The organism is Saccharopolyspora sp. NPDC045941 (assembly GCF_056431445.1).
In genome coordinates this window covers 1-56,554 of record NZ_JBWKKU010000013.1, presented here as the reverse complement: position 1 = coordinate 56,554, position 56,554 = coordinate 1, and the positions used below count along the sequence as shown (strand labels likewise).

Sequence of the window (56,554 nt, the reverse complement as noted above, 5' to 3'; positions counted from 1 at the left end):
AACGCCACTCGCGAGGCATGCGCACCGCGCGCGAGAACGTGGCCGACCTGGTCGACGAGGGAACCTTCACCGAGTACGGCGGCTTCGCCATCGCGGCGCAGCGCAAGCGCCGCGAGCTCGACGACCTGCTCCGCAACACGCCCGCCGACGGCATGATCACCGGCGTGGGCCAGGTCAACGGCGCGCAGTTCGGGCCGGAGCGCAGCACCTGCGCGGTGCTCGCCTACGACTACACCGTGCTGGCGGGCACGCAGGGCTATTTCAACCACCGCAAGACCGACCGGATCCTGGAGATCGCGCGGCAGCGGCAGTACCCGGTGGTGCTGTTCGCCGAGGGCGGCGGCGGCCGGCCGGGCGACGTCGACATCCCCAAGGGCGGCGGCCTGATCACCCCGTCGTTCCTGGCGCTGGGCGAGCTCAGCGGCCGTGTTCCGACGGTCGGCATCGCGGCGGGCCGCTGCTACGCGGGCAACGCCGCGCTGCTGGGCACCTGCGACGTGGTGATCGCGACCCGCGACGCCAACATCGGCATGGGCGGCCCGGCGATGATCGAGGGCGGCGGGCTCGGCGTCTTCGCTCCTGAGGAGATCGGCCCGATCGATGTGCAGACGGCCAACGGCGTGGTCGACGTGGCGGTCGAGGACGAGGCCGAAGCGGTCGCGGTGGCCAAGCGCTACCTGTCCTACTTCCAGGGCGATGTCACGGGCTACTCCGAGCCGGACCAGCGCGGACTGCGCCACGTGGTGCCGGAGAACCGCAAGCGCGCCTACGACGTGCACGCCGCGATCGACATCCTCTGCGACGAGGGCTCGGTGCTGGAGCTGCGGCCGGAGTTCGGTCGCTGCACGATCACCGCGCTGGTGCGCATCGCGGGCCGGCCGATGGGGCTGATCGCGAACAACCCGATGGTGCTCGGCGGCGCGATCGACGCCGATGGCGCCGACAAGCTGGCGCGGATGCTGCAACTGTGCGAGGTGTTCGGGCTGCCGGTGGTTTCGCTCTGCGACACACCGGGATTCATGGTCGGCCCGGAGTCGGAGAAGACCGCGACGGTGCGGCACTTCGGCCGGATGTTCGTGCACGGTGCGCGCCTGACGGTGCCGATGGCGACGGTGGTGCTGCGCAAGAGCTACGGTCTCGGCGCGATGGCCATGGCAGGCGGCACGATGACCAAACCGGCGCTGACGGTGGCGTGGCCGAGCGGCGAGGTCGGCGGCATGGGCCTGGAAGGCGCGGTGCGCCTGGGCTTCCGCCGCGAGCTGGAGGCAATCGCCGACCCGGAGCAGCGCCAGCGGCGCTACGAAGAGCTGGTGGCCCAGATGTACGAGACGGGCAGCGCGATCAACACGGCGATGCACCTGGAGATCGACGACGTCATCGACCCGGCCGACACCCGGGACCTCCTGCTGCGAGCCCTCCCACCGGTAGCGCGAAAGGGCTGGACCAACCCGAATGCCCGACCGATCGTCGATACCTGGTGAACATCGGGTCGTGAGCGGCGATGCCGGTAGGCAGCCGAGGTCTACCCAGACCTAAAGGATCTTTCGCCGAGACATCGTGTCAAACGACGGATCGCGCTCTCGATCTCGATCGCCGCCTCCTGCCCAGCTCAAGCGGCCCCGTTTGGGCGATCCGCAATCGGGGGAGCCTAGGACGGAATCGAGGGAAGGGGGTAGACATGTCTCTCGCCCAAGCACCGGGAGGAATCATCCCGACTCTGCTCAGCGGTCTGCAGGCCTTCGTTCAGTTCATCCCGGTTCTGATCGGTGCGCTGGTGATCCTGCTGATCGGCTACATCGTCGGGAAGGTGTTGCAGAAGGTCGTTGCGAAGCTGCTGCAAAAGTCCGGGGTGGACCGGAGGATGCAGGACACGCAGGTCGGCGGCTGGCTTGAGCGGGGCGGCAGCGGGCTGACCGTCTCCCGGCTGACCGGCCGGGTGGTGTTCTGGCTGATCTTCATCTTCTCGCTGGTCACCGCGATCGGGGCGCTCGGGATCGCATCCGTGACGACGTTCATGAACCAGGTCCTCGCCTACCTGCCGAACGTGCTCGCCGCTATCGCCATCGTCGTGGTCGCCGGTCTCGTCGCCGGGGCGGTCGGCGGACTCGCGCGCCGCACCATGGGGCAGACCCCCACCGGCAAGGTGGTCGCCGCGGCGGGTCCGGCCCTGGTCATGGGCATCGCGGTGTTCATGGTGCTCACGCAACTCGGCATCGCGCCGGAGATCGTGATGATCACCTACACGGCCATGATCGGTGCCCTCTCCCTCGGGCTCGCGCTGGCCTTCGGCCTCGGCGGCCGGGAGATCGCCGCGGAGATGCTCCGCACCGGCTACCGAAAGGCGCAGCGGGACCAGCAGGTCGAAGCCGCACGGGAACCCACGGCTGCGCCGTCGGGCGACACCGGCTGGAGCACCACACCCGCCGGCAACCAAGCCGGCACAGCCAAACCGGCGGCGACTGACCATTGATCGCTCGAATACCGAACCGGTGCGACCGCGAGGGGCGGCGCGGAACCCCACGGCTGACCTGCCGGTCGTTCTCTGGGCCACGAAGGCGACATCTGGACCGAGACGCGCAACCTGCCGGAACTCTTCCAGATGCCTGCGGGGCGTCGGCCCGAGGACGCCCCGCACACCCGGGGTTCACTCCGCCGAGATGACGGCGATGAGGTCGCCTTCGTTGACCGCGTCGCCTTCGGCGACCGCCAGGCGGGTCACCACGCCGTCGGTTTCGCTGAGCACCGGGATCTCCATCTTCATCGACTCCAGGACGGCCAGCTCCTGGTCCGCCTTGACCGCCGTTCCCTCGGTCACCAGCACCTTCCAGACGTTGGCGACCATTTCGGCCTTGATCTCCATGTTGTTCCCTCCAGGTCAGCGGGCGGCGATGATCCGGTCGACCACGCCGGTGTCGTAGTTCCCGGAGACGAACTCCGGGGATTCCAGCACTTCGGCCAGGAACGGCAGGTTGCACTTCGGGCCCCGCACGACGAACTCCTCGACCGCCCGCCGCGCCCGGGCCAGGGCGTCCGCGCGGTCGGCGCCGTGCACCACGATCTTCGCCAGTAGCGGGTCGAAGTGCGGGCTCACCTCGGTGTTCGCCGCGTAGCCCGACTCGACCCGCACCCCGGCCGGCTCGGTCCACCCGGTGATCCGCCCGGGCCGGGGCAGGAAGCGGACCGGGTCCTCCGCGTAGACCCGCAGCTCAACGGCATGCCCGCGCGGCGCGGGGAAGTCCGCCGGGACGTCCGCTCCTGCGGCGATCCGCAGCTGCAGCTCCACCAGGTCCACGTCGTGCACCTCCTCGGTGATCGGGTGCTCGACCTGCAGCCTGGTGTTCACCTCCAGGAAGAAGAACTCTCCCGTGCCGGGATCGAGCAGGAACTCCACGGTGCCCGCGTTGCGGTACCCGACGCTCTCGGCCGCCCGGACCGCGGCCGCGCACAGCCGGGAGCGCAGCGCGGTATCCACGGCCGGGGAAGGGCATTCCTCCACGACCTTCTGGTGCCGTCGCTGCACGGAGCAGTCCCGCTCGCCGAACGCGCGGACCGTGCCGTCGGGCATGCCGACGACCTGCACCTCCACGTGCCGGGCGCGCGGCACGTACCGCTCCAGCAGGATCCGGGCGTCACCGAACGCGCTCCCGCCCCGCGACAGCGCGGTCCGCACCGCGCGTTCCAGGGACCCGGCATCGCGAGCGACGCCCATCCCGATGCCGCCACCACCCGAAACGGCCTTGACCATCAACGGAAAACCCAGCTCCGAAGCGGCGGCGTCGGCTTCGGCCGCCGACGCGATCCCGGAGCTGCCCGGCAGCACCGGAACCCCGGCCGACGCCATGTGCGCCCGCGCCGCCGCCTTGTCGGCGAGCAGCTCCATCGCCTCCGGCGACGGACCGACCCAGACCAGGCCCGCCGCCGCGCAGCGGCGGGCGAAATCCGGATTCTCCGACAGGAATCCGTATCCGGGATGCACCGCCGTCGCCCCGGTCTTCCGCGCCACCGCGAGGATCGCCTCCGCCGAGAGGAAGTCGCGCGGCGAGTCCAGCGGGACCGCCTCGTCGGCTTCGGCGACGTAGGGCAGCCCGGTGTCCACTTCGGAATGGATCGCGATGGTCCGCACCCCGAGCCTGCGGGCGGTCCGGATGATCCGCCGCGCGATCTCGCCCCGGTTGGCCACCAGCAGGCCGTCGATCACGAGGCCCTCCCGGTGACGTTGTCCCGGTGCAGCGCGCTGATCCGCTCCGCCGAGTACCCGAGTTGCGCCAGCACCTCGTCGGTGTGCTCGCCCAGCCCCGGCGGGCGTTCGGGGGAGCGTGCCGGGGTGTCGGCCAGCCGCAGCGCCGGGCCGGGCACTGTCGCGTGCACGCCGTCGCGCAACGGCACCTCCACCGCGATGCCCCGGGCCTGGACCTGCGGATCCGACACCAGATCGGCCACCGACCGCACCGGCCCGCACACCACCCCGTCGGCCTGCAGCGCCGCCACGACCTCGGCCTTCGTGCGGCCCCGGGTCCACTCGACGACCTGCGCGTCGATTCGCTCGCGCTCCCGCACCCGCCAGCCGCTCTCGGCCGCCTCCTGCTCCGCCCACTCCGGGTGGCCGAGCAGGGTGCTGAAGGACTCCCACATCTTCGGCGTGATCGGCGCGATGTACACCCAGCCGTCGCCTGCCGGGTACAGCCCGGAGTAGTTCGTCGGCAGCGCCGAACCCCACCGCGTCGGCTCGCCGATGCCCGCCGCCGCGACCGAGAGGTGGTGCGCCAGCAGCGGGACCATCGAATCCAGCATGCCCACGTCGATCAGCTGGCCCCGGCCGGTGCGCTCCCGCGCCAGCAGGCCGAGCATGGCCGCCATCGCCGCCTGCATGCCGGTGACGTTGTCGGCGACGAACGGCCCCGCGATGGTCGGCGCGCCGTCGGGCTCGCCGGTCATGTCGGCCAGCCCGCTCATCGCCTGGATGATGCCGTCGTAGGCCACCCACGACGAATACGGCCCGGTGCGGCCGAATCCGGTGATGTGCACCATCACGGTCCGCGGGTTGATCCGGTGCACCTCGTCGAAGCCGAAACCGAGCCGGTCCGGCACGCCGTTGGCGTAGTTGGTCACCAGCACGTCGGCCTGGCCGATCAGCTCGTGCAGGACTTCCTTGCCCTGCTCGCTGCGCAGATCGAGGGCGATGGCGCGCTTGGTGCGGTTGTTCGCGGCGAAGTAGAGGCTGTCGCCGTCGTGGACCGGCTGTGCGCGACGCCCCATCTCGCCGTCCGGCGGCTCGACCTTGATCACCTCGGCCCCGTGGTCGGCGAGGATCTGGCAGCACTGCGGTCCGGCGATGTAGTGCGCGATCTCCAGCACGCGCACCCCGCTCATGGCGCTGATCATCACGTCACCCCCTGAAGTGCCAGGTCGAAGGGCCTGCTGCGCGTAGCGGTGCGGCCAGTTCGGCGAACTCGCACAGCAGCGGTCTCGTGTCGCGGGGATCGATGATCTCCTCGATGTTGAACGCCTCCGCCGTGCGGAACGGGGATCGGATCGCGTTCATCTTCTCGGTGATCTCGTCCAGCAGCGCCTGCCGGTCCTCGGCGGCGTCCAGGTCGGCCCGGTACGCGGCCTCGACGCCGCCCTCGATGGGCAGGGAGCCCCAGTCCGCCGACGGCCACGCGTAGCGGTAGTGCACCCGCGCGGCGTTGGTGTGCGCGGCGCCCGCGACGCCGAAGACCTTGCGCAGGATCACCGAGGCCCACGGCACCTTCGCCTGGTAGACGGCGTTGAGCGCGCGCACGCCGTAGCGCATGGTGCCCGCCTTCTCCGCCTCCACGCCGATGACGAAGCCGGGCTGGTCCACCAGGTGCACCACCGGCAGGTGGAACGTCTCGGCGAGGTCCACCAGCCACTCGATCTTGCGGCTGGAGTCGGCGGTCATGCCGCCGCCGTAGACCATCGGGTCGCTGGCCAGCACCGCCACCGGCCAGCCGTTCAGCCGCGCCAGGCCGCCGACCGCCGACCGGCCGAAACCCCTGCCCAGTTCCAGGAACGAGCCCTGGTCCACCACGGCGTTGATGATCGGGCGGATGCGGTAGGGGCGGCGCCGGTCGCGGGGGATGGCCTCGATCAGCCAGTCCTCGCGGCGCTCGGTGTCGTCGCCGCACTCCGCGCGCGGCGGCAGCTGGTGCACCGACGGCGGCAGGTAGGACAGGAAGCGGCGGGTGCGGTCGAAGGCCTCCTTCTCGGAGTCGACCACGTCGAACACCACGCCGTTGCGGCCGTGGATGTCGCTGCCGCCCAGCGCCTCCTTGGTGACGGCCTGCCCCAGCCGTGCCACCAGCGGCGGCCCGGCGGCGAAGACCTGCGAGATGCCGCGCACCATCACCGAGTAGTGGCTGGCGGCCACCCGCGCGGCGCCGAGCCCGGCGACCGAACCGAGCGCCAGCGCCACCACCGGGATGGTGCCCAGGTTCGCCGCGACCCACTCCCAGCCCGGGTTGGCCGGGACGTAGGTGCGGCCGATGGTCTCCAGCGAGCGGATCGAACCGCCGCCGCCGGTGCCGTCGACCAGCCGCACCAGCGGGATCTGCAGCTCGTTGGCCAGCTGTTCGGCCATGATCTGCTTCTCCCGGATCGAGGCGTCCGACGCGCCACCGCGCACCGTGAAGTCGTCGCCGCCGACCACTACCGGCCTGGCGTCCAGCCGCCCGCGGCCGAACACGAAGTTCGCGGGCTGGAACGCGCCGTCCGGCTGGAACTTCCCGGCGATGCCGCCGATCTCGTGGAAGCTGCCGGGATCCAGCAGCTCGTCGATGCGTTCCCGGACGGTCAGCTTGCCGTGGTCGTGCTGCCGCTTGACCTTCTCCGGCCCGCCCATGCGCTGCGCGAGCTCCTCGCGCCGCCGCAGTTCGTCGATTTCCGGCTGCCAGGACAATGTCCCTCCAAAGTGGTCACGTGGATCGGTCGGTGGAGGCGTGTCAGAGCGCGGCACGCGGGCCGAGGGGGGCGACGATTTCGCGCGAAATCGCCAACTCGCGAGCGGGCATGAGGACGGGTGGACGGCGTGGTGTCGGGAGCCTTGCGCGACGCATTCGGGTCAGCTCCTAGCGGTTCCGGCGCGGGTCGAGGGCCTGTTGCGCGACGTCGCCGAGGACGTTGAACGCCAGCGCCGTCGCGGCGATCGCGATGCCGGGCACCAGCATCTGCAGCGGTGCCTGGTAGAGGAACGTGTAGGCGCGGGCCAGCATCGAGCCCCAGCTCGGGTCGGGTGGTTGCACGCCGAGGCCGAGGAAGCTCAGGCTGGCCTCGGCGATCAGCGCGTGCGCCAGCAGCAGGCTGGACTGCACGAGCACCGGCTGGATCGAGTTCGGCACCAGGTGCCGCAGCACGAGGTGCCGGCCCCGGCTGCCGAAGCTGCGCGCCGCCTCGACGTAGGTCTCCTCCTTCACTGCGAGGACCTGCGCGCGCATCAGGCGGGCCACCGAAGGCGCGAACACGATGCCGACCGAGATCATCGAGTTGACCAGGCTCGGCCGCAGGGCCGCCGTGATCGCGATCGCGAGGATGATCGCCGGGAACGACAGCAGGGTGTCCACCACGCGCATCACCGCGCTGTCGACGATGCCGCCGAGGTAGCCCGCGGCCAGCCCGAGCGGGATGCCGATCAGCAGCGCCACCCCGACTGCCAGGAAGCTGGCCAGCAGCGACGCCTGCGCTCCGTGGATCAGCCTGCTGAGCACGTCCCGGCCGAGGTCGTCGCTGCCCAGCAGGTAGCCGGGCGTGCCGGCCGGGGCGAGGATGGCGTCGAAGTTCTGCGCGTTGGGCTCGTGCGCGGTCACCACCGGCGCCAGCAGCGCCAGCGCCACCAGCACCACGAGATAGCCGGCGGACGCCAGGCCGCGCCAGTCCCGCACGACCAGCCACAGCCGGTTCTCCCGGCGCGGTGGGGAAAGCGTGGTCATGGCATCACTCCGAGATACGCGGGTCGATGAACCGGTAGGCCACGTCGACCACCAGGTTCGTGAGCAGCACCAGCAGTGCGGTGATCAGCACGACGCCCTGGATCACCGGGTAGTCGCGCTGGGTGGTCGCCTCCACGACGAGCGTGCCGAGGCCGGGAATCGCGAACAGCGTCTCCACCACGACGCTCGCGCCGATCACCCGGCTGACCAGCAGCCCGGTGATCGTCGCCAGCGGCAGCCCGGCGTTCTTCAAGGCGTGCCGCCAGACCATCGTCCGGTGCGACAGGCCTTTCGCCCGGTGGGTGCGCATGAAGTCCGACCGCAGCACCTCGATCAGCGCGCTGCGCAACTGGCGGCACACCTCGGCGGCGCCGACCATGCCGAGCGCGATCGCGGGCAGGACCACGTATTGCAGCGTCTGCGCGGGATTCTCGGTGAGGCCGACGAATCCCGTCGCGGGCAACCACTGCAGCTGGACGGCGAAGACCAGCACCAGCACCATGCCGATCCAGAAGTTCGGCACCGCGATGCCCAGCGTCGCCGCGCCGGTGATGGCGGTGTCGGCGGGCCGCCCCTGCCGCAGCGCGGCGGCCACCCCGAGCGGAACGCCCAGGCCGACGGCCACCAGCAGCGCCGCCGCGCCGAGCGTCAGCGTGGTGGGAAGCCGTTGCCAGATCAGCGATCCCACGCTCTCACCAGTGCTCAGCGAGACGCCGAGATCGCCGGTCATCGCGTGCCGCAGCCAGTCGAGGTACTGCAGCGCGAACGGCTGGTCCAGCCCGAGCTGGGCGCGGATCTCGGCCAGCCGCTCCGGGGTGGCGTGCTCCCCGGCGATGGCCTGCGCGGGGTCGCCGGGGATCAGGTGCAGCAGGCCGAACACCACGAATGTCGCGAGCACCAGGGTCGGGACGGTCATCAGGACCCGCCGGCCGATCATGCGCAGCAGCGCGGTGTCCCGGCCCGGTCGCAAAGCCAGCGCGGTCATCGGTCGATCCTCACGGTGGTGAACTTGGGTTTGCCCAGCAAGTTCGGTTCGAAGCCCTGCACGTGCTCGCGGTAGGCGGCGACCGCGTCCGGGAAGATCAGCGGCACGAAGAGCGACTGGTCGGCCACGATCCGGGCCACCGCGCCCAGCTTCTCCGACCGCTGGGCCAGATCCGCGGTGCCGTTCGCGGCGTTGAGCGCCTCGTCGATGCCGGGCGTGGCGACGTGCCCGGCGTTGTAGTAGCCGCGCTCGGTGAACATCAGCTTGTAGGTCAGGCCCGGGTCCGGCCGCCCGGTCCAGGCCGACAGCAGCGCCGGGTACTTGCGCTCGTTGAAGAACTCGCTGCTGGCCTGGGTCAGCTCGGTGGGGATCAGGTCGATCTGCACGCCCACCTTGCCGAGCTGGTACTTCAGCACCTCGGCCAGCCGCACGTTGACCGGATCCGGGTAGGTGAGCAGCGGGAACCGCAGGCCGTCGGCGTGACCGGCATCGGCGAGCAGCCGCCGGGCCCGGTCGGGGTCGTGCGGGTAGGTGGGCACGGCTGACTTCGGGAACGCCCAGTGGTCCGACGGCAGCGGAGTCCAGCCCGGTTCGCCCTGCCCGAACTGCGTGACCTTCAGGATCTGCTCGCGGTCCAGCGCCAGGTTCAGCGCCTCGCGGACCCGCTGGTCGCGGAACACCGGCGCGCTCAGGTCCAGGTAGATGATCAGCTGGTACAGCTGCGGGCCCGCGGCGACCTTGGTGCCCTTCGCCGCGCTGAGCAGCCCGACGTCCTGCGGCGGCGGGTTGAACACCATGTCCTGCTGGCCGGAGCGCAGCGCGTTCACCGCGGTCGAGCCGTCCTTCATGATCGTGAAGTCGATGCTGTCCAGGTGCGGCAGCCCGCGTTGCCAGTAACCGGAGAAGCGCTCCACCCGCACCAGCTGGCCGTAGCGCCATTCGACGAACTTCCAGGGCCCGGCGCCGACGGGATTGCGTTCGAAGGCGTCCCCCTCGCGCTCGGCGGCGGTGGGGGAGACCAGCATCCCGGCGCGGTCGGCGAGCGTGAGCAGCAGCGAGCTGTCCGGCCTGGCCAGGTTCAGCCGCACCGTCCGCGCGTCGAGCACGTCGACTCCGGTCACGGCGGCCACATCGGACTTGATGTTGGACTCGGGGCCCTTGGCGCGCTCGATGTTGTACTTGACGGCCTGCGCGTCGACCGGCGTGCCGTCGTGGAACCGCACGTCCGGGCGCAGGTGCAGCACCAGCGCGGTCGGGTCGTCCTGGTTCCAGGACTCGGCCAGTCCCGGCGCGGGCTCCAGCGTCTTCGGATCGAACGACACCAGGGTGTCGTACATGGTGTAGAGGATTGCGTGGTCCGATCCGGAGTTGCCGCGCTGCGGGTCCAAAGAGGACGGATTGGACCGCCACGCCACCCGCAGGTGCTGGCCGCTCTCGGCGGCGCCGCTGCCGCACGCGGCCAGTGCCAGCAGCAACACCCAGACCACTGCGGCGATGCGCTTCACGGCTGGCCTCCTTCGACGCCGCGCAGCGGCAGGGATTCGGGGAAGTGGCACGCGGACCAGCGGCCCGGTTCGACCTCCGCCCACTTCGGGACCTCCTCGGCGCACCGCTGCTGCGCGTAGCGGCACCGGGTGCGGAACCGGCAGCCCGACGGCGGGTCCACCGGGCTCGGGATGTCGCCTTCGAGGACGATGCGGTCCCGCTGCTGGGCACCGATCCGCGGCTGCGCCGAGATCAGCGCCTCGGTGTAGGGGTGCAGCGGCCGCTCCACCACCTCGTCCACCGGGCCGAGCTCCATCAGCCGGCCCAGGTACATCACCGCGACCCGGTCGGCGATGTTCGAGACCACCGCCAGGTCGTGGGTGATGAACAGGTAGGACAGCCCGAGGCCGGCCTGCAGCCGGCGCAGCAGGTCGAGGATCTCCGCCTGCAGCGCCACGTCCAGCGCGGACACCGGTTCGTCGCAGACCACCAGCGCCGGATCCAGGACGAGCGCGCGGGCGATGTTGACCCGCTGCTTCTGGCCGCCGGAGAGCTCGTGCGGGTAGCGCTCGCCGTGTTCGGCCGACAGGCCGACCGACTCCAGCGCCGCCAGCGCGCGGGTCCTGCGCTCGGCGCGATTCCCCATGCCCTGCACCACGAGCGGCTCTTCGACGCTGGACGCGATGCGCATCCGCGGGTCCAGCGAAGCGTTCGGGTCCTGGAACACCATCTGCAAGCGGGTCAGCGCCTCGCGCCTGGCCCGGCCGCGCAGCGCCGCCAGGTCCGCGCCCGCGAGGCGCACCTCGCCGCCGCTGGGGCGCACCAGCTGCAGGAGCGCGCGGCTCAGCGTGGACTTACCGGAGCCCGATTCGCCGATCAGGCCCAGCGTTTCGCCCTCGCGCAGCGCGAAGGAAACACCGTCGACGGCGCGCACCCGCTCGCCCTTGCGCTTGGTCGCGAACGACACCGCGAGGTCATCGACCTGAAGCAACTCGCTCACCGGGCGACCCCCGGCAGCGTCAGGTCGGCGGTGCGGCCGCAGCGCACCGTGCGCGCGCCGGCGACCGGCAGCAGCTCGGGCCGGTGGTCCCGGCAGTCGTCGGTGGTGAAGTCGCAGCGCGGGTGGAAGACGCAACCCGGCGGCGGGGCGTCCGGCGGCGGCACCCGGCCGGGGATCGCCTTGAGCTCGGCGTGGCGGGCCTCGATCCGAGGGATCGCCTGCAGCAGCCGTGAGGTGTAGGGGTGCCGGGGCGCGCCGAGCACGTCGGAAACGGGCCCGCTCTCGACCGTTTCGCCCGCGTAGAGGGTGACCATCCGGTCGCAGAGCTCGGCGACGACGCCGAGGTCGTGGGTGATGAACAGGACCGCCGTGCCGTGCTGACGCGTCAGGTCCCGCAGCAGTTCGAGGATCTGCGCCTGGATCGTCACGTCGACGGCGGTGGTGGGTTCGTCGGCGATCAGCAGCCGGGGGCGGCAGATCAGCGCGATCGCGATCATCACGCGCTGCCGCATCCCGCCGGAGAGCTGGTGCGGGTACTCGCCGAAGCGCTGCTCCGGCAACGGGATCCCGACGGCTTCGAGCATCTCGATCGCGGCCCTGCGGGCGGCCCGCTTACCCATGCCGCGATGCGCCAGCAGGCATTCGGTGAGCTGGTGGCCGACGGTGAACACCGGGTCCAGCGCGCTCATCGGTTCCTGGAAGACCATGCCGAGTTCGCTGCCGCGCAGCCGCTGCCGCTCCGGTTGCGAGAGGCGGAGCAGGTCGGTGCCCGCGAAGCGGATCCGGCCGCCGATCACCGCGGGCGGCGTGGGCAGCAGGCCCATCACGGCGAGCGCGGTCAGCGACTTGCCGCTGCCGCTTTCGCCCGCCATGCCGACGATCTCGCCGGCGCCGACGTCGAAGGACACGTCTCGCACGGCGGTGGTGCGGGATTTCCGGCCGAGGAAGGAGATGTTCAGGTGCTCGACTTCCAGCACCCGGTCCGGGGATGTGCGGGGGAGTGTCAACGCTGGCCTCCCGAGGGTGTGTGACGCCGGGCACTCTAAGCCGTGTATAAAACTGACGTCAATATCAGTTTTTCGACGTGCGCTAAGTTGGCGCATCTCTGTACCGAGTCACCAGGAGGTAGCGGTGGCCGTTGAGCGGCTGCAACCGGTAGCCAGCCCGAAGACGCCGAAGGGGCGCGGTTCGAAGGAATCGCTGCTGCGCGCGGCGCGCACGGTGTTCGGCCGGTCGGGCTTCGCGGCGTCGCGCGTCGCCGACATCGCGGCCGAGGCGGGCATGTCCAACGGCGCGTTCTACCGGTACTACACGGACAAGCGCGAAGCGCTGGTCGAGCTGATGACGGAGCTGCTGGACGGCCTCTTCGACCAATCGCGCGCCCGGTGGAACCCGGGAGACGCGATCGAGTCGGTGGTGATCAGCACGGAGCGCTACTTCCGCTACTACGAGGACAACGCCGACCTGTTCGGGGTCCTGCACGAGACGGCGCAGACGGACCCGGAGATCGAAGCGATGCAGGCCGAGGGCCGGCGCAAGTTCCACGACCGCATCACGCGGATGGCACGCAAGGGCATCGAGCGGGGCCTGATCCGCCCGAGCCTCGACCCGGAGCTCAGCGCGGCGTTCCTGGGCGGCATGACGGAGCACTACGCCTACACGCGCTTCGTCCTCCACCGCTACCCGGAACGCGAGGTCCACGAGGTGAGCCGGGAACTGGCGAACTTCTGGGCCCACGGCGCCCTCGCCTGACGCGATCCGGCGGAACCCGCCGCGCGACGCCCCGCGCCGACGCGGTGTCGATCTTGCTCTGCCCGAGGTCCGGGTGCCGGGTCATCCCGCAATTTCCATTGAAATCGAACCTTCGATTTCAATGGAAATTGCGGGCCGTCCGGGCGGGAGCATCGTGGCGTGAGTGGTTTGGGGTGCTATGACGCCCCGAAACGCTCACGGGCCGGAGCCGTCGCCGCGAGGAGTTCGTAGGCAGTGCGCTCGGTGTCGAGGACTTCTTGGGTTCGGGTGTTCCGGTGCCGGGGTTCGCCTTCGGCGACCGCGTAGGCGTTGCGGAGCGCGAAGAGGGAGTGCATCAGCCGGGAGCGGGAATCGTCCACAGTGGTCTCTTGGTCCAAAGCGGCGTTGAGGAGGGCTTCCCGCGCCCGGCGGCACTCGGCGAGGGCCGAGTCGAGGCGGCGGCTGGTCTGGCGGTTGATCAGCAGCAGGCTCACCGCCGCCGCGATCAGCGCGCCGAGCACCGTGGTGCCGATCCGCTCGGCGACCAGGGCGTTGTGCGCCGCCGGATTGCCGAGCGAGCTGAGGCCGAGGGCCAGGGGAGTCACGAACATCAGGCCCAGCGCGTAGTTGGCCTGCACCACCAGTTCGGCGCCCAGCTGGCAGACCACCACCAGGACGAGGATCGCCATCGGACCCGGGTGGAAGCCGAACATCACCAGCGCCAGCAGGGCCCCGGCGATGGTCCCGGTCGTGCGCTGGACGGTCCGGTGCCAGGTGCTCGTCGCGTTCGCCGACTGCAGCACCGCGCTAGCCGACACGATCGCCCAGTACTCGTGCCCGAGCCCGAGCGCGCCGGTGATCAGCCCGGCGAGCAGGCACGCGACGACCATCCGCCCGGCGCCGGGCAGGAACGGCCCGACCCGCCGCAGCCGCTGGGTGGTCCGCAGTTTCAATTGAAACTGCGAACCGCCGGTCCTCGTCTGTGGTTTCAATTGAAACTGCGGTTCCGGGGGCCGGTGTGGTGCGGCCGGGACTCGGCCGCGGTGGATCTTCCGGGAGAGAGCCCGGAGTTCGCCGGCGGCGTCGGCCGGGTGGTGGAGCAGGGTTTCCGCGTGGGCCAGGTGGGTGCGGATGCGGTCGAACGTCCCGCGGTAGGGCTTGCCGCGCAGCGTCGCCGACGCCCGGTGCACCGCGAGGTGCGCGCGGTGGCGGGTGGCGTGGTCCGGGGTTTCGAGGTGGTCCGCGACGGCCGCCAGGGCGCGGCCGGCGGCCACCCGGTGGGGCCCGGTCGGGTGCAGCAGGTTGCCGAGCAGGCTCAGCGCCACCGACAGCGCCGCCGATGCGGCGGTGACCCCGATGTGCAGGCCGACGGTGGACCAGCCGTGCGAGGCGTACGCGGCCGCGCCGGCCGCGAAGACGAACATCAGGCCGCCGGGCGGGCCGAAGTCGAGCACGTCCGACGCCAGCTTCCCCAGCGCCGCGATCGCCGTGAGCACGAGGACCCCGGCCAGCGGGTGGTCCGTGGTGGCGGCGATCATCGTTGCCGCCGCCACGCTCGCGACCAAGCCCAGCGCGATCAGCGACAGCAGGCGCGCCCGGCGTGCCCACGTGTCCACCCGGCAGTACAGCGACGTGAAGGCGCCGAACGCGGCGAAGGGGACGAGGTCGATGCGGTCCAGGGCCACCAGCGCGACTATCGGCGTGGCGAACGACACGCCGATGCGCGCCGCGGGCACCACCACGCCGCCGACCGTCCAGTTGAACCGCAGCGCTTCGCGGGTGCGCAGGGTCCGGCGGAGGCGGGAGAGGGCTGCGCGGGAAAAGACGTTCACTAGTAAAATATTACCAGATGGTTTACTCGTGAAGGAGTTGCGTTGGGCGACGTGGTCGGACGGATCAGCGCGCAATGGCGCGAGCAGCGCCCGGACCTGGACGTGTCCCCGATCGACGTGATCGGCAGGGTGCGGCGGCTGGGTGCGCTGACCAACCAGCTCGACGAGTCCGCGTTCGCCGACTCCGGGCTGTCGCGGGTGGAGTTCGAGGTGCTCAGCGCGCTGCGGCGGGCCGGCGGCGGGCTGCGCCCCAGTCAGCTCACCAGGGAGACGCTGTCCTCCGGCGCGGCCACCACCAAGCGGCTGGCCCGGCTGGAGGCCGAGGGGCTGATCACCCGCACCTCTTCCCGGCGCGACCGGCGGGAGATCGACGTGCGGCTCACCGAGCGCGGGCTGGAGCTGATCGACCGGCTGTTCCCGGCGCAGCTGGAACGCGAACGCGACCTGCTCGCGCCGCTGGCACCCGACGAACGGGAGAAACTGGGCGAGCTGCTCGCCAAGGTGCTGGAATCACTCGACGGAACCGCGCGATGACCCGCTGTTCTGCGGCGAGGCGAGTGCGGGCAGCTGATCTCGTTGGGTTAGAGTTCTTCGGTTCATCACGGGTGTTTCCCGCGACCTGGCGAACTCGGAGTGATCGTTCGATCACGAAGCGGTGGTCGACGTCGGTCGCCTGATCGAGAGGACCCAGTTGGCCACGGTGCAGTTCGAGTCCGGCCGTGCTGTCCTGAACCTCGGCGGCCTGCCGGACCGGCTTCGCGGAATCGTCGTGAACCACTCCCGCGCCGTCATCGCGGTCTCGGTGCCGCTGCTGATCGCGTCGTTCGCGCTGCTGGTGCTGATGCGGCGGGCCGGGCTGGACCAGGGTTCCGGCATCGACTACCAGGTGTACCGCTGGGCGGTGCACACCTGGCTGGCCGGCGGCGACATCATGAACACCGCCCCGACCGTCAGCATCGGCCGGGTGCTGCCCTGGGTCTACCCGCCGTTCGCGCTGCTGCCGCTGCTGCCGTTCGCGCTGCTGCCGTTCGTCGCCGGGCTGGTCGCGCTCTACGTCGTGGACCTACTCGCCATCGGCGCGGCGCTGTACCTGGTCACCCGCCACATGTGGCCGGTGGTCGGCAAGCGCGGCGCGCTCGCGGTGGCGATGGCGCTGCTGCCGTGGACGTTGTTCCTGGAGCCGGTGTACGCCTCGTTCGGGCTGGGCCAGATCAACATCGCGCTGATGGGACTGGTCATCGTCGACTGCCTGGCGCCCAACCCGCGCTGGCCGCGCGGCGTGCTGATCGGCATCGCCGCGGCGATCAAGCTCACGCCCGCCGCCTTCCTCCTGTTCTTCCTGTTCCGCAAGGACTGCCGGGCCGTCGGCGTCGCGGTGGTGACGGCCGTGCTCGGCACGCTGGCGGGCTTCGCGCTGAACTACCGGGCCGCCGTGGAGTACTGGTTCGGCAAGGGCCCGGCGCACGGCGTCAGCGGCTCCGCCTTCCACACCAACCAGTCGATCATGGGCGGGTTGGCCCGGCTGGAACTGACTCCGGTGGCGCAGAACGGGATGTGGCTCGTGCTGGCGCTGGCCTGCACGGCCGTCGTGGCCTACGCGATTCGCCGGACCGAGCCGGCGCTCGCCGTGGTCGCCAACGGCCTGCTCGCTCTGCTGGTGTCGCCCACGTCGTGGTCGGATCACTGGGTCTGGTGCGCGCCGGGGCTGCTGGTGCTGCTCGGCTACGCCGTTCGGCTGCGCAGCCCGGGCTGGCTGCTCGCCGCCGGGGTGACCCTGGCGACCGTTCTCGTCGCGTCGTTCCGGATGCTGCCCACGGGCCCGCCGTGGACGCCGTTGCAGCACGTGTTCGGCAATCCCTATCTGCTGCTCGGATTTGCGCTATTTGCGCTTCTCGGTCGTTTTGCCCGGAATCAACCGCGGCCGACTGCGCCGGAAGAACCACTCGCTGCGGCCGCGTTGCGGAGTTGAGCCGGGCGTCCGGCTCGACAGTGGACGGTCTGCGATGGCGAACTCGTTGCCAATCGGGTGAGTTCGCCTTGCTGCACCCAGGGTATCCGGGCGAACACGGAAAACGCTTGTTCTGAACCGAATCCGAACTCGTAGTCCGGCGATTCGGTGGTGCGCAAGAAGATCGTGAACAATGCCACTCGGGGCGTGGAACAGTCGCGTATGGACATTGTCGTGGTGCAGAATTCCCGAGCCCGCCGGGTTTGCGACAACGGTGTCCCAATGGCTGGGAGCTCCGCAATCTTCGTTTAACTTCGCGTTACTCAGCGGTAGCTTTCCGGTCGCTCGCTATGTAGAGTGCCTCAAACTGACCAAGAGTGCAACGGCGCATCCTTTTGTCAGTGCCCCCAAAGGCTCTTGCGGGATCGCAGTGGGTGAGTCATGCCCTGCTGCGACCTGCGGCCTGACGACGGGAGGTCTGATGCCCCAATCCCACCATGCAAGAAAATTGGCGCAGCGCAGCGCCGCTTCCCAGGGTCTTTACGACCCGGCCAACGAACACGACGCTTGCGGTGTCGCATTCGTCGCCGACCTGCGCGGTCGGCGCAGTCACGACCTGGTGACCAAAGCGCTGACGGCGCTGCGCAACCTGGAGCACCGCGGTGCCAAGGGTGCCGACCCGGACACCGGGGACGGCGTCGGGCTGCTGACCCAGATCCCGGACGAGTTCTTCCGCGCCGTCGTGCCGTTCGACCTGCCCGAACGCGGCGGCTACGCGGTGGGTACCGCATTCCTGCCCGCGGACCCCGGCGAAGCGGCGCGGGCCGCGGCGGACATCGAGCGGATCGTGGCCGAGGAAGGCCTGCGGCTGCTCGGCTGGCGCGAACTCCCGGTGGAGCCCAGCTGCGCCGGCAGTTCGGCGCGCGAGACCATGCCGAGCTTCCGTCAGCTCTACGTCGGCCACGGCGCCGATGCCGCGCACGGCGAGACGGCGCTGGAGTTCGAGCGGCGCGCGTTCTGCGTCCGCAAGCGGGCCGAGCACGAAGCCGACGTGTACTTCCCGAGCCTGTCGGCGCGCACCATCGTCTACAAGGGGATGCTGACCGAAGCGCAGCTCGGCGCGTTCTACCCCGACCTGCACGACGAGCGGTTCGCCAGCGCGATCGGCCTGGTGCACAGCCGCTTCTCCACCAACACGTTCCCGTCCTGGCCGCTGGCGCACCCGTACCGGTTCATCGCGCACAACGGCGAGATCAACACGGTCAAGGGCAACCGCAACTGGATGCGGACCCGCGAGAGCATGCTGGCCACCGATCTGATCCCCGGTGACCTGCAGCGGCTGTTCCCGATCGCGACGCCGGGCGCCAGCGACTCGGCGACCTTCGACGAGGTGCTGGAACTGCTGCACCTGGGCGGCCGGTCGCTGCCGCACGCGGTGCTGATGATGATCCCCGAGGCGTGGGAGAACCACGCCGAGATGGACCCGGCCCGCCGCGCGTTCTACGAGTTCCACAACTACCTGATGGAACCCTGGGACGGCCCCGCGCTGGTGGCGTTCACCGACGGCACCCAGATCGGCGCGGTCCTCGACCGCAACGGGCTGCGGCCCGGGCGCTACTGGGTCACCGAGGACGGGCTCGTGGTGCTGGCCAGCGAGGTCGGCGTGCTGGAGGTCGACGCGGACAAGGTCGTCCGCAAGGGCCGCCTGCAGCCGGGCCGGATGTTCCTCGTCGACACCGGCGAGGGCCGCATCATCGACGACGACGAGATCAAGGGCGAGCTCGCCGCCGAATTCCCGTACCAGGAGTGGCTGGACGAGGGCGTGGTGCACCTGGCGGACCTGCCGGGGCGCGAGCGCGAGCTGCCCTCGCACGACTCGCTGGTGCACCGGCAGCAGGTCTTCGGCTACACGCAGGAAGAGCTGGGCGTCCTGCTCAAGCCGATGGCCACCACCGGTGCCGAGCCGATCGGCTCGATGGGCAACGACGTGCCCTTCGCCGCGTTCTCCGAGCGGCCGCGGCAGCTGTTCGACTACTTCACCCAGCTGTTCGCGCAGGTCACCAACCCGCCGCTGGACGCGATCCGGGAAGAACTGGTCACCTCGCTGAGCACCCACGTCGGGCCCGAGCACAACCTGCTCGACCACGACCCGCGGGCCTGCCACAACCTGGCGCTGCCGTTCCCGGTGCTGGACAACGACGAGCTCGCCAAGATCGTGCACGTCGACGACGACGGCGACCACCCGGGCCTCAAGCCCGCGGTGATCGATGCGACGTTCCGCGTCGCCGGTGGCGGCGAGGCGCTGCGCACGCGCCTCGACGAGATCTGCGACGAGGTCTCGGCCGCGGTGGCGAGCGGGGCGCACGTGCTGGTGCTCTCGGACCGCTCGGCCGACGTCGAGCGCGCGCCGATCCCGTCGCTGCTGACGACCGGCGCCGTGCACCACCACCTGGTGCGCGAGAAGAAGCGCACCCAGGTGGGCCTGATCGTCGAAGCCGGCGACGTCCGGGAAGTGCACCATGTCGCTCTTCTCATCGGTTACGGCGCCGCTGCCGTTAACCCGTATGTGGCGATGGCCACCGTCGAAGATCTGGTGCGCGGTGGCGTGATCAAGGGCGTCGACGCCAAGCAGGCCACCGCGAACCTCATCAAGGCGCTGGGCAAGGGCGTCCGCAAGACCATGTCCAAGATGGGAGTGTCCACTGTGGCCTCCTACACGGGCGCGCAGATCTTCGAGGCCATCGGCCTCGGCGACGAGGTCGTGCGGCAGTGCTTCACCGGCACCACTTCGCGACTCGGCGGCGTCGGGTTCGACGTGCTGGCCGAGGAAGTCGCCGACCGGCACCGGCGGGCGTACCCCGCCGACGACGTCGCGGCGCCGCACCGGACGCTGCAGACCGGCGGCGAGTACCAGTGGCGGCGCGAAGGCGAGCCGCACCTGTTCAACCCGCAGACGGTGTTCAAGCTCCAGCACTCCACGCGCAGCGGCCGCTACGAGGTGTTCAAGGAGTACACCCGGGCCGTCGACGACCAGTCGCAGGAGCTGATGACCCTGCGCGGGCTGTTCAAGTTCCGCGACGGCGTGCGCAAGCCGGTGCCGATCGACGAGGTCGAGCCGGTGTCGTCGATCGTCAAGCGGTTCGCCACCGGCGCCATCTCCTACGGGTCGATCTCGCAGGAGATGCACGAGGTGCTGGCCATCGCGATGAACCGGTTGGGCGGCAAGTCCAACACCGGTGAGGGCGGCGAGGACGCCGATCGGTTCACCCCGGACGCCAACGGCGATTCGCGGCGCTCGGCGATCAAGCAGGTCGCCAGCGGCCGGTTCGGCGTGACCAGCGAGTACCTGGTCAACTCCGACGACATCCAGATCAAGATGGCGCAGGGCGCGAAGCCCGGCGAGGGCGGGCAGCTGCCCGGCCACAAGGTGTACCCGTGGGTGGCCAAGACCCGGCACTCCACGCCGGGCGTGGGCCTCATCTCGCCGCCGCCGCACCACGACATCTACTCGATCGAGGACCTCGCGCAGCTGATCCACGACCTGAAGAACGCCAACCCCAGGGCGCGGATCCACGTCAAGCTGGTGTCCGAGGTCGGCGTCGGCACGGTCGCCGCGGGCGTGTCCAAGGCGCACGCCGACGTGGTGCTGATCTCCGGCCACGACGGCGGGACCGGCGCCTCGCCGCTGTCGTCGATCAAGCACGCCGGCGGCCCCTGGGAGCTCGGGCTGGCCGAGACGCAGCAGACGCTGCTGGCCAACGACCTGCGCGACCGGATCGTGGTGCAGACCGACGGCCAGCTCAAGACCGGGCGCGACGTGGTGATCGCGGCCCTGCTCGGGGCCGAGGAGTACGGGTTCGCCACGGCGCCGCTGGTGGTCTCCGGCTGCATCATGATGCGGGTCTGCCACCTCGACACCTGCCCGGTGGGCGTGGCGACGCAGAACCCGCAGCTGCGCGAGAAGTTCACCGGCAAGGCCGAATACGTGGTGAACTTCTTCGAGTTCATCGCGCAGGAGGTGCGGGAATACCTGGCGGAGCTGGGATTCCGGTCGCTGGCCGAGGCGATCGGGCATGCCGACCTGATCGACACCTCCGATGCCGTGCGGCACTGGAAGACCCAGGGCCTCGACCTCACGCCGATCACGCACGTGCCGGAACTGCCGCGCGGCGCTGCGCGGCACCAGACCACCGAGCAGGACCACGGTCTGGAGAAGGCGCTGGACAACACGCTGATCCAGCTGTGCGAAGGGGCGCTGAAGGAAGGCAACCCGGTGCGGCTGGACATGCCGGTGCGCAACGTCAACCGCACGGTCGGCACCATGCTCGGCTCGGAGCTGACGCGGCGGTGGGGCGGTGAGGGCCTGCCGGACGACACCATCGACGTGACGTTCAGCGGCTCGGCCGGGCAGTCCTTCGGCGCGTTCGTGCCGCGCGGCATCACCCTGCGGTTGCTGGGCGACGCCAACGACTACGTCGGGAAGGGCTTGTCCGGTGGGCGGATCGTCGTTCGCCCGGACGCGTCCGCGCCGTTCGCGGCCGAGCAGAACATCATCGCGGGCAACGTGCTGCTCTACGGCGCGACCAGCGGTGAGCTGTTCGTGCGCGGCGTCGTCGGCGAGCGGTTCTGCGTGCGCAACTCCGGCGCCGTGGCCGTCGTCGAAGGCGTCGGCGACCACGGTTGCGAGTACATGACCGGTGGTCGCGTGGTGATCCTCGGCGAGACGGGGCGCAACTTCGCGGCCGGCATGTCCGGCGGCGTCGCGTACCTGCTGGACCTGGACGCCAGGCGGATCAACCCCGAGATGGTCGACCTGGACCCGCTGGACGACGCCGACCGCGAGTTCCTGCACGACCGGGTCCGGCGGCACTACGAGCAGACCGAGTCGGCGGTGGCGCGCGAGCTGCTGGCCGACTGGGACGCCGCCGTCGAGCGCTTCGGCAAGGTCATGCCGAGGGACTTCAAGCGGGTGCTCGCGGCCCGGACCGCCGCCGAACGCGACGGGCGCGACGTCAACGAGGCGATCATGGAGGCCGCACATGGCTGATCCCAAGGGATTCATGACGACGCCGCGGGAAACGCCGCGGCGTCGCCCGGTGGACGTGCGCATCAAGGACTGGCGCGAGGTCTACCTGGAGTTCGAACAGCCCAAGCTGCAGAAGCAGGCCGGCCGCTGCATGGACTGCGGGATCCCGTTCTGCCACCAGGGTTGCCCGCTGGGCAACCTGATCCCGGAGTGGAACGACCTGGTGTGGCGGGACGACTGGCAGGAGGCCGCGGAGCGGCTGCACGCCACGAACAACTTCCCGGAGTTCACCGGGACGTTGTGCCCCGCGCCGTGCGAGGCGGCCTGCGTGGTCGGCATCAACTCCGACCCGGTCAGCATCAAGCAGGTCGAGATCACCATCATCGACAAGGCGTGGGAAGCCGGTCACGTCCGCCCGCAGCTGCCCCGTGCGGGCACGGGCAAGAACGTCGCCGTGGTCGGCTCCGGGCCCGCCGGGCTCGCCGCGGCGCAGCAGCTGACCCGCGTGGGCCACAGCGTCGTGGTCTACGAGCGGGCGGACCGCATCGGCGGGCTGCTGCGCTACGGCATCCCGGAATTCAAGATGGAGAAGCAGCGGCTGGACCGGCGGCTGGGCCAGATGCGGGCCGAGGGCACCGAGTTCCGCACCGGCGTGAACGTCGGCGTGGACGTGACGGTCGAGCAGCTGCGCGACGACTTCGACGCGGTGGTCCTCGCGGGCGGTGCGACGCAGGCGCGCGATCTGCCGGCGCCGGGACGCGAGCTGGACGGCGTGCACCAGGCGATGGAGTACCTGCCGCTGGCCAACAAGGTGCAGGAGGGCGACCTCGCGCGCTCGCCGATCCACGCCGAGGGCAAGCACGTGGTCGTCATCGGCGGCGGTGACACGGGCGCGGACTGCGTCGGCACGGCGCACCGGCAGGGCGCGGCTTCGGTGACGCAGCTGGAGATCATGCCGATGCCGCCGGAGTCGCGTTCCGAGGCGCACCCGTGGCCGACCTACCCGATGATCTACCGGGTGTCGTCGGCGCACGAGGAGGGCGGCGAGCGCCTGTACTCGGTCAACACCCAGGAGTTCGTGGGCGACGACCAGGGCCGCGTGCGGGCGCTGCGGCTGGTGGAGGTGCGGCGCACCGACACCGGCTTCGAGCCGGTCGAGGGCACGGAGCGGGAGCTGCCCGCGCAGCTGGTGCTGCTCGCGATGGGCTTCGTCGGCCCGGAGCGAGCGGGTCTGCTGGAGGATCTCGGCGTATCACTGGACGCCCGCGGCAACGTCGCCCGGGACGAGAACTTCATGTCCAGTGTGGACGGAGTGTTCTCGGCGGGGGACATGGGCCGCGGCCAGTCCCTGATCGTCTGGGCGATCGCCGAGGGCCGCTCCGCGGCGGCGGGAGTCGACCGCTACCTGGCGGGTCGCAAGATCCTGCCGTCGCCGATCGCTCCCACCGATCGTCCGATGGTGTGATCGAAAGCTGTTCGCCGTGAGGCGAGGGGCGCCCCTGACCGAGCCGGCCAGGGGCGCCCTTCGCTTCTCGCGGAGCGCGCCGGAGCGATCGGGGGTCGTGAGCGGTTTGGACCGCCATAGCAGTCCGAAACGCTCACGACCTCGGCTGCCGCGTCAGGCGAAGGCGTCGACGCCGGTGAGCTCGGCGGAGAGCGCCCACAGCCGGGCTGCCTGGTCCGGGTCGGTCACGTAGTCGCGCACGCCGGTCCAGCCTTCGGTGCTGTCGGTGGGTTCGGCGATGTCGCAGTCCTCGCAGTAGGCGCCGCCCATCCCGGCCAGCCGCGGGGAGGTCGCCGCCCAGACCTGCGTCGCCGCGCCCTGCTCCGGCGTCTTGAAGTCGCTGTTCACCAGGTTGCCCGCCGCGTCGATCCAGCCCGCCGCGACCATCTCCTCCTTGGGCAGGTGGCGCACCAGCGGCGTGAGGATGGCGCCGGGGTGCAGCGAGAACGCCCGCACGCCGCGATCCCGGCCGAGCGCGTCGAGGTGGGTGGCGAACAGCGCGTTCGCGGTCTTCGACTGGCCGTAGGCCAGGAACCTGTCGTAGCCGCGCTCGAAGTGCGGGTCGTCCCACCGGATCCCGGAGAACTGGTGGCCCGCCGAGGACACCGAGACGACGCGCGCACCCGGCGCGATCGCCGGCCACAGCAGGTTGATCAGCGCGAAGTGGCCGAGGTGGTTCACCGCGAACTGCATCTCCCAGCCCGGACCGACCCGGGTCTCCGGGCAGGCCATGGTCCCGGCGCTGTTGATGACCAGGTCGATGCGGCGGCCGGCGGCGAGGAACCGGTCGGCGAAGCCGCGGACGCTGTCCAGGTCGGCGAGGTCCAGCCCGGCCACCTCGACATCCCCGAGGGCTTCCCGCGCCTCGGCCACCCGACGGGCGGGGACGACGACGTGCGCCCCGGCGTCGGTGAGCGCGCGGGTGGTCGCCAGGCCGATGCCGGAGTAGCCGCCCGTGACGATCGCGAGCTTGCCGGTGAGGTCGATCCCGCGCAGGACTTCGGCGGCGGTGCTGCGGGCGCCGAACCCGGATCCGATCTTGCCCTGCGGTGTTGCGGTTGCTGTCATGCGGCGGACGCTATGAGCTAGAGGCCGCTCTAGGTCAAATCGGTAGGCTCGCGGCATGACCCACAGCGCCTCGGAGCTCAGCATCGGACAGGTCGTGGAACGCACCGGGCTGAGCGTGCACGCCCTGCGCTTCTACGAACGCGAGGGCCTGCTGATCGGCCCGGTGCGGCGCAATTCCAGCGGCCGCCGCGTCTACCGCCGGCTGGATGTCGAGTGGCTGGTCAACTGCACCAAGTTCCGCGCCTCCGGGATGCCGCTGGCCACCATCCGGCACTTCGCCGAGCTGGTCCGCAGCGGACCCGGCAACGAGGACGAGCGGCTCGCGCTGCTGCGCGAGCACCAGCGGCAGGTCGTCGACCGGATCAACGAGCTCACCGACTGCCTCGCCCTGATCGACCACAAGGTCGCGGTCTACGAGGAGCACGTGTCCAACGGCACCGCGAGCGGCCTCTGGAACCTGCCGGAATCCGCCGATCAGGCGGGCTGACGCGGACTTCGCGGTGCTGGAGTGTGCGGGCGGTGGCACTTTTTGTTGTCGCCCGACAACAAAACGCCGGTACGGGAGTACATATTGGATCGTGAACCGAACTCCCGTCTGACGCGGTGGATTTGCGCCGCCGGAGGCGGTGTGCGCCGGAAAGCAAGCACGTTCACCGATCTGGACGAAGCCTTGGCCCGAAGGTGTTGCAGATGATCAACGGGCCTCGGGAACCCGGGCGCGCTGCCAGAATCGGGGCATGTCGCAGTCCCGGGGAAACAGGACGCCGTTCGACGAGATCTACGACCAGCCCGACCCCCGCGCCTACTTCCGCAGCCTCGGCCGGTACGGCTACCGGACGCCGCACCACGCCCAACCGGTGTTCCGCCGCCTCCTGGCGGAACGGGCGAAGTCCGGTCGGGTGACGGTGCTGGACCTGTGCTGCTCCTACGGCATCAACGCCGCGCTGCTCAACCACGACCTGACCTTCGACGACCTCCACGCCCACTACGCCTCGCCAGACGTGGCCGAGCTGCGGACCGCCGAACTGATCGAGCGCGACAAGGACTTTTACGCCGCTCGCCGCCGCGCGGACGCAGTCCCGGTGGTGGGCCTGGACATCGCCGCGCCCGCGATCGACTACGCGGTGGCCGCCGGCCTGCTCGACGCCGGTTTCACCGAGAACCTGGAGACCTCGTCCGCGTCTCCGGCGTTCTTGCGGACCGCCGCTCCGGCGAACCTGATCACCGTGACCGGCGGCGTCAGCTTCCTCTCCGCTCGGACCTTCCACCAACTGCTGCACGCGGCGGCCGAACCGGTGTGGGTGGCCGCGTTCGTCCTGCGCACCGGAACCTACCGGCCGATCGCCGACGCCCTCGCCGAACACGGGCTCGTCACCGAGGTCGACGCCGACCGCACCTTCGTGCAACGCCGGTTCACCGACCCGGAAGAGCAGCACTACGCCATCGCGGCCGTCGAGGCCATCGGAGCCGACCCCGGCGGGAAGGAGACTGGGGGCAGCTACCACGCCGCACTGCACCTGTCCCGCCCGCCGCAGCACCTGACCACGCCTTACGGCCGCATCATCGCGCCATGAACCGCCGCCGCAGGGTTGTGCGGCGGCGGCGCTGCGTTCAGGCGGTCTTCAACGCTCCGGTGTTGTGGGCGATCCGTCCGCCGACCACCGTCGCGCCCACCGTGAGCTCGCCGATGCGTTCCGGCGCCACGCCCAGCAGGTCGTCGCTGAGGACGGTGAAGTCGGCGAGCATGCCCCGGGCGAGGGTGCCCTTGACGTGATCCTCGTGGACGGCGTGGGCCGAGCCGATCGTGTAGGCGCGCAGGGCCTCGTGCGCCGTCACGGCCTCGTCCGGGCCGATCGGCGCGCCCGAGGCGGTTCGCCGGTTCACCATGTCGTGGATGCTCAGCAGCGGGTCGGGGGCGACCACCGGCGCATCCGTGGAACCCGGCAGCACCACGCCCGCGTCCAGGAACGAGCGCATCCGGTAGGCGAGCCGTCCCCGCTCGGGTCCGAGGGCCGCCAGCATGCCGTCGCCGATCTCCGACAGGAACCGGCCCTGCGGCACCGGGATCAGGCCGAGCTCGGCGATCCGGGCGACCTGCTCGGCGCTCGTCACCGCCGCGTGCTCGATCCGGTGCCGCACATCCGTGCGCGGGTGCAGCCGCTGCGCCTCCGCGTAGGAGTCGAGGACGACGTCGAGGGCGGCGTCGCCGATGGCGTGCGTGGCGACCTGCCAGCCGCAGCGGTGCGCCTCGACGATGTAGCGGCGGATCTGCTCCCGCTCGTACTGCAGCAGCCCGCTGTTGCCGGGGGAGTCGTGGTAGTCGCAGCACATCGCCGCGGACCGGCCGATCAGCGAACCGTCGGAGAGGATCTTCGTCGGCCCGATGCGCAGCCACTCGTCGCCGAACCCGGTGCGCAGGCCGAGGTCGAGGCCGTACCAGGTGTTGCCCGGCTCCAGCGCGCCGCAGTCGTGCAGCGCGGTGATGTAGGGCATGACCGTCATCCGGACGCCGAGCAGCCCCCGTTCCCGCGCGCGCATGTAGGCATCCAGGTCGGCGGGGCCGTTGCCGATGCCGTCGACGACGCCGATGCCCGGCTCCGTCGCGCTGGTCAGCCCGATCGCGAGCGCGGCCTCCGAGGCGGCGGCGATGTTGGCGACCCACTCCTCGGACGGCTCCGGCCGGAGCACGTGCTCGACCAGCTGCATCGCGGTCTCCTGGAGCAGCCCCACCGCGCGCCCGCCCGCGTCGCGCACGACGTGGCCGCCCGGCATGTCGGGCACGTCCGCGAGATCGGTGAACCCGGCCCGCTTGAACGCCTCCGTGTTGGCCACGGCCATGTGGTGCGAGGTGTGCATCAGCCACACCGGGCGACCCTGCGCGGCCCGGTCGAGCGCTTCGGCGGTCGGGTGGGCGCCGATCTTGTTCTGGTCGTAGCCCGAGCCCGTCACCCACGCGTCGGCCGGCAGCGTCGCCGCCCGCTCGGCCACCGCCCGGTAGAGCGCGTCGAGGCTCGGCGCGGCCTCGTAGGAGACGTCCAGTTCGCGCAGGCCCTTGCCGACCAGGCTGAGGTGGTGGTGCGCGTCGTTGAAGCCCGGCACGGCGTGCGCGCCGCCGAGGTCGACCACCACGTCGGACGCGCAGCCCGCCGCCTCGTCGTCGAGCGCGGCGATCCGGCCGCCCAGGACGCCGACGGTGTGGGCCGCCGGACGGTCCGGGTCGAGGGTGGTGAACCGTCCATTGTGGAAGATCGCGTCGAGGCGCACGATTGGTCAACTCCTTCTCTGGATGGGTCAGGCGATGGCTGGCGCGGGCTGTTCCTGGGCCGCTCGCCGCGCGCCGAAGCGGGCGAGACCGGCGACGCTCGCGGTCGTGATCAGCAGCAGGGCCACGTAGAACCCGGCCACCGGCCAGAAGGAACCGCCGCTGGAGGTCAGCAGGGCCTGGGCCGCGAACGGCGTCGTGCCGCCGATGAGCGTCGAGCAGAGCTGGTAGGCCAGCGAGATCCCGGTGTAGCGGATCCGGGAGGGGAAGGCGCGGGCGAGGAAGCCGGCCAGCACGGCGTAGTACCCGGAGCCGCTGACGATGGCGAGCGCGATGCCGGCGAAGACCAGCAGCGGCCGCGCGGTGTTGATCAGCAGGAACATCGGGACGGCGACGACGGCGTTGACCAGCAGCGAGCACACCATGAACCGGGCCTCGCCGACCCGCTCGGAGATCAGCGCGGCGATCGGCTGCCACGCGAACTGCACCACCGAGATCGCGAGCAGGACGTACAGCATCGTCTGCCGGTTCATGTGCAGTTCGTTGGTGGTCCAGGAGAGCACGAACGTGTTGGTGAAGTAGCCGGTCGAGATGCCCATGATCGAGGCGCCGATGCCGAGCAGCACGGTCCGCCAGGCGGTGCGCAGCACCTCGGCGACCGGCAGCCGCACCACGTCGCCGCTGGACTTGACCCGTTCGAACTCGCCGGACTCCTCGACCTTCAGGCGGATCAGCAGGCCGACCACGACGAGGACCCCGGACAGCAGGAACGGCACGCGCCAGCCCCACGCGAGGAAGGCGGCGTCGTCCAGGGTGCCCGCGGCCAGGAAGACCAGCGTGGCCAGGATCGCCCCGGCCGGGGAGCCCTGCTGCACCAGCATCGCGAAGAAGGAGGCCCGGCCCTTCGGCGCGCTCTCGGAGGCCATCAGGACCGCACCGCCCCACTCGCCGCCGACGGCGATGCCCTGGACGGCGCGCAGCAGCGCCAGCAGGAACGGGGCGGCGACGCCGATCTGCGCGTGGGTGGGCAGCACGCCGATCAGGAACGTGGCGACGCCCATCAGCAGCAGCGTGGTGACCAGCGTGCCCTTGCGGCCCATGCGGTCGCCGAAGTGCCCGAAGATGATGCCGCCCAGCGGCCGGGTGAGGAAGCCGACCCAGAAGGTCGCGAAGGAGGCGAGCACGCCCGCGGTGGGCGAGACCTCGGGGAAGAACAGCTTCCCGAAGACCAGCGCGGACGCCGTTCCGTAGATGTAGAAGTCGTACCACTCGATGGTGGTGCCGACGAACGAGGCGAGACCCGCGCGGCGTGCTTGGCTGGAGGCGCGGGCAACCCCGGCGGGGCGTGGGACGTTCATGGGGTCTCCGGCGGTAGCGGAGCCTTCGGTGCGGGTTCGCGCCGGAGGAGCCGGGTGGTGTTGGACAGCCCATAGTTTGAGTTCGGCCACCGATGTCGTCTAATACTTGATTGCTAGCAATCTGATGCCTCGGAGGCATCGTCGAAGGGAGGGCGACGTGGAGCTGCGGGTGCTGCGCTACTTCCTCGCCGTCGCCGACTCCGAGTCGGTCACGGCTGCGGCCCGCATGGTGCACGTCGCGCAGCCGTCCCTGTCCCGCCAGCTGAGCGCCCTGGAGCGGGACCTCGGGGTATCGCTGTTCACACGCCGCCCCGGATCGCTGACGCTCAACGCCGCCGGCCGCCGCTTCCGCCCGGTCGCCCAGGACCTGGTGCGCCGCGCCGAGCAGGCCGCCGAGACGATGGCCGCCATGGGCGAGGGGGAGGAGGCGGCGCTCACCGTGGTCGCCGCACCCGCCACGGTCGCGTCCCTGCTGGCCCCGTTCATGGCGGGCGGCGGCGCGGCGGGGCCCACGCTCCGCGACGCGATCCAGGAGGAGCCGAGCCGGGTCTTCGAGACGCTGATGCGCAGCGACGCCGACATCGGGATCTCGACGTTCCCGGCCCCGGCCTCGCTGGAGTCGGCGTTCCTGGGCCGCACCCCGGTGCTGGCCCAGGTCCCCGCCGAGCACCCGCTGGGCGGGCGCACCACGATCGACCTCGCCGAGCTGGTCGCCGAGCCGCTGATCGTGATGACCCGGTCGAACGTGGCCCGGCTGGTCGTCGACGAAGCCATCAGCCGGGAGGGCCTGACGCCGGCCGGTGTCGTCGAGACCGGCTCCTCGGCCTTCGCCCAGGCCCTCGCCGCGGCGGGCCGGGGGATCTGCCTGGTCACCGACGAGGCCCGGTTCGGCCTGCGGGACCTGATCGTGCGCACCGGCGAAGGCCCGCTGACGGTGCCCCTCCACGCGGGCTGGGACGCCGCGCACTACGCGCTGCCTTCCATCCACGCCCTGGTCGACGGCTTGCGCGTCTACTGCGTGGAGCGCACGCGGCGGTTCCCGGGACTGCGGCCCTGAGTCCAGCGTCCCTTGTGGACGTTCATCGCGAGGTGGTGGCCTTCGCGCGTCGGGATCCGCCCACCACGATCAGGGCGAGGACTGCGAGCGCCGCGCCGAACCACAGCACGCTCGTGGTGCCGATGCCGTCGACGGCCAGGCCGCCGACGAGCGAGCCGAGCGCGATGGACAGGTTGAACGTCGAGACGTACAGCGAGGATGCGGCCTCGGTGGTCTCCGGCGCGGCCTTGAGGATCCAGGTCTGGAAGGTGACCGGCAGCGCGCCGTAGCCCGCGCCCCACAGCACCAGGACGCCGGCCGCGGTGACGGCGGTGTTGTCGATGACTGCGAGGACGACCATGGCCAGGGCGAGGATCGCGGCGATGCCCGCGGCGGTCTGCCGCATCCGCCTGGCGATGAGCGCGCCGGCGACGAAGTTGCCGCAGATCCCGGCGAGGCCGAACGCCAGCAGCAGCACGCCGATCAGCGCGCCGTCGACGCCGTCGGCCTGGAGGATCGGCCGGATGAATGTGTAGGCCAGGAAGTGGCCGGTGACGCCGAGGAACGTGATGGCGATGCCGGCCCGCACGCCCGCGTTGCCGAGGAAAACCCGCGGCAGGTCGGCGAATCCGATGGTCCGCCGGGCAGGCACCTTCGGCATCAGCAGGGCGATGCAGACCAGGCAGACGAGTCCGAGGACGCCCACGGCCGCGAACGCGTTGCGCCAGCCGGTGAGGTCGCCGAGGAACGTGCCGATGGGAACGCCGAAGACGGACGCGGTTTCGACCCCGCCGAAGATGACCGCGGTCGCCCGGGGCGCGTGCCGTTCCGGCACCAGGCGCAGCGCGATTCCGCCGGAGACGGACCAGAAGCCGCCGACGCTGATGCCGATCAGGAAGCGGGCGATCAGGACGGTGGTGAAGCCGGTCGCGAAGGCGGAGGCGAGGTTGGCGGCGCCGACCAGGCCGATCAGGACCGCCAGCACGACGCGGCGGTCGAGCCGGCCGGTCGCGACCGTGACCAGCGGCGCGGAGGCGGTGGCGACGAGGCCGGGAACCGTCAGCATCAGGCCCGCGGTGCCCTCCGACACGTCCAGCTCGGAACCGACCGGGGTCAGCAGGCCCACCGGCAGCAGCTCGGAGGTCATCAGGGAGAAGATGCCCAGCGCCACGGCCAGCACGGCGAGCCAGCCCCTGGCGGTCGACCGGCCGGTCGCGGACACCGGATCCTCGCAGGTCGTCACGACTCCAGAAACCTTCCCCGGCCGAAGCGAGTTGCCACACCACGACCCTAGGGGCGAGAACGACCCCGCATCTGGTGCATTCCCGGAAAGAGAACCCGGGCCAATTCGCCGGATCACCCGCTCGGCGCGGGTTCCGGAGTTCGCTCGCGCAGGTGATCGCGCGAACCGCCCGCGCCTGCCCAGGTCGTTGCCGGTGCAAGGGAATTGGGCTCCGGATCTTGTGGTGCGGCCGTTCGGCGGGGCAGACTCCTGCGTCATGGTGAAGTCGACGCGCATAGCGCTGCTTTCCGTTGTCGTAGCGGTCCTTTCGATCCTGGGGTTCGTCGCGCCGTCGCAGGCCGCGCCGCCCGGTCGGGTCGAACCGCGGCCCAGCACGGAGGAGCTCGCCCGGGAGCTGCAGGAGCTCCAGTGGCGCAGCCGCGGCGCGATCCGGGTGAACGCGATCGGCGAGTCCAACCAGGGCAGGCCGGTGTGGAGCGCGCGGGTCGGCGACGGGCCGTTGCGCATCCTCTACGTCACGCAGCAGCACGGTGACGAGCCGCTCGGCACGCCCGCCGCGCTGGAGTTCCTGCGCGACGTCGGCGTCGGCCGGAGCGACTACCAGCGCTGGTTGCGGTCGCAGGTGACCGTCGACATCGTGGTGCGGGCGAATCCCGATGGACACGAGCAGAACTGGCGCTACAACTACGCGCCCGACGCCGACCCCGAGTACGGCGAGGCGGGCAAGGGCTACGACATCAACCGCTACCACGACCCCGCGGTCGCGCCCGAGGACAACCCGGCCACCGAGGCCGGCCTGATCCAGCGGCACTACGCGGAGTTCCAGCCGCAGATCGTGGTCGACTACCACATGCAGGGCCGCTACGTCGACGGCTCGGGGCGCGAGATCACCGCGTCGCTGCTGTGGCCGACGACGCCGGGCGTCGAAGCGGACGACATCGCGCTGGCCAAGCAGATCTCGGTGGTGGCGCAGCGCTCGATGACCGAGGGCGGCGCGAACGTGTCGCAGTACCCGGGCGGCGACTACCAGGGCATCGCCCGCAACGCCTACGGGCTGCGCGGCAGCGGGAGCGTGCTCATCGAGCTGAGCGACATGGGTGCGGAGCACGAGCAGGCGCAGATCGACTCGGCGCGGCGGTCGATGCTGGCCATCGCGCACAGCGCGGCCAACGGCTCGCTGGCGAACGTCGATCCGGCCGAGGCCGACGCGATCCCGCCGCGCGGGACGCCGCTGCCGCAGGCCGCGGCGAGCGGCGCGCACGCCGACTGATTCGACAGGGGAGCACACGGCCTGCGGCAGCGCAGGTCGTGTGCTCCTTCGTTTCCGGGCGCGGGTCCGCTAGTGGTTCGCCGGCACGCCGAAGGATCCCAGTACGATGTCCACATAGGACTTGACGTCCTCGGGTGCGGCGGCGCTGTTCAGCGCGGCCGCGCCGAGGTAGACCGCGTACGCGGCGGCGAGGCGCCGGGCCTGGTCGGCGAGGCGCGACCGAAGCCGGCCGGATCGCCGCCGGCTGAACCTGCCTCGTGGCGGATCTTCGGGCATGGGCGGCGGATCCGGCTGCGTTCCGGGGGTCGCGCATTGCGCGGGCCTGCGTCCCGTTTGGAAACGGCTCATGGTCCCGTGCCGGGGTGCGGCGCTTGGCCGGTTGTGGCCTGGTCAGCCCGGCGTCAGGGCGGTGGTCAGGTCGTCCAGGTCGTCGAACCGCCCGTCGAACGTGTCGGCGCTGGTCGGCGGATCTCCTCCCAGCCGGTGGACGTAGGCGGTCCGCATGCCGGTCGACTGGGCCGCGCGGAGGTCCCAGGCGTGGGCGGCCACCATGAGCACGCGTTCCCGTGGGCAGCCGGCGGTGTCGATCGCGAGCCGGTAGACCTCCGGCGCGGGCTTGTAGGCCAGGGCGGCCTCGCCGGGCAACGCCTGGTGCCAGCGCAACCCCGCATGCGCGCTGAGGCGCATCAATGCGGTGCGGCTGGCGTTGGAGAGCCCGAGCACGGCGAAGTGCTCCGCGAGCCGATCCAGACCGGCGACGGTGTCGCCCCAGGGCGGCAGCCGCTGCCCCGCCGTGGCCAGCCGGGCGATGGCCGCTGGATCGGTGAGCCCGGCGCGGTCGGCCACCAGCCGCGCGGCCTCTCCGTCGATGATCTCGGAGTTGGCGTATGCACGATGTCCTTGCGCGATGCGTTGCTGTTCGAGGTCGACGTGCCCCAGCCACGAGGCGAGCAGCTCGTCGACCGCCGCATCGTCGGATGCGGGCACCGCTTCGCGAATCGCCGTTCGCAGTCCGCTGGGTTCGTCGACCAGCGTTCCGAGGACGTCGAAGACGACGACCTCGACGTCGCGGATCTCTGCCACTCGATCTCCTCCTGGGGCTGGCGTCACCGGTTTGACAGGTGACGATATTGCACCCAGGTTCGTCACCGGTCAAGATGGTGACGTGGATTTCGCATTCGTGAGCGGCAACGCGGCCCTCGACCTGACCGGCACCGTGGGGTCTCGCCGGGACGAGCCCATCGATGCCCTGGCCGCGCCCGCGGACCTGGAGCGGTGGGTGGCCGAATGCGCCGAGCTCCCGGACCGGGTCACCGCCGACTTCGCAACCTTCGAGTTCGCGCTGTCCCTGCGCGAAGCGATCTACCGGCTCGCCGTCGATCGCGTGCTCGACCGGCCCTTCGACACGGACAGCCTGCAAATCGTCAACGGCGCGGCCGCCGCACCGCTGCCCGCGATCAAGCTCAGCGACGCGGGGCTGCACATCGCGGGAGATCTCCGTGCGGTGCTGGCTCACATAGCCAGGAGCGGTATCGCCGTGCTCGGCGATCCCCACGCCTGTCTCAAGGAATGCGGCCGCAGCGACTGCACCCGCATCTACCTCGACCGCTCGCGCGGCGCCCGTCGCACCTGGTGCGGGATGGACGAGTGCGGCAACCGCGTCAAGGCCGCGGCCTACCGGGCTCGCCGACGGGCCAAGGCCTGAACGATCGCGCCGCAGGCGAGCCGCGGCGCGATCACCGCTGTCAGTCCTCCACGACGATGGCCAGCGCCGGGCACAGCATCGCGGCCTGCTGGACGTCCTCGGCGAGTCCGGCGGGCGGATTCGCGTTGAGCAGCACCACGACGCCGTCCTCCTCGCGCTGGTCGAAGACCTCTTCCGCGGCCAGCACGCACTGACCGGACGAGACGCACTTGTCCTGGTCGATGGTCACCTTCATCGGAACTCCTCGGGGTCGGGCGGTCACCAGGTGACCGGCAGGCGGTAGACGCCGTAGACGGAACCGTCGTGCTTGAACGGGATCTGCGCCAGGTCCTCGGCCAGCCGCAGGGTGGGGATGCGCCGGTAGAGCGTGCTGTAGACGACCTGCAGCTCCATCCGCGCCAGCGGCTGCCCGAGGCACTGGTGCACGCCGAAGCCGAAGGCCACGTGGTGGCGGGCGTCGCGGGTGAGGTCCAGCCGGTCGGGGTCGGGGAACGCCTCGGGATCGCGGTTGCCGATGTCGTTGGCCATGATCAGGCCCTCACCGGCGCGGATGACGTGACCGTCGATCTCGATGTCCTCCAGCGCCACCCGGCGTCGCCCGTTGTGCGTGATGTGCAGGTAGCGCAGCAGTTCCTCGACCGCGCCGGCGACCAGCTTCGGGTCGTCGGTGTCGCGCAACAGCGCCAGCTGTTCCGGGTGCTCCAGCAGGGCGAGCGTGCCGAGGGCGATCATGTTCGCGGTGGTCTCGTGCCCGGCGATCAGCAGCAGCACGCCCATCCGCGCCGCTTCGTCCCGGGCCAGTTCCCCGGCCGCGACCCGCTCGGTCAGCCGGGACAGCAGGTCGTCGCCGGGGTTCGCGAGCTTCGCGCCGACGAGTTCGTCCAGGTAGCCGGCCAGCCGGCCCATCGCGGCGGTGCGGTCGTCGGGGCTCGCGTCCCGCTTGATGATGGTCTTGCTGTTCTCCTGGAAGAAGTCGTGATCGGAGTAGGGCACGCCGAGCAGTTCGCAGATCACCAGCGAGGGCACCGGCAGCGCGAAGGCCTCGACCAGGTCCACCGGGTTCGGGCCGGCGAGCAGCTCGTCGATCAGGTCGTCCACGATCTTCTGCACGGCCGGGCGCATCGCGGCCACCCGCTTGACGGTGAACGGCGCGGTCACCATCCGCCGCAGCCTGGCGTGCTCAGGATCGTCCATCAGGATGAAGCTGACGCCGGAACCGCCCGGCCTGACCGGCGCCGAGCTGGGGTAGCCGGGGCGGGTGATGTCGGCGCTGACCCGCGGATCGGCCAGCAGCGTCCGCTGCTCCGCGTAGCGGGTCACCAGCCACGGGGTGCTGCCGTCCCACAGCCGGACCTTCGCGAGCGGCCCCGCCTCCTGCCGGGACCGCAGGTCCGGCGGCGGGTCGAACGGGCAGCCCGCCGCCCGGGCCATCGGGAACTCCGGGACATCCGCCGATTCCTCGCGAACTGAGATCATCGCTTGCCTTCCTGCGTCGTCGTCACCGGACCGGTGCGGAAAGCGCCTCGACGAGCTCGCCGCGGCGCAACCGGGTCAGCTTGGGCATGTTCCAGCCCAGCACGCCCACGGCCTCGCCATCGCGGCGGTACATCGCGACGAATCGCCCGTCCGCCGGGTCTCCGTCCACGATGGTCGCTTCGGCGGCGGCCGTGGGCAGGCCGTGGACCTGGATCTTGGTGTCGTACTGGTCTGTCCAGAAGTGCGGCACGGGGGAGTAGGGCTGGTCCTCGCCGAGGATGTTGGCCGCGACGGCGTTCGCCTGCATGGTCGCGTTGGTCCGGTTCTCCAGCCGCAGCGAGACGCCGAGCGCGTCGTGCTGCCAGCGGGCCACGTCCCCGGCGCCGTAGATCCCTTCCGCCGCGCGGCAGCGGGAGTCGCAGACGAGCCCGTTATCCAGTTGCAGCCCGCTTTCCGTGAGCCATTCCGTCGCCGGCGCGGCGCCGAGCGCCACCACGACGACGTCGGCGGGCAGTTCGTCGCCGGTGTCCAGGCGCACGCCGGTGACCCTGCCGTCCCGCCCGGTCAGCCCGTCGACGGCAGTGCCCAGCCGCAGCCGGACGCCGCGCTCGGCGTGCAGTTCGCCGAGCAGCCCGCCGACCAGGGGGCCGAACTGGCTCGCCATCGGCACCGGCTGCGGGCCGACCAGCGTCACGTCCGCGCCCATTCCCCTTGCCGTGGCGGCGATTTCGGTGCCGAGGACGCCATCCCCGACCACAACCACCCGCGGCGCGCTCAGCAGGGCGGACCGCAGCGCCAGGGAGTCGTCGAGGGTGCGCAGCACGTGGACGCCGGTCAGGCCGTCCTGGCCGGGCAGCGTGCGGGGCCGCAGCCCCGTCGCCACGACGATGGTTCCGGCGGTCAGGGTTCGGCCGGAGGCGGTGCGGACGGTGCGGGTCGCCGGATCCAGGCCGACCGCCGGGTCGCCGAGGACGATGTCGGCGTCCAGTTCGGCCAGCTTCTCCGGCGACCGGAGCCGCACCCGCTCGGCCTCCCAGGTCCCGGCGAGGACCTGCTTGGACAACGGCGGGCGGTCGTAGGGCAGGTGGGACTCGGCGCCCAGGAGGGTCAGGGAATCGCGATATCCCTTGCGGCGCAACGCGTCTGCGGTGGCGATGCCGGCGGCGGACGCGCCGACCACCAGCACGCCTGCGGGGGCGCTCACGCGTTCTCGCCCAGCTCGATCGCCGCCGCCGGGCACACGCCGGCCGCTTCGCGGACCGCGGCGTGCAGCGGCTCGGCCGGTGCCGCGTCGAGCAGGATCACGACCCCGTCGTCCTCCCGCTGGTCGAACACCTCGGGGGCGAGCAGCACGCATTGCCCTGCGCCGCAACACCTGTCCTCGTCGACGGTCACCTTCACGAACATCCTCCTCGGGCGGAATTCGGCTGGGCCGAACGGAAATCAACGCGTGACCGGTGCCAGCCACATCCCGACGATAGCGTCGATCAAGCCGCTCGCGGCGTCCTGCCAGTTGTTCCGCGGTGTGGCGGTGCCTTCCGCGAGAGCGCGTTCGCGCTCGGCGCACATGTGCACCATGAGCTGGCGGGCCATGTCGCCGCGCTCCAGCCGCACGTCGACCGGCAGGTCGGGCAGGCACCGGTTGAGGCCGTCGAGGACCGTCAGCAGCGACGGCGCGGTGAGGGACTCGTCGATCATGATCTCGCGCAGCGCGGGATCGGTCATGACCTGCGCCCCGAACCGGGCGAACCAGGTGGGGCTGCCGAGGGCGGCCAGGTGCTCGGTGACCGGGCGGACCAGGCAGGCCACCCAGTCCCGCACGTCGGTGGAGCCGCCGGCCTCGGCGACCATGGTCAGGCGCAGCCGCTCGATCTGCTCGGAGTGCCGGCGCGCGATCGCCCGCACCAGGTCGGCCTTGGTGCCGAAGTGGTAGCCGACCGCGGTGTTGTTGCCCTGCCCCGCGGCCTCGCTGACCTGGCGGTTGGACACGGCGAAGACCCCGTGCTCGGCGAAAAGCCGTTCCGCCGCCGCCAAGATCTGCTCCCGCGTCGCGTTGACCCGCTCCGCCCGGGCGGTCTTCCCGGCCATCGTCACCACCGCACCGGAAGCTCGCGGAGCCCGCCGACGGCGAGGCCCTCGACCCGGTTGAGGTCCTCCGGCGCCACGGCGAGCTCCAGCGTGGGGAGGCGTCGGAGCAGCACGTCGAGCACGGCCTGCAGCTCGGTGCGGGCCAACGCCTGGCCCAGGCAGGAGTGCGCCCCGGCGCCGAAGGCCAGGTGCGGGTTCGGGCTGCGGCCTAGGTCCATCTCGTCGGCGCCGTCGAACGCAGTGGCGTCGCGGTTGGCCGCGGCCATGCTGCACACCACGGTCGTGCCCGCGGACAGCCGGATGTCGGCGACCTCGGCGTCCTCGCCGATGTAGCGCGGCATGCCGAAGCCGGGGTTGGCGTCGAACCGCAGCGCCTCCTCCACCGCGGTGCGCACCAGGGAGCGGTCCGCGAGCAGCCGTTCCCACCGCACGCGGTCGGCGAGCAGCATCGCCACCATCTTGCCGATCATGTTCGCCGTGGTCTCGTGCCCGGCGACCAGCAGGCCCTGGCCGGTGCCCACCAGTTCCGCGTCGCTGAGCCGGCGGCCTTCGGCGTCGGAGCCCGCGATCAGCTCGCTGAGCAGGTCGTCGCCCGGCGCCGCGCGCTTGGCGGCGATGTGGGCGGCCATGTACTCGACGAACTCGGCCTGCGCCGCGTCGATCTCCGCCTGCCCGTAGCGGGTCAGGTTGAGCAGCGTGTCGGACCAGTGCGCGAACTCGTCCCGGTCGCTGTCCGGCACGCCGAGCATCGTGCAGATGACCCACACCGGCAGCGGGAAGCCGAGGCTCGCCTTGAGATCCGCGTGGTCGCCGCGCGCCACCATGTCGTCGATGAGCCGCTCGGCCATCGCCTCGATCTCGGGCCGCAGCGCGGTCATCCGCCGCGCGGTGAACCACTTGCCGACCATCCGCCGCCACCGCTGGTGCGCGTCGCCGGACTGGGGGAGCGCGGTCGCCAGCGAGCTGTTGAACACGCCGCCCGACTCGTTGGCCGAGATCCGGGCCGCGCCTTCGGCGCTGAGCTGCCGGGTGAACCGCGGGTCGGAGAGCACCCGCTTGACGTCGTCGTAGCGGGTGAGCAGCGAAGCCTCGTCGCCGCTGGGCAGCGACACCCGGGCCACCGGGCACCCCTGCCGCAGCCGCGCCCACTCCGCGGGCGGTTCCAGCGCCGCCGCGCTGGGAATCGGGTAGTCCAGAACCTGTTCGCCTTCGCCGGTCATGCGGGCTCCTCCCGGTCGGTCTGCGACCAGTTAACCGATCCCGCTACTTTAAGTCATTCAATTGATTTAAAGTAGCGGACCGGCAACGCCGATCACCCCGACGGAGGCCCCGCCATGCCCCACGCCCCAGCCCGAGCCGCCGACGCCGTGGTCTCGGGCCCGCCGCGCGCGAACACCGTCGTGGCGGTGCTGGCCTTCGGCGGGATCGTGGTCTCGCTGATGCAGACCCTGGTCATCCCGCTGGTCCCCGTGCTCCCCGCGCTGCTGGGCGCGTCCGCGTCCGATGCCGCGTGGGCGATCACCGCGACGCTGCTCGCCGGGGCCGTCGCGACCCCGGTCGTGGGCCGGCTGGGGGACATGTACGGCAAGCGGCGCATGCTGCTGATCAGCCTGGTGCTGCTGGTGGCCGGCTCGGCGGTCTGCGGCCTCAGCGACTCGCTGACGCCGATGGTCGTCGGGCGGATCCTGCAGGGGCTGGCGGCGGGCGTCATCCCGCTGGGGATCAGCATCATGCGCGACGTCCTCCCGGTCGAACGGCTCGGCTCGGCCACCGCGACGATGAGCGCCTCGCTGGGCGTCGGCGGCGCGTTCGGCCTGCCCGCGGCCGCCTTCCTTGCCGAACGCACCGATTGGCACGTGCTCTTCTGGACGTCGGCGGGCCTGGGCGCCGTCGCGACCGCGCTGGTGCTGGCATTCGTGCCGGAATCCGGCGTACGCAGCGGCGGGCGCTTCGACCTCGTGGGCGCGATCGGGCTGTCGGCCGGGCTGATCTGCCTGCTGCTGGCGATCTCCAAGGGCGCGGAGTGGGGCTGGACCGCCACCCGGGCCGGAGGATTGCTCGGCGCGTCGGCGGTGCTGTTCCTGCTGTGGGGCTTCTGGGAGCTGCGCGTCGCCCGGCCGCTGGTGGACCTGCGCACCACCGCGCGCCGCCAGGTGCTGCTCACCAACATCGCGTCCGCCGTGTTCGGGTTCGCCATGTTCGCGATGTCCCTCGTGCTGCCGCAGCTCCTGCAGCTGCCCGCGGCCACCGGCTACGGCCTGGCGCAGACGATGTTCGTCGTGGGGCTGGCGATGGGTCCGTCGGGCCTGGTGATGATGGCCATGGCGCCGCTGTCCGCGCGCATTTCGAAGGCCCGGGGACCGAAGACGACGCTGATGCTGGGTGCCGTCGTGGTGGCCTGCGGCTACGGCCTGGGCATCGTGCTGATGTCCGCGGTCTGGCAGCTCGTGCTCGTCTCCAGCGTGATCGGCGCCGGCATCGGGCTCGCCTACGGGGCGATGCCCGCGCTCATCATGGCGGCGGTGCCCGTCGCGGAGACCGCGGCCGCCAACAGCCTCAACACCCTGATGCGCGCCATCGGCACCTCGGTCTCCAGCGCGGTGGCGGGCGCCGTGCTCGCGCAGCTGACCGCGACGTTCGGCGCGCTGACCGTGCCGTCCGAGGCAGGTTTCCAGGCGATCATGGCGATGGCCGCCGCCGCGGCCCTCCTCGCGCTCGCGATCGCCGCCTTCCTGCCCCGGCACGCCGCTCAGCGCGGCTGGTAGAGGGCGCTGCCCTTGATGTACTCGTCGTAGGGGATCGTCCAGTCCGGGATGTCGCCGTCGGCCGGGGTCAGCGGCCGGTCGGAGCCGACGATCTCCACCGGATCGCCGATCTGCACGAAGTCGAAGTACCACTTGCCGTTGGCCGGCGACAGGTTGATGCACCCGTGCGAGACGTTGGCGGCCCCCTGCTGCCCGACCGTCGCGGCGTTGACGTGCACGAACTCGCCGTTGTTGGAGATGCGCACGGCGTGCGGGAGGACCTCGTCGTAGTAGCCGGGCTGGCCCTTCTGCGGCCCGCCCCAGGTGTCCGAGCGCATCCGCGTCGAGGTGTGCTTCTCGAAGGCCACGTGGACGCCGGACTGGGTCGGGTAGACGCTCCTGCCGTAGGAGGCCGGGAGCTCCCGGATCGGCTGGCCGTCCTGGAAGACGGTGAACGTGTGGGTGTTGACGTCGCCGATCGCGCGCTGGTCGCGCCCGATGAGGAAACTGGTCTCGGTGTCGTCGGTGCCCATCACGCCGCCGCCGGTGTCCACGCCGTACAGCTGCGCGCGCACCCGGACGATGGTGCCGGACTTCCAGAACTCCTTGGGGCGCCAGTTGACCTGCTCGTCGCTCATCCAGTGGAACGAGCCCTCGGTCGGCACCGACGGCTCGACCGACAGGCGGCGCTCGACGGCGGCCCGGTCGGTCACCGGCCGGCTGAAGTAGATCGACACCGGCATGGCGACGCCGACCGTGTCGCCGTCAGTGGGCCGGGTCCGCTCGACGGTGACGGTGTCCACGGGCTTGATCGTGCTGAAGGTCGAGTTCAGCGGCGTCGACGGCTTCCGCTCGACGTCTTCGGCCAAGGCGTGCACCCGGTAGGTGGTGCCGAACTCCAGCGGCGTCGTCGTGCTCCACCAGCGGCCGCCGTCGCGCAGCGAACCAGGGATCGTCCTTCCCCCGTCCGTGGTAACGGTGACCGAGGTGAGCGTGCCCGCGTGCGCGGTGACGACCAGCGGCTCGCTGGGCGCGACCTGCGCGGCGCGGTCCGGCACCGAGGCCGTCACGGACGCGGCCGAAGGCTTCGGTGGAGCCGTACACGAGGCCATCGCGCAGGCGAGCACGCCTCCGACGACGACCCGCCACGCTGTTGCTACCCGCATCCCCGGCCCCCGTCCCTTGCCGATGTGCCCGACATCGAAACCACTGTCCGGGGCGGGGGCGAACATCTCAACACGATCATGCGGCCGCGCCGCGCCGGCTACTTGTAGGGAAGCCGCCAGGCGACCGGGTTCTCGTCGCCCTCGCCCGCGGCGTCCAGCCGGCAGCTGCCGTACCGGGCGCCGGGCCTGTCCAAGTCGGCGGCCCTCGCAGCCCGGGCATCGAACCGGTGATGAACATGCCGGTGGTGCGAACCGCCGCAGCCGCCGGAGCTCGCCAGGAGGTGGGCCGGTCCGGGTCCAATGGTCGGTGTGCGTCTCGTCCTCGTGGCCTTGGCCCGTGCGCACTTTGTGCCGCTAGAGCAGCACAAAGTGCACACGGGCGGCGTCAGCGCTTGGTGGACCACGATCCGCTGCATCGTGCTACTCGTACCCGCCGCTGACCACGATCCAGGTCGGCCTGGCGGCCGGAGCCCGGCGGCTGACCGACGCCGTGCTGTCGGCGCTTTGACGTCCCGCGAGCCGCGCCGCCGGCGGAAGGGCCGTTCGTGAACCTGGTGGTGCGGGATTTCACCTGACCGGCGCGATCGGTGCTGATGGCACGGGGCCCCGGCGGTGCGATCCACCGCCGGGGCCCCTGTCGCGATCAGGAGATCACGCGATGACGCTGTCGATCCAGCCGCGGAAGTGGCCGACGCTGGTGTAGACGTCGGGCGACTCGCCGCAGACGTGGCCGACGCCGCGGCTGTCCACGCCGACGACCCGCCAGCGGTTGCCTTCCTTGGCCAGCAGCGGCGAACCGGAGTCGCCGCCGCAGGGACCGCGAACGCCCTCGGGGTTGTCCGCGCAGACGTCGCCGTCGTGGATTCCCCAGGAGGTGTCGCCGTCCGGGCCCGCCACGCACTTCGGCGTGTCGGACGGGATGATCGAGGTGTCGAGCTGCTGGAGCTGCGTCGGCAGCTTGGTCGGGTCACCGGCGTCGTCGTTGGAGACGTAGCCCCAGCCGATCTCGCGGACCGGGGTGCCCGGCTCAGTGATCTCGTCGGCCATCGGCGCCGGCGCGTCGGCGATCGGCCCGTCGAGGTGCAGGAGCGCGATGTCCTTGCCCAGCTCGCGGTCCTCGTACGAGTGGTACTCGGGGTGCACCACGATGTCCTGGAGCTTGGCGATGGTCCCGCCGGAGGTCCGGTCGTTGGAGCCGACGCGCACGTGCAGCAGCGCCGGGTCCATTACGACGTAGGCGCCGCCGTTCGGGTCGGGCGAGGTGACGCAGTGCGCCGCCGTCACGACCCACTCCGGGCTGATCAGCGCGCCGCCGCAGCGGTGCGAGTTCGGGTCCCCGTTGCGTTCGTACTCTAATGACGTCATGAACGAGTAGGTCTGGTCCGCGGGTGTGCCGCCGATGATCGAGGGCGTCACGTCGCCGGTCGGTTCGTCGGCCTGCGCCGTCCCGAAGCTCGTGAACGTGCCCGCGGCGGCGACCGCGGTGGCCAGCGCCGCGGTGCGCTTCAGCGACCCCGGCAGGTTCTTGGTCATCTGCTGTTGTCCTCCGATTTCCCCGCACGAAGATCACGTGCGATGTTGATCAAGGTAGCCCAGCCGGGCGCGCGGGGGAGCGGATTCTGCAAGATCGAATTCCGGATCGAATTCCGGTGGCGGAGCTCAGGGCCGGCGGCCCATCAGGCGCAGCATCCGCTGCTGGCGGGTCTCGTCGGCGGGAGCCGCCGCGGCCGCCGCGAAGTAGCTGTGCGTGCTGCCCGGGTCGAGCGGCCCCTCGGCGATGCCGGTGTAGAGCCACTCGAAGTTGTCGTCGACCCACTCGACCAGCGACGGGTCCAGGTCCTCCGGGCCGCCGGTGGCGCGGGCGAGGTCCCAGCTGTGCACGACGGTGTCGGCGACGAGCAGGCCGAGCAGTTTGCGGCCCTCGACCGGCCCGAACGGGTAGTCCACGACCCGGTCCAGCGCCCCGGGCTCGCCGAAGGCGGCGAGGCAGCTCGCCGCGGCGGCGTCGAACGATCCGGCGGGGTCGTCGCCGAGCGCGTCCTGCTCGCGGATCACCAGGAACTGGGCGCTGTCGCCGCCGTGCAGCAGCAGGCGGTAGATCGCGTTCGCCTGCACCAGGTGGCTCACCAGCGCGCGCACGTCCCACTCGGCGCAGGGGGTCGGATCGGTCCACTGCCCGGGCCCGATCGACCGCACCCGGCGGGCGAAGTCCGCGTTGGTGCGGCGGAGGTGGGCGAACAGCACGTCGTCGGAAGCACGCATGAGTCGATCATGGTGTCGCCGCCGGCCCCTGTCCGGCGGGAATCGGCCTCGGCACTTCCGCCCGGTGTTCGCGTCCTGTGTGGACCACTAGGGTTCTCCTGGCACAGCAGTAGCTCCCGCCTTGGTTCAGACGGGAGCTACCGGAAATGCTGGACTGGTCTATCGGGTTGGATGTGGTTGATGGTTGGGAAGAGGCTTACGGGACGTCAAAGCCGGCTCAGCGCCAGCCGCCCCAACGGCCCCAGCCGCCGCCGCCCCAGCCGCCGCGGCCCCAGCCGCCCCAGCCGCCGCCCCAACCCCAACCCCAGCCCCAGCCCCAGCCGTGGCCCCAGCCCCAGCCGTGACGGTTGCTGAAGATTGTGCTGATCTGCATCGTGACCCCTCGTTAATCCCATGACGGGTGAAGTGCCGCACCGGGCTTTTCCGGGGAACGCGAAGAGCCCACCGGGACTCCCGGTGCTTCTCTGTCGACCCCGGCGACGTGAGTACGTCGTCGGATTCACCGACTTTTGCCGGTACTAGTCACGGTATTGCCGGTAAATCGCCGGTAAAGGGGTCTTTCGCCCCGAGTTCGATCCGTAGCCGATCAGTCACTCTGCGCAGGCAGGCGGCGTTCGGCGATCACCGGAGTGCACAGTGGACGGACGGTCAGGGGGTGACCGAGGTCCCGGCGGCAGGTTCGGCGACGGGCACCGCGGGGCGCGCGGTGACCACGACCGGGCCGCCGCAGTTCCAGCATTCCGGCTCGTTCTCGGGCGCGGAACGACCCGCGACGTCGCAGCCCGGGCACAGCCAGGCGGTCAGGATGATGTGACCGCGGGGATCGTGTCGGGGACGCATGGCAGCCACCACTCTGATCGTGTCGGGTGCCGCCTGCATGCCGTGACCGCTCCGACGGGTGCTCACTCTGTTGGGCGGAAATTATTGGGTAGGCGGGCACGCGCAGTCAACAGTGCCGCGCGCCACGCCGAAGCCGACCGGGGCCGCGTCGCCGCAGATCATGCAGCCCTTGACAGCGCACGGCACCGGGAGTCTCCTCGGTTCTGGGTTGCCGGTCCGCGGATTTCCGGCCGGCGGCCGCAGGCGGGATCGCATCGGTCTCAGTTCTTCGGGGGAAGGACCGGCCATGGCGACTTACGAGTACGACTGCCCTCGGTGCGGTCGCTTCGAGACGCACCAGCCGATGGGGACGGCCTCGGATTCGCACGAATGCCTCCGCTGCGGGCGACCTGCCCGCAGGATCTTCTCCGCACCGCACCTCGCCGCCGTGCCGACGCGGCTCGCCGCCGCGCTCGACCGGGCGGAGCGCAGCGGCGCGGAACCGGAGGTGGTCACCGAGGTGCCCCGCCGGAAGCCGCCCGAGCCGCATCCGTCGCTGTCCCGGCTCCCGCGCCCCTGACCGGGCCCAGGCGCCAGCGGAGGTGTCATCTGTGGCATATGTCGGATTGCTGTACGTCGGCGCCGTGCTGTTCCTCAACGGCGTCATGCTGTTGGGCAAAGCCGATCCGAAGGCGATCGGCGTGTTCAACCTCTTCGTCGGGGCGCTCCAGGTGATCACCCCGACGATCCTGATCGCGGTGAACCTCGCGGACCCGGTCACGATCCTCAGCGCGTCGGGCATCTACCTGTTCGGCTTCACCTACCTGTACGTGGGGATCGGGCTGCTCGGCGACTTCGACTCCAGCGGCGTCGGCTGGTTCTCGCTGTTCGTCGCCATCATGGCGCTCGGTTACTCGTTCGCGAACTTCCGGCTGCTCGGGGATAGCCCGTTCGGCGTGATCTGGCTGTACTGGTCGTTCCTGTGGCTGCTGTTCTTCCTGTTGCTGGGCCTCAAGATGGAGCGGCTCACCCGCTACACCGGCTGGGTCGCCGCCATCGAGGGCTGGGTGACCGCCGCGATCCCGTCGTTCCTGATCCTGACCGGGTACTGGCAGAACCCGAACGCCATCGCGACGGCGCTGGTGATCTTCGGCGTCGTCGTCTTCGTCGCGCTGTGGTTGTTCACCACCGGCGTGCGGCCGGTGCGGGGCTTCCGGGTGGTGCCCGTGCCCCACCGGCCGGCACATCAGTGAGGAGGATTTCCCATGCCAGAAGTGATTTTCAGCGTCGACCAGTCGAAATCGATGCGGGAGCAGGCGGTGCCGGGGCACAACCGCTGGCACCCGGACGTCCCGGTGGCCGCGATGGTCCGGCCCGGCCAGGAGTTCCGCGTCGAATGCCGGGAGTGGACCGACGCCCAGCTCGGCAACAACGACTCCGCCAACGACGTCCGGGACGTCGACCTGGACCATACGCACATGCTCAGCGGCCCCATCGGCGTCGAGGGCGCCGAACCCGGCGACCTGCTGATCGTCGACATCCTGGACCTCGGACAGGTGCCGCAGGAGACCGGCCAGGCCCCGGGGCAGGGCTGGGGCTACACGGGCGTGTTCGCCAAGGCCAACGGCGGCGGCTTCCTGACCGACTACTTCCCGGACGCCTACAAGGCGATCTGGGACTTCCACGGGCAGCAGTGCACCTCGCGGCACCTGCCGGGCATCCGCTACACCGGCATCACCCACCCCGGCCTGATGGGCACCGCGCCATCGGCCGATCTGCTGGACAAGTGGAACCGGCGGGAGCAGGCGCTCATCGACACCGACCCGAACCGCGTGCCACCGCTGGCCCTGCCGCCGACCGAGCCCGGGGCGCTGGCCGGTCAGGCGGACGGCAGCGAGGCGCAGCGGATCGCCCGGGAGGGCGCCCGGACGGTTCCGGCCCGGGAGAACGGAGGAAACCAGGACATCAAGAACTTCACCCGCGGGTCGCGGGTCTTCTACCCGGTCTTCGTCGAGGGCGCGAAGCTGTCCATGGGCGATCTGCACTTCAGTCAGGGCGACGGCGAGATCACCTTCTGCGGCGCGATCGAGATGGGCGGCTTCATCGACCTGCACGTCGACCTGATCAAGGGCGGCATGGACAAGTTCGGCATCTCCACCAACCCGGTGTTCATGCCGGGCAACGTCGAGCCGCGGTACTCGGAGTTCCTGTCGTTCTCGGGGATCTCGGTGGACCACGACACGGACACCAACCACTACATGGACGCCACCGTCGCTTACCGCCGCGCCTGCCTCAACGGCGTCGAGTACCTCAAGAAGTGGGGCTACACCGGCGAGCAGGCGTACCTGCTGCTCGGTTCGGCGCCCGTCGAGGGGCGGATCAGCGGCATCGTCGACATCCCCAACGCCTGCTGCACGCTCTACGTCCCGGCGGCGATCTTCGACTTCGACGTGCGGCCCACCGCGGCCGGGCCCGCGCGCGAGGATCGCGGCCAGTGCGCCGTCACGTCCTGAGCACCGGTGCGGCCTCGCGGGGCCGCACCGGTTCCGGGAGGGCTCCCGGCCGGCCGTGGAATGCTGCGGGTGCGTTCGAGGAAGCGGAGGTGGGCATGCGCGAGAACCTGCAGGTGGCCGGGGGCGTCCGCTCGCGGCCGGGCACGGCAGCCTGGCGTTCGGGGTGCCCGGGTCGGCACCGGGCACGATCTTCGCGTTGTCGGTCACCGGGGGCATCGTGCCCGGGTCGGCACCGGGCACGATCTTCGCGTTGTCGGTCACCGGGGGCATCACGGTCCGGCCGCGGGAGGGGCGGACGATAGTGTTCGGCCGCAACCGGCCGGAGGTGCACGTCTGCGTCGGGGAGAACGACCGGCGGATCAGCCGCCACCACGGGTTGCTGACCCACCAGCTGGACCACTGGTGGGTGCACAACACGGGGCGCCTCCCGGTCCGGTTCCCCGGCTCCCGGCTGCTGTTCGCCGACGACGAGCCGGTCCCGCTCACCACCGGGTACACGCCGCTGTTCCTGCGCGGTTCGAGCGGTCGCGAGCACCTGCTGGAGCTGTACGTGGCGGGGCCGGACGGGCAGCCGCCCGCGTCGCAGCACAGCGACCCGACGCAGCCACCGAGGACGTGGAAGCTCTCGCCGACCGAGAAGCTCCTCCTGGTCGTCCTGGGTCAGCGCTACCTGATGCACGAGGCCTACCCGCAGCCGCTGTCCTGGCGGCAGGCCGCCGAGCACCTCGCCGAGCTGCAACCGGATGCCGGGTGGACGGCGAAGCGGGTGGAGCACGACGTCGTCGACGTCCGCACCAGGCTGTCGAAGGGCGGCGTGCCCGGGCTGACCCGCGACGAGGTCGGCGAGCCGGTCGGGAACACCTTGAACCACAACCTCATCCGCGAACTGATGGAGAGCACAACGCTGGTGCCGCCGGACCTCCGGGTCCTCGACGCCTGACCCGCAGGGCCCGTTTCCACGCTCGTCGTGCGCGGCGGTGCGGGTGGCGGCCCGCTGCAGGAGTCGCAGCCACCGTCCGGACCCAGTCCTCCGCAATTTCCATTGAAATCGAACCTTCGATTTCAATGGAAATTGCGGACCTCCGATGCGCGCCGCATCTCGGGAAGGGTCAGGTGGGGAGGCCTGCGGCGGCCGGTTCGGCGAGGGCGGTGGCCAGCCGGCAGATCTCTTCGGTGGGTTGCGGGCCCATCACGACGACGAGCAGCCGCTCGACCAGCCGGCCGTCCTCGCCGCGGTACTCGCGGTGGACGATGCCGACCTGGCACGACTCCTCGCCGTAGCCCTCGGGCTCGACGAACGCCTGGTGGGCGCCGAACCGGACGGGCCGCCCGTCGTCGGCGGTGGGCGGCTGGTGCCGGGCTGGGCGCGGCGACCTTGCCCGCCGCAGCCTGCCGCAGCAGCACGAACGGATTGCCGGACTCGCCGAACGGCGTCACGCCCTCGATCGCGGCGAACAGGGTGGCGCCGAGCGAGAAGACGTCGGAGGCCGTGGTGGGGTCCGCGCCGTTGGCCACCTCGGGGGCGACGAAACCCGGTGTGCCGGAGAGCAGGCCGGTCTCGGTGAGGGTCACGTCGGCGTGCACGGCGCGCGAGATGCCGAAGTCGCCGAGCTTGGCGATGTCGTCGGCGGTGACGAGCACGTTCCCGGGCTTGATGTCGCGGTGCAGGATGCCCGTGGCGTGCACCGCGGCCAGCTGCGCCCCGAGCCTGGCCACCCGCGCGGGCGGCAGCACGCGGTGGTGGGCCAGGTCCGGCGCGGGGAGGTATTCCATGACCAGCAGCCATTCGCCGCCCTCGTCCACCACGTCGTACAACGTGACGACGTTCGGGTGGTTCACCTTCGCCAGGATCTTGCCCTCGGTGCGCAGCCGCCGGATCCTCTCGGCGCCGTGCTCGCTGTCCCGCGAGACGGCGTGCTTGATCGCGACGTCCCGGCCCAGTTCCTCGTCGACGGCGCGCCAGACCGTCCCGCCGCCGCCGGAACCGATCTGCTCCGCCAACCGATACCGGCCGCTGATCAACTGACCGATCCGCACCGCCACTCCGATCCACGAGCCGCGCCAGCCTCGGACGAGGTGGCGCAACCCTATTGCACGGCGAACCGCGGGCGGCTCCGGTCCGGGAAAATCGCGAACGCGTCACCAGCCGCGCAGGTCGACGGGCCAGGTGTCGACGACCTCGTCGCCGTCGACGACGTGGATGCGCTCGTGCAGCGCGATGGTCGGGTCGACGTGCGCGGGCAGCACCCGGACCCGGTCGCCGATCTGGGCCGGAGTTTCCGGGGTGAAGGTCAGGTGCTCGTCGGAGCAGAAGTGCACGCGCGCGCCCGGAATCGCGGGATTGCCGTGGTCCATGCCGAGCGCCTTGAGCCCGACGTCGGCCACGACCCACTTCGGGGACGCCGAGATGACGGTGCCGAGGACGGTCAGGGCCTGCCGGAACGGCAGGCCGAGCTCGGCGTATGCGGTGTCCATCAGGGCGTAGGAGCCGGCCTGGATCTCGGTGGCCCAGGTGTTCACCGCGTACGTCCCGGTGCCGCCCGCGCTGACGAGATCGCCGCCGACGTCCTCGTGCGCGACCAGCAGCAGCGCCATGCTCTCGGCCGCGCGCTCGGCGCGCTCCGCCGGATCCTTGCGGAGCATGAGATGGCCCTCGTACCCCATCACGCCGCGAACGTAAAGTCCTTTGCTGCGAGCGAGATCGGCGAGCTCACCCGCGGCGGAGGGATCGATGCCGCAGCGCGGCAGGCCGACGTTGACGTCGACGACCACCTCGCGGACGCCGCCGGACGCGGCGGCTTCGACGGTTTCCGGCGAGTCCACGGCCAGCGTCACCCGGGCGCCGCCGCGCACCACCGCGCCGAGGCGCCGGGTGTCGAGAACTTCGTTGGCCAGCAACAGGTCTTCGCCGAGCCCGGCGGCGGCCATGCCCTCGACCTCGCGCACGGTGGCGCAGGTGAAGCCGCGATGCCCGATGTCCGCCTGGCGCTGGGCGAGCGCGGTCGTCTTGTGCGCCTTGACGTGCGGGCGAAGCCGGGCCCCGGGCAGCGCCTCGGCCATCGTCCGCAGGTTGGCGTCGAGCAGCGCGGCGTCGACGACGAGCGCAGGGGTCTGCAGGTCCAAGAGGTGCAACGTCGTCTCCCTCGCGGGTACCGGTCTTCCTACCCGGATCATACGGTTCCGCCGACGGCGTTCCCCGTCATCGGGACGAGGCGGGCAGCCGTTCCCGTCGAGGTCGACCGCGGCCGACAGCTCGAAGAACTTAGCCACCAGCGGGAGTTCCGTGCGGTCGGGCCGGCAGACGATCGCGATCCGGGACACCGCGTCGGGGTGGTCCAGCCGCGCGTAGGACAACCCGGGCAGCCGCAGGCGGCGCAGCGAGCTGGGCACCACGGCGATCCCCTCACGGGCCGCGACCAGGCCGAGGATCGTCGGGAACTGAACGGCTTCCTGCGCCGGCCGCATGCGGAACCCGGCCTGGTGGCAGAGGGCCGCGATGTGGTCGTAGAGCCGGGAAATCTGGCTGCGCGGGAACGTGGGCTACGCCCTGCTCGCGCTGGACGACGGGTGGCGCCGGAGACCAAGGGCGTGGACCTCGACGTCGCCCGGGCGCTGATGGGCATCGCCGAGGGCGCGGTGCTGCCGATGGCGCAGTCGTTGATGGTAGAGGCGTCGCAGGAGCACCGGCGGGGCCTGAACATGGGCCTGGTGCAGGGATCCTCGGCGGGCCTGCTCGGCGGCATCCTGGCCCCGGTCGTGGTGGTGTGGGTGGCCGAGGAGTTCGGCTGGCGCACGGCGTTCCTGCTCACGATCGTGCCCCGGGTTCCTGCTGGCGGCGTGGGTCGCCAAGGCGGTGCGCGAGGTGCCGCCCGGCGCGCGTCCCGTCGCCGCACCCGGCGAGCGCGGCCCGCAGGTGCCGCTGCGGCAGGTGCTCGAGGAGCGCAACATCGTGCTGTGCATGGTGATCGCGGCCTGCTACCTGACCTGGTTCGTCGTGATCATCACCTTCGCCCCGACCTACCTGGCCGACGGGAAGGGGTTCCCGCCCGGCACCATGAGCGCGGTGATGGCCTGCTTCGGCGTCGCCTGGGTGCTGTGGGGCTTCGTCACGCCTGCCGTGTCCGACCGGATCGGGCGGCGGCCCACGATGATCGCGTTCATGGCGGTGACGGTGCTCTGCCCGATCGCCGTGGTGAACGTGGCGAGCCCGCTCGCGCTCGGTGCGGTCGTGATCGTCAGCTACACCGGCCTCGGCTGCTTCACGCTGTTCATCGACGATCCCGGCCGAGACGGTGCGCACCGGGGCGCTGGCGACGGCGCTGGGGCTGGTCATGGGCGTCGGCGAGCTGTGCGGCGGGTTCCTCGGGCCGCTGATCGCCGGGTGGGCGTCGGACGCCTGGGGCCTGCAGGCCGCGATGTTCATCGCCGCGGGCGCCGCCGCCGTCGTCGTGGTCCTGTCGTTCTTCCTGCGGGAAACGGCGCCGCTGGTGCTGCGCCGCAAGGAGGTGGTGGTCGCATGAGAGCGGCGGTGTTCCACGGGCGGGCGACATCCGGGTGTCCGATGTGGACGCCCGACCGCCGGGCGCGAAGGAGGTGACCATCGAGGTGGCCTACTGCGGGATCTGCGGGCGCGACCGCCACGAGTACGTCGACGGCCCGCACGCGATCCCGGTGGGCGCGCCCCACCCCGAATCCGGCGTGACGGCGCCGCTGGTCATGGGCCACGAGTTCTGCGGGACCGTGACCGAGCTCGGGCGCGGCGTCGGCGGCCTGGCGGTCGGCGATGCGCCAGCTCCTCGTGGACGTCCCGCGCGAGGTGTTCACCACCCGCTGCCTGCCGGAAGGCGTTGCCAGGCCGAGGCGTTTCGGATCCGGCACGCCGCGCACCGCCGCCCTGCTGGACACCCTGCGCGCGCTGCTGACGAGGGTGGCGAAGCAGCGCACCGGCGACGCGGCCGGGAGCGACGACGCGGTGCTCGACCTGCTCCGCGCGCTGGCCACCGACGGCGCGGCACCAGCGCCGCTGGTGGTGGCGAAGGGCTTCGTGGAGCGGAACCTGCCGGACCCGGGCCTGACGCCGGGCCGGATAGCGGCGGCGGCCGGGATGTCGGTGCGCCACCTGGGAAGGCTGTTCGCCGCGGAAGGCGATTCCCCGGCGCGCTACCTGCAACGCCGGAGGCTCGAAGGAGCGCGCCGCGAACTGGCGGACCCGGCGGCCCGCCACCGAACGATCGCGGACATCGCGCACCGCTGGGGATTCGCCAGCCACGCGCACTTCACCAGGGTCTTCCAGACCGAATTCGGCCATCCCCCAAGCGAAACCCGTCCCACCTGACGCCGGACTCAGGTGTGGAGGTGGGCCGGGTGACCCGTCATCCGCTCGACTTCGTCTTCCGCCGTTCTCAGCAGCCGGCGGGCCAGGTCGAACAGCGCTCGCGCCGCCGCTAGTTCGTCACCGATCTCCGGCACGCTGCGGTCCTGCGGGTTTCGCCGTGCCGAGCCCTTGCCGTGGAGCTCCCCGGCCGCCGGTGCTCGCAGGCGCGCTTCGGCGTGCGTGTGGTCGATGTCCTCGTCGAAGACGACGTCGACCGTCCAGTGCTTCGTCGCGGCCATTGCTGTTCGCCTCCAACACCGCAGCATCGCGGAGCCTTCGCACGGGATGCCAGAGCCCATTGGCACCGCTTCACGGGCCGTGCATCGCCGCCGTCGTGGCGGAACGTCGTGCCGGTTTTTCCCGGCCCGGTGGCCGGGTGCGTCGTGTTGGGTTCACGTCGTTGTCGGGGTAACCCGGTGGCTTGCGGAATCCGAGCGGAGGAGGCTGCGATGAACGAGCGGGCATGGGAGCGCGCGGGGGCGGCGAGTGGTCTGGTGGCGGCGGTGTTGCTGCTGGCCAGCTTGTTCCTCAACCCGACCGCCCCGACCGGGGACGAACCGGTCCTGACCTTCTTCTACGTCGCCGGGAACCGGGCCACGGTGGTGCTGGCCGCGCTGCTGGCGACGTTGGCGGCGGTGGTGTTCTTGTGGTTCGTCGGGCACCTGAGGCACCTGTTGCAGCGCGCCGAAGGCGGTGCGGAGGCGTTCTCGCCGGTGGTGTTCGCCGCCGGGGTGGTGCTGTCGGCGATGACGATGCTGAGCATGCTCCCGGTGACCGCGCTGGCGTCGATGAGCCGGGACATCTCGACCGCGAGCGGGTCGGCGGTGTTCGTGCTCTCCGAGCTGCACCGGCTCGCGCTCGGGCCGCTCGGGCTGCTGGTCGCGCTGTTCGCCGCGACCACCGGCGCCGCGATGGTGCGCCGCGAGGTGCTCGGGCCCTGGGTCGGCTGGTTCGGGTTCGCGGTGGCCGTGATCGGGCTGATCGCCGGGGTCACCGCCTTCTACGCGACCGGCCCGTTCGTCACGATCGCGGCCATGGTCACCGGCATCGTGTTCGCGGTGTGGATCGGTGACGCCGCGGTGCTGATGCTGTACCGGCCGGAGGTCGACCGCGTCGAGGTGCCGGGCACGGCGTTCGCGCACTGACCGCCGAACGCATCAGCCGCCCGCCTGGGGCCGGGTGGGCGGCTCGTTCCTGGCCTGGCAGTGCGGGCAGTGCGCGGTCGCCTCCGCGACCGCCCGCATGTCGTGCTTGCGCCGGTACATGTCCCGGTCGGCTTCGTGCAGCAGCGCGTTCGGACGGGTCGCCGGGTCGGTCGTGGTGGCCAGCCCGACGCTGGCCCGGATCCGCAGGACGCCGTGCGGCGTGTCGCATTCGGCCCGGAGGCGCCGGGCGACTCGGTCGCGGAACTCCGCGGCGGACCGGGCATCGGGAACCCGGCTGACGACGGCGAATTCGTCGCCGCCGATCCGGCACACGGTGTCGGTCGGGCCCGCCGCGTTGAGCAGTTCGTCGGCGGCGGTCATGAGGAGCCGGTCGCCTGCGGAGTGCCCGTAGGTGTCGTTGACGGGCTTCAGCTCGTCGAGGTCGGCGACGAGCACCGCGACCACGCCGCCGTCCCGTTCGAGGTCCGCGAGGACGTGCGCCAGGCGGTCGTCGAGCAGGGCGCGGTTGGCCAGCCCGGTCAGCGGGTCGTGCAGCGCCAGGTGGGCGAGGTGGACGTCGGAGGAGCCGCGCTCGCCGAGCTCCTCGCACTGGCTGACCAGGTACGCGGGCTGGTCGTCGGCGCCGGGGACCACGCTGGTCCGGATCAGCACCCAGATCGGATGGCCGTTCTTGTGCCGGTAGCGCTTCTTCAGGCTGACCGTGTTCAGCCGGCCCTCCGCCAGGTCCGCCAGCGCAGCTGCGGAGTGCTCGTGGTCCTGCGCGTAGGTGACGTCGAAGATGAGCATTTCGAGCATTTCGCGCCTGCTGTACCCGAGCAGTTCGCACCACGCCTCGTTGACGTCGGTCCAACGGCCGTCGTGGTCCAGCAGCGCCATGCCGGTGGGGGCGTTGGCGAACACGCGGCTCCACTGGGTGTCGATCTCCGTGCGGTCTTCGACCTCGTGGAACTGCGAGAGGAACAGCCCCGGCTCGCCGCCGCCGTCGTGGATCGGCGACGTGCATTGGAGCAGCCGCACGGTGCCGCCGTCGGAACGCCTGAATCGCCGTTCGGCCGTTCCTGATCCGGTGGTGCTTCGCGGATCGGACTCAGCTGCGGTGAAGTCGTCGAGCGGGTGTCCGACGAGGCCGGTCCGGTCGTATCCGAGCGCGCGGCAGAGCGCGTCGTTGGCGTGCACGCAGCGGCCGCTCGCGTCGAGCAGCGCCATCGGGGTAGCGGCGCTGTCGAGCAGCGGCAGCCATTGCTCGGCCGGTTCGTGATCGGGGGTGGTTCGCATCAGGCTTCCGGGGAGGAGTTCTGCCGGTGTGCGGCTTCTGGACGGCAGCTGCGCGCATACCCGGCGAACTCGGGGGCACCTCCGCTCCCCGGGCCGCCGAGGGGGCGTCCGATGCCTGGCGGCCCGGGGAACGGGGTGATTCGGTTGGCCTGTCGGGGACGAGCGGAACGGGACATACCGGCCTCGAACGTCGGGGGACGGGACGATGCCGTCCACCTTGCGCGAGAATCGCGGACCCTGCGGCGTTGTAATTACCGACTTCCATACCTAAATCCGCCGCCGAGCCGATGCGCACGCGCGGTCGCGGATTTTCCATCGCAAGACCGGCAACAGCGGCCCCGCCGGGAACTTCCGCCACCAACCGGACGGCCCGCGGATTTACGCTTGACGGGCTTGCACCGTCGAAACAGCCGGGCCGGTAATGGTTTTCCGAATGCTAGCGCAATTCCCGGTCCGGTGCCGAATTTCTCGTGGGGGCCGGCAATGCTGATCGGAATGGGCGCAAACAGGGTCATCGGCAGGAAAACCGGAAGAACGAGGGGAGTGCTGCTGAGCGTGCTGCTCGGTGTGCTCGCACTGGTGGCGACCGTCTGCACCAGTGCGTCGGCCGCCGCGGCACCGCCGGCGCCGGCCGGACCGGTGGGCGGCGGATCGCACCTGGTGATCGTCAAGATGGTCGACTACCGGCTGTTGCAGCCGGCCTTCCTGCAGCCGGGGCGCTACACGTTCCGGGCCATCAACGAGGGCCGCATGCCGCACGCCCTGCAGATCAGCGGCCCCGGCGTCGCGAACGCGCGCACGCCGGTGGTGCAGTCGGGCCAGGCCGCCGACCTCACCGTGGATCTGCGCCGCGGGCTCTACGACTTCTGGTGCCCGGTCGGCAACCACCGGCAGATGGGGATGCAGCTGAACGTCTTCGTCGGATGAACCGGCACGGCCCGGGTTCCGCGCAGCGGACCCGGGCCGGCCGCCGTTGAGGAGTGGTGGCGGTGCGGGTGGCGGAACCTCACCGTCCGCCTGAACTGCGGGAGCCGTGACAGGCGTCGCGGCTGTCCTCGCCGGGGGAACTCCAGAGGAGTGGGCACCGTGAACCCGCGGCGGTGCGAGCTGGGTCCCACACCGCATGCGGCGGACGCCGCATTCTGAAAGAACCGCTAAGGGATTGCCGGGAAATAATTTGATCTTTTAGCTTGATATCGATCATCATGGGGTATGGCGGTTGCGGTAGAGGTCGAGCGGTCACTGGCGGCGAAGTTCGCGACGTTGTTGCCG

52 protein-coding genes and 3 pseudogenes (1 of these 55 cut by a window edge) are annotated in these 56,554 nt (G+C 71.1%); 24 read left to right on the top strand and 31 right to left on the bottom strand.

Annotated elements, in window-relative coordinates; translation table 11 throughout:
• On the top strand, positions 1-1,481 hold the 3' end of the coding sequence (locus tag AC07FN_RS12835; RefSeq protein WP_478395761.1) for an acetyl-CoA carboxylase family protein. Its footprint begins 1,765 nt before the window's first position; 1,481 of the gene's 3,246 nt are visible here — the last part of the coding sequence; its start codon lies off the left edge, out of view; its stop codon occupies positions 1,479-1,481.
• 197 nt (positions 1,482-1,678) lie between these two features.
• Positions 1,679-2,470: a mechanosensitive ion channel family protein gene (locus AC07FN_RS12830; RefSeq protein WP_478395760.1), complete on the top strand. Its 792-nt coding sequence runs from the start codon at positions 1,679-1,681 to the stop codon at positions 2,468-2,470.
• A gap of 174 nt (positions 2,471-2,644) precedes the next feature.
• Here AC07FN_RS12830 and AC07FN_RS12825 read toward each other — a convergent pair whose 3' ends face one another.
• From AC07FN_RS12825 to AC07FN_RS12785, 9 genes are all read right to left on the bottom strand, one after another.
• The gene (locus tag AC07FN_RS12825; protein ID WP_270951766.1) at positions 2,645-2,860 is read right to left on the bottom strand and encodes a biotin/lipoyl-binding carrier protein; all 216 of its coding nucleotides are present in this window, start codon (positions 2,858-2,860) and stop codon (positions 2,645-2,647) included.
• A 15-nt stretch (positions 2,861-2,875) separates the two neighbouring features.
• Positions 2,876-4,198 (bottom strand): ATP-binding protein, encoded by a 1,323-nt coding sequence (locus AC07FN_RS12820; protein ID WP_478395759.1) that lies wholly within the window; start codon positions 4,196-4,198, stop codon positions 2,876-2,878.
• Positions 4,195-5,370: a CaiB/BaiF CoA transferase family protein gene (locus AC07FN_RS12815; RefSeq protein WP_478395758.1), complete on the bottom strand. Its 1,176-nt coding sequence runs from the start codon at positions 5,368-5,370 to the stop codon at positions 4,195-4,197. The genes AC07FN_RS12820 and AC07FN_RS12815 overlap by 4 nt, the downstream gene beginning before the upstream one ends.
• A 16-nt stretch (positions 5,371-5,386) precedes the next feature.
• Complete coding sequence (locus tag AC07FN_RS12810) at positions 5,387-6,919, bottom strand: acyl-CoA carboxylase subunit beta (RefSeq protein WP_478395757.1); 1,533 nt, start codon at positions 6,917-6,919, stop codon at positions 5,387-5,389.
• Between the two features lie 169 nt (positions 6,920-7,088).
• Positions 7,089-7,946: an ABC transporter permease gene (locus AC07FN_RS12805; RefSeq protein WP_478389699.1), complete on the bottom strand. Its 858-nt coding sequence runs from the start codon at positions 7,944-7,946 to the stop codon at positions 7,089-7,091.
• A 4-nt stretch (positions 7,947-7,950) separates the two neighbouring features.
• The gene (locus AC07FN_RS12800) at positions 7,951-8,931 is read right to left on the bottom strand and encodes an ABC transporter permease (protein ID WP_478395756.1); all 981 of its coding nucleotides are present in this window, start codon (positions 8,929-8,931) and stop codon (positions 7,951-7,953) included.
• Positions 8,928-10,436, bottom strand: coding sequence for an ABC transporter substrate-binding protein (locus AC07FN_RS12795; protein ID WP_478395755.1), 1,509 nt, complete (start codon positions 10,434-10,436; stop codon positions 8,928-8,930). Before AC07FN_RS12795 ends, AC07FN_RS12800 begins: the two co-directional genes overlap by 4 nt.
• Positions 10,433-11,416, bottom strand: a complete 984-nt coding sequence (locus tag AC07FN_RS12790) for an ABC transporter ATP-binding protein (protein ID WP_478395754.1) — start codon at positions 11,414-11,416, stop codon at positions 10,433-10,435. Before AC07FN_RS12790 ends, AC07FN_RS12795 begins: the two co-directional genes overlap by 4 nt.
• Entirely contained in the window at positions 11,413-12,423 is a 1,011-nt protein-coding gene (locus tag AC07FN_RS12785; protein WP_478395753.1) for an ABC transporter ATP-binding protein, read from the bottom strand. Before AC07FN_RS12785 ends, AC07FN_RS12790 begins: the two co-directional genes overlap by 4 nt.
• A gap of 124 nt (positions 12,424-12,547) precedes the next feature.
• Here AC07FN_RS12785 and AC07FN_RS12780 point away from each other — a divergent pair, with 124 nt between their 5' ends.
• Positions 12,548-13,168 (top strand): TetR/AcrR family transcriptional regulator, encoded by a 621-nt coding sequence (locus tag AC07FN_RS12780; protein WP_478395752.1) that lies wholly within the window; start codon positions 12,548-12,550, stop codon positions 13,166-13,168.
• Positions 13,169-13,344: 176 nt separating this feature from the next.
• Here the strand turns inward: AC07FN_RS12780 and AC07FN_RS12775 are convergent, their stop codons facing one another.
• Positions 13,345-14,979, bottom strand: coding sequence for an FUSC family protein (locus AC07FN_RS12775; protein ID WP_478395751.1), 1,635 nt, complete (start codon positions 14,977-14,979; stop codon positions 13,345-13,347).
• Positions 14,980-15,030: 51 nt separating this feature from the next.
• On the opposite strand from AC07FN_RS12775, the gene AC07FN_RS12770 reads away from it, so the two are divergent.
• The 4 genes from AC07FN_RS12770 (at position 15,031) to AC07FN_RS12755 (ending at position 23,418) form a co-directional block, all read left to right on the top strand.
• Positions 15,031-15,513: a MarR family winged helix-turn-helix transcriptional regulator gene (locus AC07FN_RS12770; RefSeq protein ID WP_478395863.1), complete on the top strand. Its 483-nt coding sequence runs from the start codon at positions 15,031-15,033 to the stop codon at positions 15,511-15,513.
• Positions 15,514-15,634: 121 nt separating this feature from the next.
• Positions 15,635-16,948 (top strand): glycosyltransferase family 87 protein, encoded by a 1,314-nt coding sequence (locus AC07FN_RS12765; RefSeq protein ID WP_478395750.1) that lies wholly within the window; start codon positions 15,635-15,637, stop codon positions 16,946-16,948.
• A 460-nt stretch (positions 16,949-17,408) separates the two neighbouring features.
• Positions 17,409-21,974 (top strand): glutamate synthase large subunit, encoded by a 4,566-nt coding sequence (gltB, locus tag AC07FN_RS12760; RefSeq protein WP_478395749.1) that lies wholly within the window; start codon positions 17,409-17,411, stop codon positions 21,972-21,974.
• Positions 21,967-23,418, top strand: a complete 1,452-nt coding sequence (locus AC07FN_RS12755; protein ID WP_478395748.1) for a glutamate synthase subunit beta — start codon at positions 21,967-21,969, stop codon at positions 23,416-23,418. Before gltB ends, AC07FN_RS12755 begins: the two co-directional genes overlap by 8 nt.
• Before the next feature lie 153 nt (positions 23,419-23,571).
• Here the strand turns inward: AC07FN_RS12755 and AC07FN_RS12750 are convergent, their stop codons facing one another.
• A complete protein-coding gene (locus AC07FN_RS12750; protein WP_478395747.1) occupies positions 23,572-24,525 on the bottom strand; it encodes an SDR family NAD(P)-dependent oxidoreductase in 954 nt (317 codons plus the stop codon).
• A gap of 55 nt (positions 24,526-24,580) precedes the next feature.
• Here AC07FN_RS12750 and AC07FN_RS12745 point away from each other — a divergent pair, with 55 nt between their 5' ends.
• Together AC07FN_RS12745 and AC07FN_RS12740 are read left to right on the top strand one after the other, a co-directional pair.
• On the top strand, positions 24,581-25,012 hold the full coding sequence (locus AC07FN_RS12745; RefSeq protein WP_132484982.1) for a MerR family transcriptional regulator: 432 nt from the start codon (positions 24,581-24,583) through the stop codon (positions 25,010-25,012).
• Positions 25,013-25,262: 250 nt separating this feature from the next.
• Positions 25,263-26,099: a class I SAM-dependent methyltransferase gene (locus AC07FN_RS12740; RefSeq protein ID WP_478395746.1), complete on the top strand. Its 837-nt coding sequence runs from the start codon at positions 25,263-25,265 to the stop codon at positions 26,097-26,099.
• Positions 26,100-26,136: 37 nt separating this feature from the next.
• On the opposite strand, the gene AC07FN_RS12735 is transcribed toward AC07FN_RS12740, so the two are convergent.
• Both AC07FN_RS12735 and AC07FN_RS12730 read right to left on the bottom strand, forming a co-directional pair.
• Positions 26,137-27,789 carry an amidohydrolase gene (locus AC07FN_RS12735; protein ID WP_478395745.1) on the bottom strand — a complete coding sequence of 551 codons (1,653 nt, stop codon included), beginning with the start codon at positions 27,787-27,789 and terminating at the stop codon, positions 26,137-26,139.
• Positions 27,790-27,816: 27 nt separating this feature from the next.
• Entirely contained in the window at positions 27,817-29,145 is a 1,329-nt protein-coding gene (locus tag AC07FN_RS12730) for an MFS transporter (RefSeq protein ID WP_478395744.1), read from the bottom strand.
• A 157-nt stretch (positions 29,146-29,302) separates the two neighbouring features.
• Here AC07FN_RS12730 and AC07FN_RS12725 point away from each other — a divergent pair, with 157 nt between their 5' ends.
• Positions 29,303-30,202, top strand: a complete 900-nt coding sequence (locus tag AC07FN_RS12725) for a LysR family transcriptional regulator (RefSeq protein WP_478395743.1) — start codon at positions 29,303-29,305, stop codon at positions 30,200-30,202.
• Positions 30,203-30,224: 22 nt separating this feature from the next.
• On the opposite strand, the gene AC07FN_RS12720 is transcribed toward AC07FN_RS12725, so the two are convergent.
• Positions 30,225-31,424, bottom strand: a complete 1,200-nt coding sequence (locus tag AC07FN_RS12720) for an MFS transporter (RefSeq protein WP_478395742.1) — start codon at positions 31,422-31,424, stop codon at positions 30,225-30,227.
• Positions 31,425-31,680: 256 nt separating this feature from the next.
• Here AC07FN_RS12720 and AC07FN_RS12715 point away from each other — a divergent pair, with 256 nt between their 5' ends.
• A complete protein-coding gene (locus tag AC07FN_RS12715; protein ID WP_478395741.1) occupies positions 31,681-32,694 on the top strand; it encodes a M14 family zinc carboxypeptidase in 1,014 nt (337 codons plus the stop codon).
• 69 nt (positions 32,695-32,763) lie between these two features.
• On the opposite strand, the gene AC07FN_RS12710 is transcribed toward AC07FN_RS12715, so the two are convergent.
• The gene (locus AC07FN_RS12710) at positions 32,764-32,970 is read right to left on the bottom strand and encodes a hypothetical protein (protein WP_478395740.1); all 207 of its coding nucleotides are present in this window, start codon (positions 32,968-32,970) and stop codon (positions 32,764-32,766) included.
• A 114-nt stretch (positions 32,971-33,084) separates the two neighbouring features.
• Entirely contained in the window at positions 33,085-33,777 is a 693-nt protein-coding gene (locus tag AC07FN_RS12705; RefSeq protein WP_478395739.1) for a haloacid dehalogenase type II, read from the bottom strand.
• 82 nt (positions 33,778-33,859) lie between these two features.
• Between AC07FN_RS12705 and AC07FN_RS12700 the strand changes: the two genes are divergently transcribed.
• A complete protein-coding gene (locus AC07FN_RS12700) occupies positions 33,860-34,399 on the top strand; it encodes a CGNR zinc finger domain-containing protein (protein WP_478395738.1) in 540 nt (179 codons plus the stop codon).
• Between the two features lie 40 nt (positions 34,400-34,439).
• Here AC07FN_RS12700 and AC07FN_RS12695 read toward each other — a convergent pair whose 3' ends face one another.
• From AC07FN_RS12695 to AC07FN_RS12670, 6 genes are read right to left on the bottom strand one after another with little or no spacing between them, the layout of a single operon-like run.
• Complete coding sequence (locus AC07FN_RS12695) at positions 34,440-34,634, bottom strand: ferredoxin (protein ID WP_478395737.1); 195 nt, start codon at positions 34,632-34,634, stop codon at positions 34,440-34,442.
• A 23-nt stretch (positions 34,635-34,657) separates the two neighbouring features.
• Positions 34,658-35,875 carry a cytochrome P450 gene (locus tag AC07FN_RS12690; RefSeq protein ID WP_478395736.1) on the bottom strand — a complete coding sequence of 406 codons (1,218 nt, stop codon included), beginning with the start codon at positions 35,873-35,875 and terminating at the stop codon, positions 34,658-34,660.
• Positions 35,876-35,897: 22 nt separating this feature from the next.
• The gene (locus AC07FN_RS12685) at positions 35,898-37,079 is read right to left on the bottom strand and encodes an NAD(P)/FAD-dependent oxidoreductase (protein ID WP_478395735.1); all 1,182 of its coding nucleotides are present in this window, start codon (positions 37,077-37,079) and stop codon (positions 35,898-35,900) included.
• On the bottom strand, positions 37,076-37,276 hold the full coding sequence (locus AC07FN_RS12680) for a ferredoxin (RefSeq protein ID WP_452618078.1): 201 nt from the start codon (positions 37,274-37,276) through the stop codon (positions 37,076-37,078). The genes AC07FN_RS12685 and AC07FN_RS12680 overlap by 4 nt, the downstream gene beginning before the upstream one ends.
• A gap of 42 nt (positions 37,277-37,318) precedes the next feature.
• Entirely contained in the window at positions 37,319-37,963 is a 645-nt protein-coding gene (locus AC07FN_RS12675) for a TetR/AcrR family transcriptional regulator (protein WP_452618079.1), read from the bottom strand.
• A 2-nt stretch (positions 37,964-37,965) separates the two neighbouring features.
• Positions 37,966-39,183 carry a cytochrome P450 gene (locus AC07FN_RS12670; RefSeq protein ID WP_478395734.1) on the bottom strand — a complete coding sequence of 406 codons (1,218 nt, stop codon included), beginning with the start codon at positions 39,181-39,183 and terminating at the stop codon, positions 37,966-37,968.
• Between the two features lie 114 nt (positions 39,184-39,297).
• Here AC07FN_RS12670 and AC07FN_RS12665 point away from each other — a divergent pair, with 114 nt between their 5' ends.
• Entirely contained in the window at positions 39,298-40,728 is a 1,431-nt protein-coding gene (locus tag AC07FN_RS12665) for an MFS transporter (RefSeq protein WP_478395733.1), read from the top strand.
• Here the strand turns inward: AC07FN_RS12665 and AC07FN_RS12660 are convergent.
• From AC07FN_RS12660 to AC07FN_RS12640, 5 genes are all read right to left on the bottom strand, one after another.
• On the bottom strand, positions 40,713-41,939 hold the full coding sequence (locus tag AC07FN_RS12660) for a L,D-transpeptidase (RefSeq protein ID WP_478395732.1): 1,227 nt from the start codon (positions 41,937-41,939) through the stop codon (positions 40,713-40,715). The two genes, AC07FN_RS12665 and AC07FN_RS12660, sit on opposite strands and share 16 nt — an antisense overlap.
• 585 nt (positions 41,940-42,524) lie before the next feature.
• Positions 42,525-43,406 carry a S1 family peptidase gene (locus AC07FN_RS12655; RefSeq protein ID WP_478395731.1) on the bottom strand — a complete coding sequence of 294 codons (882 nt, stop codon included), beginning with the start codon at positions 43,404-43,406 and terminating at the stop codon, positions 42,525-42,527.
• A gap of 126 nt (positions 43,407-43,532) precedes the next feature.
• Entirely contained in the window at positions 43,533-44,135 is a 603-nt protein-coding gene (locus AC07FN_RS12650; RefSeq protein WP_478395730.1) for a TIGR03086 family metal-binding protein, read from the bottom strand.
• A 217-nt stretch (positions 44,136-44,352) separates the two neighbouring features.
• Positions 44,353-44,508 carry a hypothetical protein gene (locus AC07FN_RS12645; protein WP_478395729.1) on the bottom strand — a complete coding sequence of 52 codons (156 nt, stop codon included), beginning with the start codon at positions 44,506-44,508 and terminating at the stop codon, positions 44,353-44,355.
• A gap of 275 nt (positions 44,509-44,783) precedes the next feature.
• The gene (locus AC07FN_RS12640) at positions 44,784-44,975 is read right to left on the bottom strand and encodes a hypothetical protein (RefSeq protein ID WP_478395728.1); all 192 of its coding nucleotides are present in this window, start codon (positions 44,973-44,975) and stop codon (positions 44,784-44,786) included.
• A 286-nt stretch (positions 44,976-45,261) separates the two neighbouring features.
• On the opposite strand from AC07FN_RS12640, the gene AC07FN_RS12635 reads away from it, so the two are divergent.
• The 4 genes from AC07FN_RS12635 (at position 45,262) to AC07FN_RS12620 (ending at position 48,407) form a co-directional block, all read left to right on the top strand.
• A complete protein-coding gene (locus tag AC07FN_RS12635) occupies positions 45,262-45,534 on the top strand; it encodes an FmdB family zinc ribbon protein (RefSeq protein ID WP_478395727.1) in 273 nt (90 codons plus the stop codon).
• 31 nt (positions 45,535-45,565) lie between these two features.
• Positions 45,566-46,207: an AmiS/UreI family transporter gene (locus AC07FN_RS12630; RefSeq protein ID WP_478395726.1), complete on the top strand. Its 642-nt coding sequence runs from the start codon at positions 45,566-45,568 to the stop codon at positions 46,205-46,207.
• 12 nt (positions 46,208-46,219) lie between these two features.
• On the top strand, positions 46,220-47,467 hold the full coding sequence (gene fmdA, locus AC07FN_RS12625; protein WP_478395725.1) for a formamidase: 1,248 nt from the start codon (positions 46,220-46,222) through the stop codon (positions 47,465-47,467).
• Positions 47,468-47,663: 196 nt separating this feature from the next.
• Complete coding sequence (locus AC07FN_RS12620; protein WP_478395724.1) at positions 47,664-48,407, top strand: FHA domain-containing protein; 744 nt, start codon at positions 47,664-47,666, stop codon at positions 48,405-48,407.
• 122 nt (positions 48,408-48,529) lie between these two features.
• Here the strand turns inward: AC07FN_RS12620 and AC07FN_RS12615 are convergent, their stop codons facing one another.
• Both AC07FN_RS12615 and AC07FN_RS12610 read right to left on the bottom strand, forming a co-directional pair.
• Positions 48,530-49,504 carry a serine/threonine-protein kinase gene (locus AC07FN_RS12615; protein WP_478395723.1) on the bottom strand — a complete coding sequence of 325 codons (975 nt, stop codon included), beginning with the start codon at positions 49,502-49,504 and terminating at the stop codon, positions 48,530-48,532.
• Between the two features lie 102 nt (positions 49,505-49,606).
• Entirely contained in the window at positions 49,607-50,986 is a 1,380-nt protein-coding gene (locus AC07FN_RS12610) for an alanine racemase (protein ID WP_478395862.1), read from the bottom strand.
• Positions 50,987-51,082: 96 nt separating this feature from the next.
• Here AC07FN_RS12610 and AC07FN_RS12605 point away from each other — a divergent pair.
• The 5 genes and pseudogenes from AC07FN_RS12605 to AC07FN_RS12585 all read left to right on the top strand — a co-directional run.
• Positions 51,083-51,223 (top strand): annotated as a pseudogene (locus AC07FN_RS12605) (MFS transporter); the annotation flags it as partial.
• A gap of 97 nt (positions 51,224-51,320) precedes the next feature.
• Positions 51,321-51,665: pseudogene (locus AC07FN_RS12600) on the top strand (MFS transporter); the annotation flags it as partial.
• Between the two features lie 94 nt (positions 51,666-51,759).
• Positions 51,760-51,987, top strand: coding sequence for a hypothetical protein (locus AC07FN_RS12595; RefSeq protein ID WP_478395868.1), 228 nt, complete (start codon positions 51,760-51,762; stop codon positions 51,985-51,987).
• A gap of 34 nt (positions 51,988-52,021) precedes the next feature.
• Positions 52,022-52,195: pseudogene (locus AC07FN_RS12590) on the top strand (alcohol dehydrogenase catalytic domain-containing protein); the annotation flags it as partial.
• A 55-nt stretch (positions 52,196-52,250) separates the two neighbouring features.
• Complete coding sequence (locus AC07FN_RS12585; protein ID WP_478395722.1) at positions 52,251-52,802, top strand: helix-turn-helix domain-containing protein; 552 nt, start codon at positions 52,251-52,253, stop codon at positions 52,800-52,802.
• Between the two features lie 8 nt (positions 52,803-52,810).
• Here the strand turns inward: AC07FN_RS12585 and AC07FN_RS12580 are convergent, their stop codons facing one another.
• Positions 52,811-53,080: a DUF1876 domain-containing protein gene (locus AC07FN_RS12580; protein WP_478395721.1), complete on the bottom strand. Its 270-nt coding sequence runs from the start codon at positions 53,078-53,080 to the stop codon at positions 52,811-52,813.
• A 210-nt stretch (positions 53,081-53,290) separates the two neighbouring features.
• Here AC07FN_RS12580 and AC07FN_RS12575 point away from each other — a divergent pair, with 210 nt between their 5' ends.
• Entirely contained in the window at positions 53,291-53,986 is a 696-nt protein-coding gene (locus tag AC07FN_RS12575; RefSeq protein ID WP_478395720.1) for a hypothetical protein, read from the top strand.
• A gap of 12 nt (positions 53,987-53,998) precedes the next feature.
• Here the strand turns inward: AC07FN_RS12575 and AC07FN_RS12570 are convergent, their stop codons facing one another.
• The gene (locus tag AC07FN_RS12570; RefSeq protein ID WP_478395719.1) at positions 53,999-55,282 is read right to left on the bottom strand and encodes a diguanylate cyclase domain-containing protein; all 1,284 of its coding nucleotides are present in this window, start codon (positions 55,280-55,282) and stop codon (positions 53,999-54,001) included.
• Between the two features lie 495 nt (positions 55,283-55,777).
• Here AC07FN_RS12570 and AC07FN_RS12565 point away from each other — a divergent pair, with 495 nt between their 5' ends.
• The gene (locus tag AC07FN_RS12565; protein WP_478395718.1) at positions 55,778-56,209 is read left to right on the top strand and encodes a cupredoxin domain-containing protein; all 432 of its coding nucleotides are present in this window, start codon (positions 55,778-55,780) and stop codon (positions 56,207-56,209) included.
• Positions 56,210-56,554: the final 345 nt, after the last annotated feature.

Coding starts and splice junctions, on each gene's coding strand:
- AC07FN_RS12830 (WP_478395760.1), top strand. CDS start 1,679: ATGTCTCTCGCCCAAGCACCGGGAGGAATCATCCCGACTCTGCTCAGC.
- AC07FN_RS12825 (WP_270951766.1), bottom strand. CDS start 2,860: ATGGAGATCAAGGCCGAAATGGTCGCCAACGTCTGGAAGGTGCTGGTG.
- AC07FN_RS12815 (WP_478395758.1), bottom strand. CDS start 5,370: ATGAGCGGGGTGCGCGTGCTGGAGATCGCGCACTACATCGCCGGACCG.
- AC07FN_RS12805 (WP_478389699.1), bottom strand. CDS start 7,946: ATGACCACGCTTTCCCCACCGCGCCGGGAGAACCGGCTGTGGCTGGTC.
- AC07FN_RS12800 (WP_478395756.1), bottom strand. CDS start 8,931: ATGACCGCGCTGGCTTTGCGACCGGGCCGGGACACCGCGCTGCTGCGC.
- gltB (WP_478395749.1), top strand. CDS start 17,409: ATGCCCCAATCCCACCATGCAAGAAAATTGGCGCAGCGCAGCGCCGCT.
- AC07FN_RS12755 (WP_478395748.1), top strand. CDS start 21,967: ATGGCTGATCCCAAGGGATTCATGACGACGCCGCGGGAAACGCCGCGG.
- AC07FN_RS12750 (WP_478395747.1), bottom strand. CDS start 24,525: ATGACAGCAACCGCAACACCGCAGGGCAAGATCGGATCCGGGTTCGGC.
- AC07FN_RS12745 (WP_132484982.1), top strand. CDS start 24,581: ATGACCCACAGCGCCTCGGAGCTCAGCATCGGACAGGTCGTGGAACGC.
- AC07FN_RS12740 (WP_478395746.1), top strand. CDS start 25,263: ATGTCGCAGTCCCGGGGAAACAGGACGCCGTTCGACGAGATCTACGAC.
- AC07FN_RS12730 (WP_478395744.1), bottom strand. CDS start 29,145: ATGAACGTCCCACGCCCCGCCGGGGTTGCCCGCGCCTCCAGCCAAGCA.
- AC07FN_RS12715 (WP_478395741.1), top strand. CDS start 31,681: ATGGTGAAGTCGACGCGCATAGCGCTGCTTTCCGTTGTCGTAGCGGTC.
- AC07FN_RS12710 (WP_478395740.1), bottom strand. CDS start 32,970: ATGCCCGAAGATCCGCCACGAGGCAGGTTCAGCCGGCGGCGATCCGGC.
- AC07FN_RS12695 (WP_478395737.1), bottom strand. CDS start 34,634: ATGAAGGTGACCATCGACCAGGACAAGTGCGTCTCGTCCGGTCAGTGC.
- AC07FN_RS12690 (WP_478395736.1), bottom strand. CDS start 35,875: ATGATCTCAGTTCGCGAGGAATCGGCGGATGTCCCGGAGTTCCCGATG.
- AC07FN_RS12675 (WP_452618079.1), bottom strand. CDS start 37,963: ATGGCCGGGAAGACCGCCCGGGCGGAGCGGGTCAACGCGACGCGGGAG.
- AC07FN_RS12670 (WP_478395734.1), bottom strand. CDS start 39,183: ATGACCGGCGAAGGCGAACAGGTTCTGGACTACCCGATTCCCAGCGCG.
- AC07FN_RS12665 (WP_478395733.1), top strand. CDS start 39,298: ATGCCCCACGCCCCAGCCCGAGCCGCCGACGCCGTGGTCTCGGGCCCG.
- AC07FN_RS12660 (WP_478395732.1), bottom strand. CDS start 41,939: ATGTTCGCCCCCGCCCCGGACAGTGGTTTCGATGTCGGGCACATCGGC.
- AC07FN_RS12655 (WP_478395731.1), bottom strand. CDS start 43,406: ATGACCAAGAACCTGCCGGGGTCGCTGAAGCGCACCGCGGCGCTGGCC.
- AC07FN_RS12650 (WP_478395730.1), bottom strand. CDS start 44,135: ATGCGTGCTTCCGACGACGTGCTGTTCGCCCACCTCCGCCGCACCAAC.
- AC07FN_RS12645 (WP_478395729.1), bottom strand. CDS start 44,508: ATGCAGATCAGCACAATCTTCAGCAACCGTCACGGCTGGGGCTGGGGC.
- AC07FN_RS12640 (WP_478395728.1), bottom strand. CDS start 44,975: ATGCGTCCCCGACACGATCCCCGCGGTCACATCATCCTGACCGCCTGG.
- AC07FN_RS12635 (WP_478395727.1), top strand. CDS start 45,262: ATGGCGACTTACGAGTACGACTGCCCTCGGTGCGGTCGCTTCGAGACG.
- fmdA (WP_478395725.1), top strand. CDS start 46,220: ATGCCAGAAGTGATTTTCAGCGTCGACCAGTCGAAATCGATGCGGGAG.
- AC07FN_RS12585 (WP_478395722.1), top strand. CDS start 52,251: ATGCGCCAGCTCCTCGTGGACGTCCCGCGCGAGGTGTTCACCACCCGC.
- AC07FN_RS12580 (WP_478395721.1), bottom strand. CDS start 53,080: ATGGCCGCGACGAAGCACTGGACGGTCGACGTCGTCTTCGACGAGGAC.
- AC07FN_RS12575 (WP_478395720.1), top strand. CDS start 53,291: ATGAACGAGCGGGCATGGGAGCGCGCGGGGGCGGCGAGTGGTCTGGTG.
- AC07FN_RS12570 (WP_478395719.1), bottom strand. CDS start 55,282: ATGCGAACCACCCCCGATCACGAACCGGCCGAGCAATGGCTGCCGCTG.
- AC07FN_RS12565 (WP_478395718.1), top strand. CDS start 55,778: ATGGGCGCAAACAGGGTCATCGGCAGGAAAACCGGAAGAACGAGGGGA.